The 56,702-nt window shown below is 62.9% G+C and carries 53 protein-coding genes, 1 tRNA gene and 1 pseudogene (2 of these 55 only partly in view); 37 read left to right on the forward strand and 18 right to left on the reverse strand.

The window, feature by feature from the left end; genetic code table 11:
• The 9 genes and pseudogenes from AC3ANQ_RS05105 to AC3ANQ_RS05145 all read left to right on the forward strand — a co-directional run.
• Positions 1-230, forward strand: partial view of a bifunctional 4-hydroxy-2-oxoglutarate aldolase/2-dehydro-3-deoxy-phosphogluconate aldolase gene (locus AC3ANQ_RS05105; RefSeq protein WP_488304120.1) — the final stretch only. 421 nt of this gene lie to the left of the window's left edge; 230 of the gene's 651 nt are visible here — the last part of the coding sequence; the start codon falls outside the window, past its left edge; its stop codon occupies positions 228-230.
• Complete coding sequence (locus AC3ANQ_RS05110; protein ID WP_488304121.1) at positions 227-1,201, forward strand: sugar kinase; 975 nt, start codon at positions 227-229, stop codon at positions 1,199-1,201. Before AC3ANQ_RS05105 ends, AC3ANQ_RS05110 begins: the two co-directional genes overlap by 4 nt.
• Before the next feature lie 136 nt (positions 1,202-1,337).
• Complete coding sequence (locus AC3ANQ_RS05115; protein WP_488304122.1) at positions 1,338-2,201, forward strand: HpcH/HpaI aldolase/citrate lyase family protein; 864 nt, start codon at positions 1,338-1,340, stop codon at positions 2,199-2,201.
• Positions 2,202-2,618: 417 nt separating this feature from the next.
• Positions 2,619-2,846, forward strand: coding sequence for a DUF3188 domain-containing protein (locus tag AC3ANQ_RS05120; RefSeq protein WP_488304123.1), 228 nt, complete (start codon positions 2,619-2,621; stop codon positions 2,844-2,846).
• 30 nt (positions 2,847-2,876) lie between these two features.
• Positions 2,877-4,376 (forward strand): FAD-dependent monooxygenase, encoded by a 1,500-nt coding sequence (locus tag AC3ANQ_RS05125; RefSeq protein WP_488304124.1) that lies wholly within the window; start codon positions 2,877-2,879, stop codon positions 4,374-4,376.
• Between the two features lie 65 nt (positions 4,377-4,441).
• Positions 4,442-4,891 (forward strand): FAS1-like dehydratase domain-containing protein, encoded by a 450-nt coding sequence (locus AC3ANQ_RS05130; RefSeq protein WP_395798255.1) that lies wholly within the window; start codon positions 4,442-4,444, stop codon positions 4,889-4,891.
• 2 nt (positions 4,892-4,893) lie between these two features.
• Positions 4,894-5,331: a MaoC family dehydratase gene (locus tag AC3ANQ_RS05135; protein WP_268020709.1), complete on the forward strand. Its 438-nt coding sequence runs from the start codon at positions 4,894-4,896 to the stop codon at positions 5,329-5,331.
• A 48-nt stretch (positions 5,332-5,379) separates the two neighbouring features.
• Positions 5,380-6,438 (forward strand): annotated as a pseudogene (locus tag AC3ANQ_RS05140) (MFS transporter); the annotation flags it as partial.
• Between the two features lie 67 nt (positions 6,439-6,505).
• Positions 6,506-7,573 (forward strand): UDP-N-acetylmuramate dehydrogenase, encoded by a 1,068-nt coding sequence (locus AC3ANQ_RS05145; RefSeq protein ID WP_488304125.1) that lies wholly within the window; start codon positions 6,506-6,508, stop codon positions 7,571-7,573.
• 17 nt (positions 7,574-7,590) lie between these two features.
• Here the strand turns inward: AC3ANQ_RS05145 and AC3ANQ_RS05150 are convergent, their stop codons facing one another.
• On the reverse strand, positions 7,591-8,061 hold the full coding sequence (locus AC3ANQ_RS05150) for a hypothetical protein (RefSeq protein ID WP_488304126.1): 471 nt from the start codon (positions 8,059-8,061) through the stop codon (positions 7,591-7,593).
• 108 nt (positions 8,062-8,169) lie between these two features.
• On the opposite strand from AC3ANQ_RS05150, the gene AC3ANQ_RS05155 reads away from it, so the two are divergent.
• Complete coding sequence (locus tag AC3ANQ_RS05155; protein WP_488304127.1) at positions 8,170-9,288, forward strand: winged helix DNA-binding domain-containing protein; 1,119 nt, start codon at positions 8,170-8,172, stop codon at positions 9,286-9,288.
• 140 nt (positions 9,289-9,428) lie between these two features.
• Here AC3ANQ_RS05155 and asd read toward each other — a convergent pair whose 3' ends face one another.
• From asd to AC3ANQ_RS05195, 8 genes are all read right to left on the reverse strand, one after another.
• Entirely contained in the window at positions 9,429-10,568 is a 1,140-nt protein-coding gene (gene asd / locus AC3ANQ_RS05160) for an aspartate-semialdehyde dehydrogenase (protein WP_488304128.1), read from the reverse strand.
• 192 nt (positions 10,569-10,760) lie between these two features.
• Positions 10,761-10,982: an NF038396 family protein gene (locus tag AC3ANQ_RS05165; protein ID WP_184738265.1), complete on the reverse strand. Its 222-nt coding sequence runs from the start codon at positions 10,980-10,982 to the stop codon at positions 10,761-10,763.
• A 2-nt stretch (positions 10,983-10,984) separates the two neighbouring features.
• Positions 10,985-11,572, reverse strand: a complete 588-nt coding sequence (locus AC3ANQ_RS05170) for a dihydrofolate reductase (RefSeq protein ID WP_488304129.1) — start codon at positions 11,570-11,572, stop codon at positions 10,985-10,987.
• Positions 11,569-12,372 carry a thymidylate synthase gene (locus AC3ANQ_RS05175; protein ID WP_488304130.1) on the reverse strand — a complete coding sequence of 268 codons (804 nt, stop codon included), beginning with the start codon at positions 12,370-12,372 and terminating at the stop codon, positions 11,569-11,571. The genes AC3ANQ_RS05170 and AC3ANQ_RS05175 overlap by 4 nt, the downstream gene beginning before the upstream one ends.
• A gap of 18 nt (positions 12,373-12,390) precedes the next feature.
• Positions 12,391-13,359, reverse strand: coding sequence for an NUDIX hydrolase (locus AC3ANQ_RS05180; RefSeq protein WP_488304131.1), 969 nt, complete (start codon positions 13,357-13,359; stop codon positions 12,391-12,393).
• Positions 13,360-13,371: 12 nt separating this feature from the next.
• Complete coding sequence (locus tag AC3ANQ_RS05185) at positions 13,372-15,621, reverse strand: RNA degradosome polyphosphate kinase (protein WP_488304132.1); 2,250 nt, start codon at positions 15,619-15,621, stop codon at positions 13,372-13,374.
• Between the two features lie 104 nt (positions 15,622-15,725).
• Positions 15,726-16,697: a mycothiol synthase gene (mshD, locus tag AC3ANQ_RS05190; protein WP_488304133.1), complete on the reverse strand. Its 972-nt coding sequence runs from the start codon at positions 16,695-16,697 to the stop codon at positions 15,726-15,728.
• Between the two features lie 248 nt (positions 16,698-16,945).
• Complete coding sequence (locus AC3ANQ_RS05195) at positions 16,946-17,644, reverse strand: winged helix-turn-helix transcriptional regulator (protein ID WP_265979258.1); 699 nt, start codon at positions 17,642-17,644, stop codon at positions 16,946-16,948.
• Between the two features lie 318 nt (positions 17,645-17,962).
• Here AC3ANQ_RS05195 and AC3ANQ_RS05200 point away from each other — a divergent pair, with 318 nt between their 5' ends.
• The 7 genes from AC3ANQ_RS05200 (at position 17,963) to AC3ANQ_RS05230 (ending at position 24,106) form a co-directional block, all read left to right on the forward strand.
• Entirely contained in the window at positions 17,963-18,697 is a 735-nt protein-coding gene (locus AC3ANQ_RS05200) for a permease (RefSeq protein ID WP_488304134.1), read from the forward strand.
• Between the two features lie 166 nt (positions 18,698-18,863).
• On the forward strand, positions 18,864-19,463 hold the full coding sequence (locus tag AC3ANQ_RS05205; protein WP_488304135.1) for a nitrobindin family protein: 600 nt from the start codon (positions 18,864-18,866) through the stop codon (positions 19,461-19,463).
• Between the two features lie 105 nt (positions 19,464-19,568).
• Positions 19,569-20,291 carry a flavodoxin family protein gene (locus AC3ANQ_RS05210; RefSeq protein WP_488304136.1) on the forward strand — a complete coding sequence of 241 codons (723 nt, stop codon included), beginning with the start codon at positions 19,569-19,571 and terminating at the stop codon, positions 20,289-20,291.
• Between the two features lie 22 nt (positions 20,292-20,313).
• On the forward strand, positions 20,314-21,399 hold the full coding sequence (ygfZ, locus tag AC3ANQ_RS05215; RefSeq protein ID WP_488304137.1) for a CAF17-like 4Fe-4S cluster assembly/insertion protein YgfZ: 1,086 nt from the start codon (positions 20,314-20,316) through the stop codon (positions 21,397-21,399).
• A complete protein-coding gene (locus AC3ANQ_RS05220) occupies positions 21,396-21,809 on the forward strand; it encodes an ankyrin repeat domain-containing protein (RefSeq protein ID WP_488304138.1) in 414 nt (137 codons plus the stop codon). Before ygfZ ends, AC3ANQ_RS05220 begins: the two co-directional genes overlap by 4 nt.
• 140 nt (positions 21,810-21,949) lie before the next feature.
• Entirely contained in the window at positions 21,950-22,510 is a 561-nt protein-coding gene (locus AC3ANQ_RS05225) for a PadR family transcriptional regulator (protein ID WP_488304139.1), read from the forward strand.
• 54 nt (positions 22,511-22,564) lie between these two features.
• Entirely contained in the window at positions 22,565-24,106 is a 1,542-nt protein-coding gene (locus AC3ANQ_RS05230; RefSeq protein ID WP_488304140.1) for a DHA2 family efflux MFS transporter permease subunit, read from the forward strand.
• Positions 24,107-24,177: 71 nt separating this feature from the next.
• Here the strand turns inward: AC3ANQ_RS05230 and AC3ANQ_RS05235 are convergent, their stop codons facing one another.
• The 5 genes from AC3ANQ_RS05235 to AC3ANQ_RS05255 form a co-directional block, all read right to left on the reverse strand.
• On the reverse strand, positions 24,178-24,909 hold the full coding sequence (locus tag AC3ANQ_RS05235) for a GNAT family N-acetyltransferase (RefSeq protein ID WP_488304141.1): 732 nt from the start codon (positions 24,907-24,909) through the stop codon (positions 24,178-24,180).
• Between the two features lie 74 nt (positions 24,910-24,983).
• Complete coding sequence (locus AC3ANQ_RS05240; RefSeq protein ID WP_234749032.1) at positions 24,984-26,009, reverse strand: ATP-dependent 6-phosphofructokinase; 1,026 nt, start codon at positions 26,007-26,009, stop codon at positions 24,984-24,986.
• 247 nt (positions 26,010-26,256) lie between these two features.
• The gene (locus AC3ANQ_RS05245; RefSeq protein ID WP_488304142.1) at positions 26,257-26,514 is read right to left on the reverse strand and encodes a PspC domain-containing protein; all 258 of its coding nucleotides are present in this window, start codon (positions 26,512-26,514) and stop codon (positions 26,257-26,259) included.
• 45 nt (positions 26,515-26,559) lie between these two features.
• Positions 26,560-26,859 (reverse strand): hypothetical protein, encoded by a 300-nt coding sequence (locus AC3ANQ_RS05250; RefSeq protein WP_488304143.1) that lies wholly within the window; start codon positions 26,857-26,859, stop codon positions 26,560-26,562.
• Position 26,860: 1 nt separating this feature from the next.
• Positions 26,861-28,423, reverse strand: a complete 1,563-nt coding sequence (locus AC3ANQ_RS05255; protein WP_488304144.1) for a PspC domain-containing protein — start codon at positions 28,421-28,423, stop codon at positions 26,861-26,863.
• Positions 28,424-28,548: 125 nt separating this feature from the next.
• Here AC3ANQ_RS05255 and AC3ANQ_RS05260 point away from each other — a divergent pair, with 125 nt between their 5' ends.
• Both AC3ANQ_RS05260 and AC3ANQ_RS05265 read left to right on the forward strand, forming a co-directional pair.
• Positions 28,549-29,958 carry an ATP-binding protein gene (locus AC3ANQ_RS05260; RefSeq protein WP_488304145.1) on the forward strand — a complete coding sequence of 470 codons (1,410 nt, stop codon included), beginning with the start codon at positions 28,549-28,551 and terminating at the stop codon, positions 29,956-29,958.
• Positions 29,955-30,641: a LuxR C-terminal-related transcriptional regulator gene (locus AC3ANQ_RS05265; RefSeq protein ID WP_488304146.1), complete on the forward strand. Its 687-nt coding sequence runs from the start codon at positions 29,955-29,957 to the stop codon at positions 30,639-30,641. The genes AC3ANQ_RS05260 and AC3ANQ_RS05265 overlap by 4 nt, the downstream gene beginning before the upstream one ends.
• A gap of 165 nt (positions 30,642-30,806) precedes the next feature.
• Here the strand turns inward: AC3ANQ_RS05265 and AC3ANQ_RS05270 are convergent, their stop codons facing one another.
• Positions 30,807-32,036 (reverse strand): pyridoxal phosphate-dependent aminotransferase, encoded by a 1,230-nt coding sequence (locus AC3ANQ_RS05270; RefSeq protein ID WP_488304147.1) that lies wholly within the window; start codon positions 32,034-32,036, stop codon positions 30,807-30,809.
• A 325-nt stretch (positions 32,037-32,361) separates the two neighbouring features.
• Between AC3ANQ_RS05270 and AC3ANQ_RS05275 the strand changes: the two genes are divergently transcribed.
• From AC3ANQ_RS05275 to rplL, 9 genes are all read left to right on the forward strand, one after another.
• Positions 32,362-32,434, forward strand: a tRNA-Trp gene (locus AC3ANQ_RS05275).
• Between the two features lie 82 nt (positions 32,435-32,516).
• On the forward strand, positions 32,517-32,798 hold the full coding sequence (gene secE / locus AC3ANQ_RS05280) for a preprotein translocase subunit SecE (RefSeq protein ID WP_488304148.1): 282 nt from the start codon (positions 32,517-32,519) through the stop codon (positions 32,796-32,798).
• Positions 32,799-32,912: 114 nt separating this feature from the next.
• A complete protein-coding gene (gene nusG, locus AC3ANQ_RS05285) occupies positions 32,913-33,761 on the forward strand; it encodes a transcription termination/antitermination protein NusG (RefSeq protein WP_488304149.1) in 849 nt (282 codons plus the stop codon).
• Between the two features lie 129 nt (positions 33,762-33,890).
• Complete coding sequence (gene rplK, locus AC3ANQ_RS05290; protein ID WP_024365990.1) at positions 33,891-34,322, forward strand: 50S ribosomal protein L11; 432 nt, start codon at positions 33,891-33,893, stop codon at positions 34,320-34,322.
• Between the two features lie 132 nt (positions 34,323-34,454).
• On the forward strand, positions 34,455-35,162 hold the full coding sequence (gene rplA, locus AC3ANQ_RS05295; RefSeq protein WP_234749040.1) for a 50S ribosomal protein L1: 708 nt from the start codon (positions 34,455-34,457) through the stop codon (positions 35,160-35,162).
• Between the two features lie 204 nt (positions 35,163-35,366).
• Complete coding sequence (locus AC3ANQ_RS05300; RefSeq protein WP_488304150.1) at positions 35,367-36,446, forward strand: GNAT family N-acetyltransferase; 1,080 nt, start codon at positions 35,367-35,369, stop codon at positions 36,444-36,446.
• A complete protein-coding gene (locus AC3ANQ_RS05305) occupies positions 36,425-37,576 on the forward strand; it encodes a GNAT family N-acetyltransferase (RefSeq protein ID WP_488304151.1) in 1,152 nt (383 codons plus the stop codon). Before AC3ANQ_RS05300 ends, AC3ANQ_RS05305 begins: the two co-directional genes overlap by 22 nt.
• 301 nt (positions 37,577-37,877) lie before the next feature.
• The gene (gene rplJ / locus AC3ANQ_RS05310) at positions 37,878-38,483 is read left to right on the forward strand and encodes a 50S ribosomal protein L10 (RefSeq protein ID WP_488304152.1); all 606 of its coding nucleotides are present in this window, start codon (positions 37,878-37,880) and stop codon (positions 38,481-38,483) included.
• A 75-nt stretch (positions 38,484-38,558) separates the two neighbouring features.
• Entirely contained in the window at positions 38,559-38,936 is a 378-nt protein-coding gene (rplL, locus tag AC3ANQ_RS05315) for a 50S ribosomal protein L7/L12 (protein ID WP_395798189.1), read from the forward strand.
• A 153-nt stretch (positions 38,937-39,089) separates the two neighbouring features.
• Here rplL and AC3ANQ_RS05320 read toward each other — a convergent pair whose 3' ends face one another.
• Both AC3ANQ_RS05320 and AC3ANQ_RS05325 read right to left on the reverse strand, forming a co-directional pair.
• Positions 39,090-39,557, reverse strand: a complete 468-nt coding sequence (locus AC3ANQ_RS05320) for an aminoacyl-tRNA deacylase (RefSeq protein WP_488304153.1) — start codon at positions 39,555-39,557, stop codon at positions 39,090-39,092.
• A 42-nt stretch (positions 39,558-39,599) separates the two neighbouring features.
• The gene (locus AC3ANQ_RS05325; RefSeq protein WP_488304154.1) at positions 39,600-40,808 is read right to left on the reverse strand and encodes an acetyl-CoA C-acetyltransferase; all 1,209 of its coding nucleotides are present in this window, start codon (positions 40,806-40,808) and stop codon (positions 39,600-39,602) included.
• Between the two features lie 398 nt (positions 40,809-41,206).
• Here AC3ANQ_RS05325 and rpoB point away from each other — a divergent pair, with 398 nt between their 5' ends.
• From rpoB to AC3ANQ_RS05360, 7 genes are all read left to right on the forward strand, one after another.
• A complete protein-coding gene (gene rpoB, locus AC3ANQ_RS05330) occupies positions 41,207-44,713 on the forward strand; it encodes a DNA-directed RNA polymerase subunit beta (protein ID WP_265979297.1) in 3,507 nt (1,168 codons plus the stop codon).
• A gap of 102 nt (positions 44,714-44,815) precedes the next feature.
• Entirely contained in the window at positions 44,816-48,715 is a 3,900-nt protein-coding gene (locus tag AC3ANQ_RS05335; RefSeq protein ID WP_441429284.1) for a DNA-directed RNA polymerase subunit beta', read from the forward strand.
• A gap of 449 nt (positions 48,716-49,164) precedes the next feature.
• On the forward strand, positions 49,165-49,539 hold the full coding sequence (gene rpsL, locus AC3ANQ_RS05340) for a 30S ribosomal protein S12 (protein WP_009358312.1): 375 nt from the start codon (positions 49,165-49,167) through the stop codon (positions 49,537-49,539).
• Position 49,540: 1 nt separating this feature from the next.
• Positions 49,541-50,011, forward strand: coding sequence for a 30S ribosomal protein S7 (gene rpsG, locus AC3ANQ_RS05345; protein ID WP_059387355.1), 471 nt, complete (start codon positions 49,541-49,543; stop codon positions 50,009-50,011).
• Between the two features lie 68 nt (positions 50,012-50,079).
• Entirely contained in the window at positions 50,080-52,194 is a 2,115-nt protein-coding gene (fusA, locus tag AC3ANQ_RS05350) for an elongation factor G (RefSeq protein WP_488304155.1), read from the forward strand.
• Positions 52,195-52,431: 237 nt separating this feature from the next.
• The gene (gene tuf, locus AC3ANQ_RS05355) at positions 52,432-53,622 is read left to right on the forward strand and encodes an elongation factor Tu (RefSeq protein WP_234749052.1); all 1,191 of its coding nucleotides are present in this window, start codon (positions 52,432-52,434) and stop codon (positions 53,620-53,622) included.
• Between the two features lie 159 nt (positions 53,623-53,781).
• Positions 53,782-53,907 (forward strand): hypothetical protein, encoded by a 126-nt coding sequence (locus AC3ANQ_RS05360; RefSeq protein ID WP_488304156.1) that lies wholly within the window; start codon positions 53,782-53,784, stop codon positions 53,905-53,907.
• Between the two features lie 34 nt (positions 53,908-53,941).
• Here the strand turns inward: AC3ANQ_RS05360 and AC3ANQ_RS05365 are convergent, their stop codons facing one another.
• Positions 53,942-55,369, reverse strand: coding sequence for a GH1 family beta-glucosidase (locus AC3ANQ_RS05365; RefSeq protein WP_488304157.1), 1,428 nt, complete (start codon positions 55,367-55,369; stop codon positions 53,942-53,944).
• Positions 55,370-55,758: 389 nt separating this feature from the next.
• Between AC3ANQ_RS05365 and rpsJ the strand changes: the two genes are divergently transcribed.
• Both rpsJ and rplC read left to right on the forward strand, forming a co-directional pair.
• Positions 55,759-56,067, forward strand: a complete 309-nt coding sequence (gene rpsJ, locus AC3ANQ_RS05370) for a 30S ribosomal protein S10 (RefSeq protein ID WP_038464699.1) — start codon at positions 55,759-55,761, stop codon at positions 56,065-56,067.
• Between the two features lie 18 nt (positions 56,068-56,085).
• Positions 56,086-56,702 carry the 5' portion of a 50S ribosomal protein L3 gene (gene rplC / locus AC3ANQ_RS05375; RefSeq protein ID WP_028265107.1) on the forward strand. The gene runs 34 nt beyond the window's last position, so the window shows 617 of its 651 coding nt (coding positions 1-617); it begins with the start codon at positions 56,086-56,088; its stop codon lies off the right edge, out of view.

Here is a 56,702-nt window from a genome sequence, read left to right on the forward strand (position 1 = left end):
AGTACTTAAAGGCACTCCGGGACCCGTTTCCCCGGATCCCGTTCGTGGCGGTCGGCGGCGTCGGCCTCAACGAGGCTCCTGCTTTCTGGGAAGCCGGCGCCATCGCAGTTGGCCCGGGAGGTCCCCTCATCGGGGATGCGGCGTCCGGCGGCGACTTAAACGCCCTTCGCAAACGCGCCCGTGCTTTCCTTGCCCTTGCCGCGCGCCACGGGGAAGGTAAGCAGTCTTGAGTGCCGCCGTCGACCTCCTGACGTTCGGCGAATCCATGGTCTCGCTGAGGAGTCCCGGCCCGTTGTCAGCGGGCGGCAGCCTGGGCATGCACGTCGCCGGGGCCGAATCGAACGTGGCCGTTGGCATCGCACGGCTTGGCCACACGGTCACCTGGGCCGGAGTGCTTGGGGCAGACCCTCACGGCGAATTCATCCTGCGACAATTGCGCTCCGAGGGTCTCGGCGTGCGGCACCGGGTGGACCCGAGCCGCGGCACCGGCGTCATGTTCCTCGAACAGCGCACGGCCGACGTCAGCCGCGCCTTCTACTATCGGGCAGGTTCGGCCGGTTCCACCCTCCGGCGGGAAGACATTGAGCCGGTACTCGACGCCGGTGCCAAGGTCCTGCATCTGACCGGGATCACGGCTGCCCTCGGACCTCAGCCGCTGGACGCCGTGGAGTACGCGGCTGAGCGCGCTGCCAGCGAAGGGGTCCTGGTGTCGTTGGACGTCAATTACCGCAGCAAGCTTTGGTCCCGGGACGAGGCGCGTACGGCGCTCACCTCGATTGTCCGGCACGCTGACGTCGTGATTGCTTCCGAGGACGAGCTCGATCTGCTCGCCTCCGATCATGCCGGAAATGGCGGACCCGACGCTGCGGAGGCCACCATGGCGGCGGGGCTGCTGGATCGCGGCGTGCGGGAGGTCGTAGTCAAGCGAGGAGCCGTTGGCGCCTGCGCCTACACCGCCGCTGGCCCTCGGGAACAGCGGGCGGTGCCCGTGACCAGTATCGACACCGTGGGGGCTGGAGACGCTTTCACCGCGGGCTACTTGTCTGCCCTGCTCGACGGCGAAGACGTCGCCGGGCGCCTGCAGCGGGGCGTCCTGGCCGGCGCTTTCGCCGTCAGTACGGCGGGCGACTGGGAAGGACTGCCCCACAGAGGGGAACTTGGGTTGTTGGGCGCCCACCCGAGCGGGAGCACCCAGCGCTAGGTCGCCGTGTGGCAAGAGTGGAGGCCGCGGCAGATCTCGATGGCGCTCGCCTGTCACATTTGTTTTGTTCGTATTGATGCTCACACCTGCGCCCGATTCTTAGCGTTCCTGGCGACTGGACGGATACGGTAGATACATGACGTCTAGCACCGCCGCCGAGTCCATTCGGTCCACCCGCAACATTCCCGCCGAGATTGCACGCTCCTGGCTCCTCGTGAACGCCATGAAGACGGAGCTTTTCGACCAGTCGGCCTCATCGCGCGCGGACGCCATCATCCTCGACATCGAAGACGCCGTGGACCCGTCCCAGAAGGACACGGCCCGCGCCAATGTCATCAATTGGTTGACTGCCGGCGGCCAGGCCTGGGTCCGCATCAACGACGCCACGAGCCCGTTCTGGGCCGATGACCTCGCCGGACTCCGTGGCACCCCCGGCCTGTTGGGCGTCATGCTGGCCAAGACCGAGTCCGCGGACCAGGTCACGGAATCCTTCCACCGTATGGACGGCAAGACCCCGGTTGTCGCCCTCGTGGAGTCGGCCCTTGGCATCGAGGAAGCAAACCACATCGCCCGCGCCCAGGGTGCCTTCCGCCTGGCCTTCGGTTCGGGCGACTTCCGCCGGGACACGGGCATGGCCGCCACGCCTGAGGCGATGGCCTACCCCCGGGCCAAGCTGGTTGTCGCCAGCCGTGTGGGCAATCTCCCGGGCCCGATCGACGGCCCGACCGTCGGCACCAACCACCCGATCCTGCGCGAGCAGACCGGCATCACGGTAACTATGGGCATGACCGGCAAGCTCTGTCTGGCCATCGACCAGACCACAATCATCAATGAAGTCATCAGCCCCACGCCGTCGGACGTCGCCTGGGCAACCGACTTCATGAGCGACTTCGAAGCCAACGGCAGGGTCATCCGCGACGGTTCCGACCTCCCGCGTCTCGGCCGCGCCGAAAAGATCATGAAACTCGCCGTGGCCTTCGGGGTCCAGCCCTCCCTGTAAGGACGCCGAGGGGAGCGTGCCCAAGTCGCGACGCTCGCTCACTTTTGTCGGGTCCTGACCGGACGCTCGCTCACGAACAAGCCCAAACGACGGGATCCTCTCGCAGATGATCTGAGCGAGCGTCCGCGGATTGGCCGCTACAAGTGAGCGAGCGTCCGTGGATTGGCCGCTACAAGTGAGCGAGCGTCCGTGGATTGGCCGCTACAAGTGAGCGAGCGTTTGGGGAAATCCCGCTAAAGGTGAGCGAGCGTTCATTGGAGTCAAGGGGGATTGGCGGTGTTCGGTTGCCGACGGCGTTCCCGTCCACCGACGCTCGCTCACTTTTACCGGGTCCTGACCGGACGCTCGCTCACTTTTGTCGGATTTTCTCCTGCCCTCCTGTAAGGGTATCTGGAGCGAGTGCCCTAAACTTGGGTGGTGCTGAACGAATTCTGGGCCACTGCCTCCGCCACCTACAAGACGCTGGTTTTCAGTGCGATGGGGCTGATCGCCGTCGGAATCATCCTGACGATTGTCGGCAACACCTCGCACAACCAAGGCCTTGCGGTAGCCTCGCTGGCCGTGATCGGGCTCGGCCTGGTCCTGCATGTGGTGGGCATGGTGGTTCGCGGGCAGCAGATCCGCAAGGGTTTGCAGAAGAAGTAACCCAGCCATGATGCTGACCGGAGTTTAGCGATGACCGAGCATGCCGTAGTAATCGTCGGAGCAGGTCCCGCAGGGCTCATGCTGGCGGGCGAGCTGGCCTTGGCGGGCGTCGACGTCGCTGTTGTCGAGCGGCGCGCAAACCAGGATCTCGTTGGCTCACGTGCAGGCGGTTTGCACTCACGCACCCTCGAGGTCCTCGATCAGCGTGGAATTGCTGATCGGTTCCTGTCGGAGGGGCAGGTAGCTCAGGTGGCGGGGTTCGCCGGGGTCCGCCTTGACATCAGCGACTTTCCCACACGTCATAACTACGGGCTCGGGCTGTGGCAGAACCATATCGAGCGCATACTTGCCGGCTGGGTCGGCGAACTGGCGGTGCCGATCTATCACGGACGTGAGGTGACCGGTTTCGCGCAGGACGGCACCGGCGTCGACGTCGAGCTGTCCGGCGGCCAGCCATTGCGGGCAGAATACCTCGTCGGGTGCGACGGCGGACGCAGTCTGGTCCGTAAAGTAGCCGGCATCGAGTTCCCGGGATGGGATCCGACCACCAGTGCCCTGATCGCCCAAGTCGAGATGGCCGAGGAACCGCCGTTCGGCGTCCACCCCAATGCCTTTGGCATCCATTCCTTCGGCAAGTTGGAGTACCAGATTCACGACGGCAAGGTGGTCTACCTCGATGGTGGACCCATAGGGGTCATGGTGACCGAACAGTACGTCGGACCCACGACTGAACCGACCCTTAGTGACCTGAGCGATGCACTCATCGCCGTTTGCGGGACCGACTACGGGATCCACAGTCCCATCTGGATCTCCAGATTCACCGATATGACTCGACAGGCCGCGGCCTACCGCGACGGGCGGGTCCTGCTCGCCGGCGACGCCGCACACGTGCATGCCCCGGACGGTGGACAGGGCCTCAACACGGGTGTGCAGGATGCCGTGAATCTGGGATGGAAGCTGGCCCAGGTGGTCAAGCGGACATCCCCGGAAAGCCTCCTCGATACCTACCACGCCGAGCGCCACCCGGTGGCTGCGCGCGTGCTGCGCAACACGATGGCGAGTGTCGCGCTTCGCCGCCCCGACGAACGCACGAAGGCCGTGGGCGAGGTCATTGCCGAGCTCCTCGGCATGGAGGAACCACGCAAGCGCTTCGCAGCGATGATGTCAGGCTTGGACATCCACTACGACCTCGGCGAAGGACACCCGCTGCTCGGGCGCCGCATGCCAGATCTCGAATTCGTCACCCCGAGCGGCCCGCTGGGCGTCTTCAGCCTGCTGCACGAGGCCCGGCCGGTGCTCCTCAACCTCGGCGAGCCCGGTGGCTTCGACGTCACCCCATGGGCAGATCGGGTTCAGCTGATCGACGCCACATACGGTGGTGTGTGGGAGCTTCCGGCACTCGGGGCGGTCACTCCTCCCGCCGCGGTGTTGATTCGGCCCGACGGATATGTGGCCTGGGTCGGAGACGGTACCCAGCTGGGCCTCGCTGACGCGTTGGCCACGTGGTTCGGACCGCCTACTGCGGCGTAGAGCGCTCCGGTTTCCACGATCATTCTGTTAGTTGGAGACACGTCCCGGGCCGATAGGGTTGGAGCATGACTATTAACCCGGACTTGCAGGGCCGCAGCTACCCTGCCGCAGAGGTGTACGACGTCGGCCGCGAAAAGATCCGGGAGTTCGCCCGGGCCGTGAAAGCCACCCACCCCGCCCACTTCGACGTCGAAGCCGCCAAAGCCCTCGGGCACAGCGACCTCGTCGCCCCGCCGACCTTCGCCATCATCGTTGCCCAGCGGGCCGATGCCCAGTTGATCGAGGACCCCGATTCCGGGATTGACTTCAGCCGGGTGGTCCATGCAGACCAGCGCTTCACGCACCACCGCGCGATTGTTGCCGGAGACCAGTTGCGGGCCGAGCTGCACGTCGACGGCGTCCGCGCCATGGGCGGCGGGGCCATGATCACCACCCGTTCGGAAATCACTACGGTGGACGGCGAAAGGGTCGCCACCACCACCTCGTCCATTCTGGTCCGCGGAGAGGGACAGTAGCCATGAGCTTGAAACTTGAAGAACTCACCGTCGGGCAGGAAATCGGTACCCGCAGCATCGAGGTCACCCGCCAGGACCTGGTCAAGTACGCGGGTGCGTCCGGCGACTTCAACCCGATCCACTGGAACGAATCCTTCGCCACCGGCGTCGAACTTCCAGGAGTCATCGCCCACGGCATGTTCACCATGGGCTCCGCCGTGCAATTGGTGAGCGACTGGGCCGGCGACCCTGCCGCCGTCGTCGACTACCAGACGCGCTTCACCAAACCGGTGCTGGTCGCCGACACCACTGGTACAAGCGAGCCCGGCGCGGTGATTGAGGTTTCCGGCGTGGTGGGAGCGCTCGACGCCGATGCGCGCACCGCCCGCATCGACCTGACCGTCACCTTTGGCGGCCAGAAAGTCCTGATGAAATCCCAGGCCGTTGTGAAGCTCGCTTGAGCAGGCTGCAACAGTCAGCACCACGCGCCACCGCGGCGGAATTGTCGCGGCGGCGCTATGGTGGGCGTCGGCCTGGCGGTCGCCGGTTTTGGCACATCTGTGCTGGCAAACCCGGTGGTGGTGGCAGCCGGGCTCATGGTGATAGGCCTCGGCACAGCCAGCTGGAATACGGCATCCAATGTAGAGGGAGCGTCGCTTGAACGCGCGCTTGAACGGCACATCATGCCGCGCCTCCATGGATCCTTCAGCCTGGGCACCGTTGCGGGCGCAGGGCTCGGAGCCTGGGCAGCTGCCGCCGGACTACCGGTCTTTTGGCATCTGGCTGCGGCCGGCCTGGTGGTCGCCGTCTCTGTGGTGACCGCGGCCGCTTGGTTCCGAGCGGACGCCACACGCCAGTCCACAGCGCGAGGTCCCGCAAAGGCCTTCAAGCCCGAAAAGCCGGACACTTTTGAAGATCCTTCAACCGGCCCCTTGCCCATCATCCAGCCCGGCCAGCAGAAACCGGCCGAACCGCTGGACAGCAAGCGTATGGTGGCCCGGGCATGGCGTGAACGCCGGACCCTCCTGCTCGGCCTGCTCGTCCTGGGGCTCGCCCTGGCAGAAGGCGCAGCGGGGGATTGGGTGGCCTTGGCGTTGGCCGATGGCCATGGTCAATCCGATGCTGCCGGAGCCATCGGCTATGGAATCTTCGTGACGTTCATGACAGTGGGACGCTTCGCCGGGACTGTGGTCTTGGACCGCTTCGGCCGCGTTCCGGTGATGCGTTGGTGTTCGGCCACAGCCGTGGTCGGCCTTGCGTTGTTTGTCTTCTCTCCGGTGCCGTGGCTGGCCTTCGTGGCCTTGGCCATCTGGGGGCTCGGTGCTTCCTTGGGCTTCCCGGTGGGCATGTCGGCCGCCGCGGACGATCCAGCGCACGCCGCGGCCCGGGTTTCCGTTGTCTCCACGATTGGCTATGGGGCTTTTCTTTGCGGTCCGCCGCTGTTGGGGTTGCTGGCGGAGCACTTCGGCATCCTGCATTCATTGCTCGCCGTCCTGGTCCTGCTCGTCGCGAGCTTCTTCCTTGCGCCCGTCTCGCGGAAGCGCATCCCCAAGTCGGCGAATCCCTGAGCCGGCGCCCGTGAGCAAGCGCATCCCTAAGTCGGCCGGGGCAGGCAATCCCCGCTAGGCTTGTTTGGTGACCCAGACGATGCTTTCCGAACTGACCACGGCCGCCGTTGGTGGCCCTGCCGGCACCTTTTTGGAGGCCCGCACCGAAGAGGAAATCATCGACGCCGTCCGTTCGGCGGATGCGGCCGGCGAGAACCTGCTCATCATCGGTGGGGGATCCAACCTGCTGATCTCCGACGCCGGATACCCAGGCACGGTGCTCAAGATCGCTTCGCAGGGATTCACCGTCAACTCGGAGGATAGCTGCGGAGGAGTCTCTGTGGTGGTCCAGGCTGGGCACAACTGGGACGCCCTCGTTGAACATTCCGTGCTGCATGCGTGGTCCGGACTGGAGGCCCTCTCCGGCATTCCCGGAGCCACAGGTGCTACTCCCGTGCAGAATGTGGGCGCCTACGGTGCCGACGTCTCCCAGACCATCGCAGCCGTCCGTACCTGGGACCGCGGACGCAACGCCGTGCAGACCTTCACCAACTCCGAGCTCAAGTTCGGCTACCGGGACTCTATCCTCAAACAGACCACTGCCGAGGGCTCACCCCGTTACGTGGTGTTGACGGTCGAATTCCAGCTGCCGCTCGGACGCATGAGCGCACCCATCCGGTACGCAGAGCTGGCCCGGTCCCTCGGGGTTGAGGCAGGAAAGCGCGCATACTCGAACGATGTCCGGCGTGAAGTCCTGCGCCTGCGTGCCTCCAAGGGCATGGTCCTCGACGCTTCGGACAGGGACACGTATTCCACCGGTTCATTCTTCACCAACCCGATCGTTCCGGCCACCGTGGCTGCGTCTCTGCCCGAGGCGGCGCCGCAGTACCCGGCTGGAAGCGATGGCCTCGTGAAGCTGTCTGCAGCCTGGCTGATTGACCAGGCCGGCTTCGGAAAGGGCTTCGGGCTCGATCCCGCGAGCGTGTCCGGCGGACGTGCCTCGCTCTCCACGAAACACACACTGGCCATCACCAACAGGGGAGGAGCCAGCGCGGAAGACATGGTGGCGATCGCGCGCGAGGTGCGCCGCGGCGTCGTCGAACGCTTTGGCATTGAACTGCATCCGGAACCGCTGCTGGTCGGTTTGGCCCTTTAGGGCCTGCTAGGAAGCGCTCAGCGCTTTCCGGTGGGAAGCACCTTGTTGAGCAAGAGGAACGTCAGCCCGCAGCTTGCTGCCCCCAAAAGGAAGATCTGGCTGAACGCTATGCTCTGCGGCGACGGGCCGCCGGGCGAAATCCAGCCCGCGGCTGCGAAGCCTATAACGCCGAGGAGCATGACCACAGCCGCAAACAGGAAGCTGCGCACCTGATCCGCGGCGCCTGCCTGGAACCCCGATTCGGGATCGTCAGCTTGCTCGCCGGACGACGGCTGGTGCGCAGCGGCAAGGCCCAGGAGGAGGGCTGCGGCGCCGGTGGCGGCGAGACCCACCTCCTGGACGGTCTGCATGGACGGCGACAACCGCACTCCTGCACCGACGGCTATGGCCAGTCCGCAGACAAGCCCGACGGCGGCCGCGCACCAACCTGCGGCTGCTAACCGCCGGCTGAGCGGCCGCAGCAGCGGACCCAAATCACCGAACAGCATTCCTCCAGACTAGGAGGGCCTGCTGGAAGGCCCCTGTGAGCGGGATGGGAGTTCCTCCTGCTGTTATTGCGGACCGAAGCTGTCCGCCGTGCGTCCTATGATGGGGCCATGACAGCTTCGGCGAAGATCCGCGTCACTCCGAAAATCATGGGTAGGCTGCGCTTGGCCAGCCAGGGTTTGCTCGGTGGATACAGCAGCGTGGAGGAATGCGTGTCCCGGATGGGCGCCATGCAGGCTCAAGACCTCGCCTCGGCGTTCTGGGCGGTGGGGCAGCGAGTCCCCGGTTCCGGCCTCTCGAATGTGTTGGAAGCGCTGGAGAACGGCGCAGTGGTCCGGTCCTGGCCCATGCGGGGCACGCTGCACCTGGTTCCACCGCGGGACTTGCGCTGGATTCTGGCCATCACCACGGATCGGTCCATGCGCTCGGTGGCCGCACGGCACCGGGAACTCGGCATCGAAGAGGCCGACGTCGCCACGTGCCGGGACCTTGCTCTTGACCGCGTGGCTGGCAGCCCAGGCGCCACGCGCGAGGAGCTTTTCAAGATCTTCGAATCCGCTGGCCAAGTGACCGTGGCCCAACGTGGCATCCATTTGCTCTGGATTCTGTGCCAGAACGCTTGGCTGGTCCAAGGGCCCCCGGCCGGCACGGCAGGTAAAGCGCTCGGACAGCAACTGTTCGTGGCCTTCGATGAGTGGATTCCGGAATCCAGGGCGTTGAGCCGAGAAGAAGGGATTGCCGAATTCCTGCTCAGGTATATACGCAGCCACGGACCGGCCACGCTCTTGGACTTCGCGTGGTGGACCCAGATCCCCAAAGCCGAAGTCCGGGCAGCCCACGAGGCTATTCGCAGCCAACTCGTTGAGCTCATCTTCCGGGGAACGTCTTATTGGCTCGCGCCGGAAACAGCCGCCCTGCTCGACGACGGCGTTCCGGGCTCGCGTACGGTCCTCGCCTTGCCCGGGTTCGATGAATTCCTGCTCGGGTATACGGACCGCAGTCTCGTCCTGCCAGCGGAGCATTCCCAGAAGGTCGTCCCGGGCGGCAATGGTGTTTTCAAGCGGATGATCGTGTCCGGCGGCGAAGTGGTGGGCACCTGGTCTCGCAGCGGCACCGGCCGAAGCGCCGGCGTCGAGCCCGAACCGTTCGCCCCGGAAGGCCTGACCCCGGCGGCCAGGCGCTCCTTCGAACTCCAAGCGGCAAAGTACCTGAGGTTCATGGAGAGTTGAGCGCACCCAACTGATCCCCACCACCACCCTCGCCTCGCAAGCTCGGCCAGGGAACCCTGGCGGCGTGGGCCCAGCAGTTGATGCCGTTATGAGCGCTCAAAACGACATCAACTGCGAGTCAGTTGATGAAAGCAGGAGACCTATAGCGTGCCTGTGGCGATCTTCAGCATGCGGCGCAGCGGCTCGGCTGCACCCCAAAGGAGCTGATCGCCCACGGTGAAGGCGCTGATGTACTCAGGGCCCATCTCGAGCTTGCGGATACGGCCCACTGGGATCTCCAAGGTGCCGGAGGCAGCTACGGGAGTGAGGTCCGACATGGAGGCTTCCTTGGTGTTGGGCACAACCTTGGCCCACTCGTTGTCAGCGTCCAGGAGCTTCTCGATTTCAGCGACGGACAGGTCCTCGCGCAACTTGAGCGTCAGTGCCTGGGAATGGGAGCGCATGGCGCCGATACGGACACAGAGACCATCCATGACCACATAGTCCCTGCCGGTGCCGTTGCCAGTGCCGAGGATCTTGTTGGTTTCCACCCCGGCCTTCCACTCTTCCTTGGACTGTCCGTTGCCGAGGTCGGCGTCGATCCACGGGATCAGGGAGCCGGCCAACGGCACGCCGAACTGGGTGGCGTCGACGCCGGAGCGCTGGGCAGCCAGCACCTTGCGGTCGATTTCCAGAATCGCCGAGGCGGGATCGTCCAGTTCGCTACTGACTTCGTTGTTGAGGGTGCCGAACTGGTTGAGCAGTTCGCGCATATGGCGGGCACCGCCGCCTGAGGCTGCCTGGTAGGTCATGGAGGTACCCCATTCGACCAGGTTGTTTTTGAATAGGCCGCCGAGGCCCATGAGCATGCAGGAGACGGTGCAGTTGCCGCCAATGTAGTCCTTCACGCCGCCGGACAGGCCTGCGTCGATGACGTCGCGGTTGATGGGGTCCAGGACAATGATGGAGTCGTCGTTCATGCGCAGCGTGGACGCGGCATCGATCCAAAGCCCATCCCAGCCGCGGCTGCGCAGCTCGCCTTGGACCTGCTTGGTGTAGTCGCCGCCCTGGGCCGTGACAATAATCGGCAGCTTGGCAAGCGTCTCAATATCGAACGCGTTCTCGAGCTTGCCTGCGCCATCAGCAAATGACGGCGCGGCACCTCCAGCGTTCGAGGTGGAGAAAAATACCGGGTTGATGTTGGCGAAGTCGTCCTCTTCCTGCATGCGGTGCATCAGGACGGAGCCGACCATGCCACGCCAACCGACCAGTCCAACGGACGGATTAGCTGCTGTAGTCATTGGACCAGTCTAGACTTTCGCGGCTTCCGGCCGCTGTCGGTTACGTCACGAGGAAATCCGCGACAAACCCAACTGACTGGCAGTAGGTGTCGCTTTGGGGGCTCAAAACGACACCTACTGCGTGGGCCCACGCCGCCAGGGTTCCCTGGCCGAGCTTGCGAGGCGAGGGCGGCGGTGGGGATTACTTCGCGCCTACTTGCCGGCGTCGGGCTCCTGAAGCAGGGCTGCCTTGCGGGCGCGCAAGGCGTAGAAGGCGCCAAAGGCGAAGACCTGGGTCACCACTACCAGGACGATGATCCCCAGGATCTTGTTGCCACCCAGGATCATGGTGAGGCCGATGATCGCGGACAGCAGCGCGAACAGCGGCAACAACATGTAGCCAAGCACGAACAGGGTCTCAGGTTTTTTCAGCATTCTCAGTCTTCCGTCCGGCGCCATGTGGCAATCCGGTAGTTGGTGCCGTTCTTGGAGGTGAGCCACCCTTCTGCGGGCTGCGTCGACTCAAGATTCCAGGCCTCGCCGAACTCCGGCGCGAAAGTGTCGCCGTCGATGTCGGAATCGATGACCGTGACGACGGCTACATTCGCGATGTCCATGGACTGCCGGTAAATTTCGCCGCCACCAATGATCCAGACCTTCTGGCCGCCAGGTGCGAATTGGGACTCGAGGAGGGCGGCGTCAAGGGAGGAGACGACGACGGCGCCACTTGCGTCGGGCGAGTCCGACCAGCCCTGTTGCCGGGTCACCACGATATTGGTGCGGCCGGGCAAGGGACGGTACTTCGCGGGGAACGACTCCCAGGTTTTGCGGCCCATGATGACCGGATGTCCTGTTGTCAACGTGCTGAAGTGCTTCAGATCTTCGGGGACCTGCCAGGGCATGGTCCCGCCCTTGCCGATCACGCCGCTGGCTGTTTGCGCCCACACGAGGCCGATGCCGGTCATCGCTTCCGTGGCATCGTCGGAGGAAGGATTCTCCGGGGGGGGATTTTCCTGGGTGCTCATACCGCCACTGGCGCCTTGATGGAAGGGTGGTGGCGGTACCCGACTACCTCGAAGTCCTCAAAGGCGTAGTCGAAGATTGAGTCCGGCTTGCGGTTGAAGCGCAGTTTCGGATACTCGTAGGGCTCCCGGGAGAGTTGCTCCGTGACTTGCTCCACGTGGTTGTCATAGACGTGGACATCCCCGCCGGTCCAGACGAAGTCGCCGGGCTCAAGATCGAGCTGCTGGGCCACCATGCAGGTTAGCAACGCATAGGAAGCGATGTTGAAGGGGACCCCAAGGAACATGTCTGCCGAGCGCTGGTACAGCTGGCAGGACAACTTGCCGTCGGCAACATAGAACTGGAAGAACGCGTGGCACGGCGGCAAGGCCATGTCCTTGATTTCGGAAACATTCCAGGCCGAAACGATGTGGCGACGGGAATCAGGGTTGGCTGCCAGGCCCTTCATGAGCTCGGCGATCTGGTCGATGTGCCCGCCATCGGGGGTCGGCCAGCTGCGCCACTGCACGCCGTAGACCGGACCGAGTTCGCCGTCGGCGTCTGCCCATTCATCCCAAATGGTGACGCCTTGTTCCTGGAGCCACTTGACATTGGATTCGCCGCGAAGGAACCACAGAAGCTCCAGCGCGAGCGATTTGAAGTGCACACGCTTGGTGGTCACGAGCGGGAAACCTTGGCTCAGATCGAAGCGCAATTGGCGGCCGAAAACGCTCCGCGTGCCGGTGCCCGTGCGGTCCGACTTGTGCGTACCGTTGGCCATGACATCGCGCAGGAGGTCTTCATATGGGGTTGGGATGCTCACGCACCCAGCTTACTGGAGTCAGTCGTCGAAGGGCTTGATCTGCTCCACGGCCACCACGCGCTGGCCGTTTCCGCGGGCGACATGGCACACGATCATCTCGCCAGGAGCCAGATAGGGGTCCTGGGCAGGCAGGAACTCGTGAAGCTCCGTGCCCATGCGCTCGCCGAGCTTCTTCAAAATGGTAGGCAGCGCCGGCCTGTGGGTACACAAGGCGACCGCGCTTTGCTTGTCGAACAAGCCCTCGACGACGGCTGACGTCTTCTTCGGGCTCCGCTGGTGATTGTGCTCGGTCAGCGCTTCGACAAGTTTCACCTTCGCTCCGGCCGCCTTGGCGTACGGCGCGATGGTGGATACGCACCTTGCCCAGGGGCTGCTCACGATCCGCAGGGGCTTCCACACGCCCAGAAGCCGCTCTACCGCCAGCGCCTGCCGCAGGCCTGTGGCCGCCAGGGGTCTGCTGCCTTCGGCTTTGGTCCAGGAAGACCGTGGCTTGGCCTTGGCATGCCGCACCAGAATCAGCGGCCACGTCTCCAGCTCGCCGTTCAAGTGGGCCTTTGCCAGCGCCTGGAGCGGGCCCACGTCGGTGGGGTTGCTCAAGAACCGGGCAGCCTTGTCCGGCGCGGCCCACATGTAGGCGTCCACTTCCTCGCCATCCGGCTTGATGACGGAGCCGTTGACCTGTGTGGCCCAGTAGTGCACCACTTTCAGTCCCGCTGCCACGTGGTAGTGGGTGGGAGGCAAGGGGATTCCGAGGGCCGCATAGAGGCCGATTTCTTCCCTGATCTCGCGGACGCCGCATTCCGGGATGGTTTCCCCGACGTCGAGTTTGCCTTTGGGCCAGGACCAATCGTCATACTTGGGCCGATGGATCAACAGGACCTCAAGGGCCCCTCTGGTGACCCGCCAGGGAATCGCCCCGGCCGCCGTGACGGCGATGGGCTCCCCGGGATGGTCCGTCTGATCTGCAATGGGTGTATCGCTCTTCAACTTTTTCTCTGCCTACCGCCGGGCAACTGCACGTTGTCGGGACCGTGAGGCAAGCAGCCAGGACTGAATGTCCAATAGCGGCGTGCCGTCTTCGGCCTGGTGGAACCTGGTCCAGTGACCTTCGTTGTCGAGATGCCAACTTGCAGTGCCTGAGTCCAAGTAGCGGCGCAGCAAGTCCATGACCTCGGCTGTGTCTTCGCGGCTGGAGAGCTGAACCAAGGCTTCGACCCGGCGGTCGAGGTTGCGGTGCATCATGTCCGCGGAGCCGATGTACACCACGGGGTCGTTGGCATTCGCGAAGGCAAACACGCGTGAGTGCTCCAGGAAGCGGCCCAGCACGGAGCGAACCGTGATGTTTTCGCTCAGTCCAGGTACTCCGGGACGCAGCGAGCATATGCCGCGGACAATGACATCAACCTTTACCCCGGCCTGCGACGCCCGGTAGAGGGCGTCGATGGTGGCTTCGTCCACCATGGAGTTGACCTTGATCTGGACCTTGGCGGCGATTCCTGCGTGGGCGTTGCGGATCTCGGTCTCGATCCTGTCGATCAGCCCCGACCGCACCGAGCGTGGCGCCACAAGAAGCCGCTTGAACGTGGACTTAGGAGCGTATCCGGATAGCTGGTTGAAGAGCTTGGACAGGTCCTCGCCCACCTGCTCGTTCGAGGTCAGCAGGCCCAGGTCCTCGTAATAGCGGGCCGTGCGCGGGTGGTAGTTGCCCGTTCCGATATGGCAGTAGCGGCGCAGGCCATCCACTTCCTGGCGGACTACCAAGGACAACTTGCAATGCGTCTTGAGTCCCACGATGCCGTACACAACGTGCACGCCGGCCTGCTCCAATTTGCGGGCCCAGGAGATGTTGGCCTGTTCGTCGAAGCGAGCCTTGATCTCCACGAGTGCCAGGACCTGCTTGCCGGCCTCGGCGGCGTCGATCAGGGCGTCAACGATGGGCGAGTCCCCGGAGGTGCGGTACAGGGTCTGCTTGATGGCTTGGACCTTGGGGTCGGCGGCCGCCTGCTCCAGGAAGGCCTGGACCGACGTCGAGAACGAGTCGTACGGGTGGTGCAGCAGGATGTCGCGTCGGCGCATGGCCGCGAAGACGTTGGCGGCCTTGGACGTCTCGGATTCGTTCAAGTACCGCGAGGTGTGGGGCACGTGCTTCGGGTAGTGAAGGTCGGCGCGGTCGATTCCACCGATGACCGAAAGTCCACGAAGGTCCAGGGGTGCGGGAACGGAGTAGACCTCGGATTCCTCGACGCCGAGTTCCCGCACCAGGAGCGCGCGGATGTTCGGGTTGATATCCGTGGTGACCTCGAGCCGAACGGGCGGGCCGAAGCGCCGGCGCAGCAATTCCTTCTCGAGCGCCTGCAGGAGGTTCTCGGCGTCGTCCTCTTCAACCTCAACGTCCTCGTTGCGGGTGACGCGGAAGCTGTGGTGCTCCATGACTTCCATGCCGGGGAACAGCTTGTCCAGGTGAACCGCAATGACCTCTTCGAGGGCGATGAAGCGGGCCACCCGGCCCGGGACGGCGCCGGCCCGCGGGCCGTCGATCGAGACAAGCCGGGGCAGCTGGTCCGGAACCTTGACGCGGGCGAACAGTTCCTTGTCACTGACGGGGTTGCGGACAATCACTGCCAGGTTCAGGGAGAGGCCGGAAATGTAGGGGAACGGGTGGGCGGGATCGACGGCGAGGGGGGTGAGGATCGGGAAGACCTTCTCGCCGAACATGATGCTCAAGCGGTGCTGGGCTTCGTCGTCGAGCTCGTCCCAGCGCATCAGGTGGATGTGCTCGTAGGCCAAAGCGGGGCGGATCTGCTCGGCAAACACCCGGGCGTGCCGTTCCTGCAGCTTGTGGGCGGCCTCGCCGATCTGCTCGAGGACTTCGATGGGGCTCAACCCGGCGGGGGAGGGCACCGCGAGCCCGGTGGCGATGCGGCGCTTCAGGCCGGCAACGCGCACCATGAAGAATTCATCCAGGTTTGAAGCAAAGATCGAGAGGAAATTGACCCGCTCCAGCAGGAAAAGATCCGGGTCCTCGGCGAGCTCGAGAACGCGCGAGTTGAAGGCAAGCCAGCTCAGTTCGCGGTCCAGGAAGCGGTCGGGGGTGATGTCGCCTTCCGGTTCCGGCGAAGGGGCAAATTCAGGGATGTCGATGCGGTCCTGAGTGGCCCGCGCCGCCGGGACTTCGGAAGAACCGAAGCGCGGAGGCAAGGTTGCGCCCTTGACCTCGGTTCTGGTGGTTCCGACCGGGTCCGGATTCATCGGGCTCTCCTTCGTTCAGCGCGGGGGTCTGCTTCAACCCTACAAGGATTCCACGTACCGGAATCCTAGATGTCCTAACCTTTCAGATGCGCCTTGGTTCCGGGTTACTTCCGGGCCAACGGCGCATACATGACATCGACGTCCCAACGGACGAAGCCCAGCTTCTGGTAGAGGGCAACCGCGGCGGCGTTGTCGGCGTCCACATACAACATCACGGAGTGAAGTTCGTGGCTCTGGAGGTACCTGATCCCGGCGACAGTGAGCGCCTTGCCAAGCCCCATGCCTTGGGCCGCGGGCGTCACACCCACCACGTAGACCTCTCCGATCGCCGGATGGGGTCCTTGCCGGGGGTGCACCTTGGTCCAGTGAAAGCCGAGCAATTCCCCGGCCGTGTTCACGGCAAGCAGGAAGCCTGCGGGGTCAAACCAGTCCTCAGCCATGCGGGCGTCGAGGTCGGCCCTGGTCAGGGACCCCTGCTCGGGATGATGCGCAAAAGCTGCCCTGTTGGCAGCCAGCCAGGCGGACTCATCCTGCCCCGGCACAAAGGCGCGCAGCGAGACTCCCTCGGGCAGGCCGGCGTCGGGCAGTTCCGCTGTGGAGGACATTAGCCGCATCTTCCACAGTTCACGCACCGGACCGTAGCCGTAGCGGGCGGCGAGGTCCGCGGCGGCCTCATGGTTCCCGTGGGACCAGGCGTTCAGCCCCGAAAGCCCGCGGCCGTCGCGGAGCGCGTCCAACAGCCTGCCGGCGACTCCCTGGTTGCGGTAACTGGGGTGGACGGCCATTTCCAGGACCCCGGTCCCGTCGTCCGCTTCAACGACGACGGCGATTCCCGCCAGATCCTGGCCGCTTGCGGGATCGGACTGCTCGTCCGGGGCATACAGGGCCAGCGTGAGCAACGAGTGGTCACCGGCGTCGGCTCCACGCAGCATGACCAAGGTTTGTTCGGACAACGGGGGATTGCCGTCCGATTCCTCCGCGGCTGCGGCGAGAGTCTTGATGTCTCTCAACAACTCGCGATCCGAGGCGCCTTTGACGACGAGGACGGGCCAGTTCTCCGGGTGCGCAGGGCTCATGTTGCAAGGCTATACGTCCGCGGCCGGTTTGGCGGGATGGATTTTGCAGGCACTCCCTCGGCCGTGTAAGGTCTATAACTCGTCCGGCTTTGAGAAGCTGGAAACGAGGGGGATCCACCAGTGGGGTGGCCGCGATACGTTCGACCCGTATGTCCTCCACTCAAGCTGACAACCGGCGCAGGCCTGGATCGCCGGCAAAGGAAAGGCCCGGACTCAGTGAGTCCGGGCCTTTCCTTTGCCGCGGAAACTCAGGCTTCCGTGAGTTCATCTTCTTGCAAACGGACCAGCGTCAGCCGATAACCAACGTTGCGTACCGTGCTGATCAGGTTTTCGTGGTCCACGCCCAGCTTTGCACGCAGGCGCCTGACGTGGACGTCCACGGTGCGGGTGCCTCCGTAGTAGTCGTAACCCCATACTTCCGTGAGGAGCTGCTGGCGCGTGAAGACCCTGCCTGGGTGCTGCGCCAGATACTTCAAGAGCTCGAATTCCTTGAAGGTCAGGTTGAGCGGCTGTCCGTTCACCCGTGCTGTGTAGCTAGCTTCGTCAATCACGACGCCGGCCGCACGGATTTCGGTGTTGGTTTCCTCTTCGCCGGGGACGGCGCGCGCCATGGCCAAGCGGATCCGGGCCTCGACTTCGGCCGGCCCCGCAGAATCGAGGACGATGTCATCCACGGACCATGCAGAGGAGACGGCAGCCATGCCGCCTTCAGTGAGGATCAGGATGAGGGGGGCGCTCAGGCCCGTGGCCTTGAGCAATTGGGTCAAGGAGCGGGCCCCGACAAGGTCCTTGCGGGCATCAAGGAAAACGACGTCGGTGGGATCGGTTTCGAGCAGTGCCGTCGGTTCTGCCGGAAGGATGTGGACCCGGTGGTTCAAGAGTTCCAAGGCAGGCAGGATGTCTACCGACGACCCGGTGCTGTTCGTCAGGAGCAGGATGTGCGACATAGTTCCTCCAATGGGCGGTCCGCGCATCATCGGGCGTCTGAACCGGGTTTCCACCGGCCGGTAGCTGCTCAAGGGGCGAGGTTCCGTTGTAACGGAAGCGTTGCAACAAGAAGCGCTGTTGACAACCGAGTATACCCAAAGGCCCCTCCAACGTCAGGGATTCGTGACACCTTCAACCCCTGTTTGCGACATATTTCGGCTGCATAAGGCAGGATTGGCAAGAGGTTGGTCGCCGCGTGGGGCGAAACGGAGCCCCGCGGGTCCGCAGCGAGGTCGAGGACACAGTGAGGTCAGGGGCGCAGTGAGGTCAGGGGCACAGTGAAGTCTTGGAGTATCGGGGTGGTCGGCCTCGTGGCCCTGGCGGTTATTGTGGCCAGCACATACGGTCCCCCGGAAGGACTGGTGGGCGTCGGAATCGCGGCGGCGGCCGCCGTCGGCATCGGATGGCCCCATTTTCTAGCGGTTCCCGCCAAAAAGACCCTGGCCGCGGTGATCGGGTTGAGCGGTGCCGCTTCGGCCGTGGCCGCCGGTTTCATTCCGGCCCCCGGCTTCCTCGACGCGACTCCCGCCTTCGTTGCGGCCGGCGTGATCGCGGTGTTCGTCGTGCAACTGATCCGGGGAACGGGTCAAGCCCAACGGCTTGAATCCACCCTCGGCAGTTGCGCAGGCGTGTTGTTGAGCTGCCTCGGAGCAGGCTGGATCGCGGGTTCACGGTTCAACGGGATCAAGGAAATGGTGCTGGTTGCCGGCCTCAGTGCCGCAGTTGCCCTTCTCGCCGGACTCTTGCGCTGGCCGGACCGGGTCGTGGCGCCCTTGGGCATCGTCGCGGCCGGATTGGTGGCTCCATTGGCCGGCCTGGTGTTCTCGAATATTTCGATTGTGCCCGCGATTGTCGTGGGGGTCGTCATCGGCTCGATCTTGGTCAGCTTCCGCCGGATGGTCACGCTCCGGCTCGGCCGCCTGAACTTCCCGGCCGTCCTGGGAATGGGCGTCGCGCCCGTCTGGGCGGTTGGTGCCCTGTGCTACTTCATCGACAAACTACTCATCTACTAACAGTTAGGATGGCATCATGTCCGTACTTGCATTTGAAATCTTCTTCCTTGTCCTCCTCGGCTTGGCCAGCCTCTCGATGGCGTGGTTTGCCGGTTTTGTCGTTTACCGTCTCTTCAAGGGCCAGAAGTAGAGCTTCTGTACCTTCTGGTCCACTGAGGTAGTTGCTGTGCCCATCGAAATCCCTTCAGACCTGACACCCGAACTGGTACCCCTTTCCTGGCTCATTGGTGAGTGGGAAGGCCGGGGGCGGCTTGGAAGCGGCGACGAAGACTCGGAGCATTTCATCCAGCACGTCTCCTTCACGCACCACGGTTTGCCGTACCTGGAGTACCGCGCCGAAAGCTGGCTCAGTGATGAGGACGGCACCAAGCTGCGGCCCCTGACGGTGGAGACCGGCTTCTGGGCGCTGGAGCGTAAGATGATTGATGCCGACGGCGGTCCGGGCCTGATCCCCGCGGATATTGTCCCGGCATTGAAGACTGCCGACGACGTCGAGGCCCACCGGAACGCTGACGGCGGGTTCGATATCTCGGTGTCGATCGCCCACCCCGGCGGCATCAGCGAGCTCTACTACGGCCAGATCAAGGGGCCGCAGATCCAGATGAGCACAGACATGGTGATGCGTGGCGGCCAGTCCAAGGAATACACTGCGGCCACACGGATTTTCGGCCTCGTAGACGGCAACCTGCTGTGGCGCTGGGATGTGTCTACTCCGGGGAAGTCGCTCGAGGCCCATGCTTCGGCTTTTTTGAACAAGCTCTCCTAGAAGAGCCGGTTCGCTGGCTTCAAGTCGCATTGAGCTTCAAGGTCCACCGAAAAAGGTCCCACTGAACGTCCCGTTTCGCAGCTCGATCCAACAAGGGAGCAGCAAGTGAACGAAGCAGAAAAACCTGCCAGTTATGACGATCTCAAGGCTGTGTTCTTCAACGGGACGCTCAAGCCGTCCCCGCAAGTGAGCAACACCGACGGACTGATAACCATCAGCCGGCGCATCATGGAGAAACAGGGAGTCAGCACCCGCGTCATCCGGACCGTGGACCACAATGTGGCTGCCGGGGTGTATCCCGACATGCGCGAACACGGCTGGGCAACGGACGAATGGCCGGAACTTTATCCGGCGGTGCTGGAAGCCGACATCGTGGTGGTGGCCGGCCCCATCTGGCTCGGCGACAACTCCTCCCAGACCAAGAAGCTCATCGAACGTCTCTATGCCCATTCGGGCCAGCTCAACAGCAAGGGCCAGTGGGCGTACTATCCGAAGGTTGGCGGCTGCCTCATCACGGGCAACGAGGACGGCATCAAGCACTGCGCCATGAACGTCCTGTATAGCCTGCAGCATGTCGGTTTCACCATCCCACCACAGGCTGATGCCGGCTGGATCGGCGCCGTCGGTCCTGGCCCAAGCTACCTCGATGAAGGATCCGGTGGCCCGGAGAGCGACTTCACCAACCGGAACACCACCTTCATGACCTGGAACCTGCTCCATTACGCGCGGATGCTCAAGGATGTGGGCGGCATTCCCGCCTACGGCAACCTCCCGGAGGAGTGGAAAGCCGGTACGCGCTTCGATTTTGAAAACCCGGAATACCGCTGAGCCCCAAGGACTTCTACTACATATGACTTACAAGAGCCCCCTATTGTCGCGCCCCGGAGCTGTAGAAGGCGGCGGCGAGGATTCCGGCGTCGCGGCCCACTACGGCGAGCCCCTGCGGGAGCAACGCGCGCTGGCCGCCGGCACCGCCGTCGTCGATCTTTCCTATCGTGGGGTTGTCACGGTCACTGGACCGGACCGTCTCAGCTGGCTCAACACGCTGTCGTCGCAGCAGTTGACCAACCTTCAGCCGGGCGTCTCGAGCGAGTTGCTGCTCCTCACCATCCAGGGCCGCATCGAGTTTGACGCCCGCGTGGTGGACGACGGCGAAACCACCTGGCTGTTGGTCGAAGCTACCGAGGCTGCCCCGCTGGCGGAGTGGCTCAACAAGATGCGATTCATGTTGCGGGTCGAAGTGGCTGACGTATCGGCCGATTGGGCCGTCGTCGGCTCAACCAAGGCCGTCGACGCCTGGTCGGGATGCCTCGTTTGGGAAGACCCGTGGCCGCATATTGGCATCGGTGGCTATTCCTACAGCGTGGTGGAGGAAAGCTCCCATCCCGGTCTTGAACGGCCGTGGTTCGAGTACCTCATTCCCGCAGGCGAGCTAGAAACGGCCGTTGAAGGCATGGCCTTGGCCGGCTCGTTGGCTGCGGAGGCCCTTCGCATTGCCGCATGGCGTCCCCGGCTTGGCGCGGAGACGGACGAGAAGACCATCCCGCACGAGCTCGACCTCCTGCGGACATCGGTCCATTTGAACAAGGGCTGCTACAAGGGCCAGGAAACCATCGCCCGCGTCCACAACCTGGGACACCCGCCCCGGCGGCTTGTCTTCCTGCAGCTGGACGGCTCGCAGCACACCCTCCCGGCGGCAGGCAGCGCCGTGTTTGCCGGGGAACGCAAGGTGGGTACGCTGACGTCCGTGGCCCAGCACTTCGAAATGGGAGCGGTGGGGCTGGCGCTCATCAAGCGGTCTGTGGATCCGCAGGAAGTGCTGACCGTCCTGGATGGTGAGGAACCCTATCCGGCCGCCCAGGAGGTAATCGTCGCGCCCGACGCCGGACAGGTGGTGGGACGCCAGACCGGATTCCTGAAGGGACCCCACCGATGAGCGAAACAACGGGCGCTGAAGGCCAAACGACCGGTGCCGATGACGAGGCGATCGCCTTGGCGCATACGTTGCTCGATGCCGCCCGGGAGGGCAACTCGGAGCTTTTGCGCAGCTACCTCAATGCCGGTGCGCCTGCCGGAATGAGCAATGCCGCGGGTGATTCACTCCTGATGCTGGCGGCGTACCACGGCCACCCTGAGACCGTTCAGCTTCTGCTCTACCACGGTGCCGACGCGAACGCCGCGAACGACCGCGGCCAGACTCCGCTGGCCGGGGCAGTTTTCAAGGGTTACACGGAGGTGGCCCGGGTGCTCATTGATGCCGGAGCAGATCCCGACGCCGGAGTCCCGACAGCGCGCGACGCCGCCCGGATGTTTGCCCGCAGCGAGATTCTCGCGCTGCTTGGATAGGCCTGGGACGGCCGGATAGCAGATCAGGGAGGGCCGCCGGGCCTTGCCCCCGATTGGCGGCTGTCCCGTGCGGCTGCCTTGCGGTCTAATATTCCATGTGGAATAGTTGCTGTGGAATAGTTCGCACGGAGGATGAAAAAATGGCACGAGCCGCACTGACTCCACTTGGGGTCGCTGCACTTGCCCTCCTTGTCGAGGCGCCCATGCACCCTTACGAGATGTACCAGCTCCTGGTGGCGCGCCACGAGGATCGCTTGGTCAAGGTGCGGCCGGGGACCCTTTACCACGCAGTAGGGCGCCTGGAAGAGAGCGGCTTCGTGGAGGCGACTGGTATTGACCGCGCCGGCAACCGGCCTGAGCGCACAACCTACCGGATCACCGGAGCTGGGCGGGAGGCGTTGACCGTGCGCCTCCAGGACATGCTGGCGGAACCCGTGAACGAATACCCGAGCTTCCCGCATGCGATAGCCGAGGCACACAACCTGCCCTCCGGCGTCGTGCTCGAACTCCTGGACCACCGCGTAGCGAACTTGCAAAACCAACTCGATTTCCTGCTTCGTGGTGAAGAAGCAGTCGTCGCCAAGGGCGTCGAGCCGAAGTTCTGGATCGATGTCAAGTACCAACAGTCAATGCTGCGCACGGAAATCGACTGGATCCACGGCTTCCAGAATGATCTCCGCAGCGGGCAGTTGACATGGTAACTGCCCCTCCAACGCGCCATCTTGCAAGAAATTCAGCACAGTCAAAGGAATCCCATGGAAAACGTAACTAAACCGTGGCCCGCACTGTGGTCCCTCGTGGTCGGGTTCTTCATGATCCTGATCGACACCACCATCGTTTCCGTGGCGAACCCGCGGATCATGGAGGGCCTCCACACCGATATCAACGCCGTCATCTGGGTGACAAGCGCCTACCTCCTCGCATACGCGGTGCCGTTGCTGATCACCGGCAGGCTCGGTGACCGGTTTGGGCCCAAGAACCTGTACTTGATCGGCCTCGTCGTCTTCACCCTTGCTTCGCTGTGGTGCGGGCTTTCGGGCGACATCGGCACGCTGATCACGGCCAGGGTGGTTCAGGGCATCGGCGCGGCCATGATGACTCCGCAAACCATGGCCGTCATCACCCGTATCTTCCCGCCGGACCGCCGTGGCGCAGCCATGGGCCTCTGGGGAGCCACCGCCGGTATGGCCATCCTCGTGGGCCCGATCCTCGGCGGCGTGCTGGTTGACGGCCTCGGCTGGCAGTGGATCTTCTTCGTCAACGTTCCCATCGGCATCGTCGCGTTCGTCCTCGTGACCCGCCTGGTGCCGAAGCTGACCACGCACAGCCACAAGTTCGACGTCGTGGGTGTGCTGCTGTCCGCCGCCGGCATGTTCCTGCTGGTCTTCGGCATCCAAGAGGGCCAGAGCTACAAGTGGAGCACTGTTACCGGAGCCATTACGGTGTGGGGCCTGATCGTCACGGGCCTTGTTGTCCTGGCCGTGTTTGTCCTGTGGCAGTGGGTGCTTGAGCGCCGCGGCGGCGAGCCCTTGCTGCCCCTGGGACTGTTCAAGGACCGCAACTTCTCGCTGGGCAACACCACCATCATGGCGGTGGGGTTCACCATCACTGCGTTCCCGCTGCCCACCATTTTCTACTACCAGGTGGTCCGCGGACTGACTCCTACTCAGTCCGCGCTGCTCATGATCCCCATGGCCGTGATCTCCGGTGCGCTGGCGCCTTTCGTTGGCAAGCTGATCGACCGGATCAACCCGCGGTGGTTCGCCGCATTCGGCCTCGTCTGCCTGTCGGGGGCACTCTTCTGGACCTCGACGCTCTTGAAGCCGGACACCCCCATCTGGATGTTCCTGCTGCCCAGCGCCCTCCAGGGTGTGGCCAACGGTTTCATTTGGGGCCCGGTCTCCAACGCCACCACCCGCAACCTCCCGCCCCGCTCTGCGGGCGCCGGTTCCGGTGTCTTCAACACGACGCGCCAGATCGGCGCGGTACTGGGATCGGCCGCGATTGCTGCCCTGATCCAGTCCCGGCTCGCGGCCGAGCTGCCGGCGGCTCCTCCAGGTGCCGCCCCGGCCGGCGAAGGTGGATTCACCGGGAAGTTGCCTGAATTCCTACATGACGGCTTCACGACGGCGATGAGCCAGTCCGTCTTGCTGCCCGCCTTCGCGATCCTGCTGGGCGCAGTAGCAGCGTTGTTGTTCGGCAAACCCCAAGCCGTCCAGGGTTGGGGTTCCCCGGCGGGTGTTGCCGAGGTCAAGCCTGAGACCGTTTCGCAGGACGGCGGCCAGGGGAGCCGTTAGCCCGCGCGAACTGGCAGACGATGCCCCCAAAAACGGGGCATCGTCTGCCAACTCGCGGCCGAGAGAGGGCGTTAGCCAAGCAGCACGGAAGTCTGGACACCGCCGTCGACGAATCCCAGCCTTCGCGCCAAGGCGAGCGACCCGCGGTTGTCCAGCGCCGTTCGCCATTGCAGCGTCAGGCCCGAGGCGAGGGCCTCGTGGGCCGCGATCGAGGCAGCCAAAGTCCCGAGCCCTTGCCGGCGCAATTCCGGCGGCACCAGGACGCCCATATCTGCGAGGATCCCCTGCCATTCGGCGTAGGCTCCGCAAGCCACGGGTTTGCGGCCCGGATCGTTGCCATCGATCACAGTGAAATAGTGCTCCATCCTTGAAAGGTGGACTTCATTGACGTCGTCCGGAGGGCATCTGCCCTCCAATTCGATCGCCTCGGGATGGCCGTGGGACACAGTGACTTCGCCGCCAGGTTGGAAGAGGGGAAGGTCGTCGGCGAAGAGCAACGCGGATGTTCCGAGGCCGTGGCCCCCGTGCTCGCGGCTGAGTCGCAGCAACACGGAATGCTCGCTCAACAGATCGTCCGAGAGCTCGACGGCGGCAGCCACTGCCCATGCCGGAGCCACCAGGGCGGAGCGGCCAAAGAGCCGCACGAAGGTGATGGACTCAGCGTCCTCGTCTTCCCTAACCAACCGCTCCCCGGTGCGGACAGCGGGTGAGCCAGAGACGAAACTGAAGGCTTCGTCGTCGAACCCTAAGTGCCGGGCCCAGGCCAGCAGCACAATTTCGGCCGATCCCGCATCAAGTTCCATGACATCGAGTCTAGGCAGTTCCACGAAAAGGAAGGGCAAGCAGGCACCGCCTGCTTGCCCTTTCCGGATCCGGTCTAGCCGAACAGGACCGCGGCTTCGTCGTAACGGTTCTGCGGAACGGTCTTGAGCTTGCCCAGGGCAGCTTCGAAGCCCACGTGCTCGATGTCCGTGCCTTTCAGGGCCACCATGGTTCCCCAGCGCCCTTCCACCACGGAATCAATGGCCGCCATCCCCAAACGGGTGGCCAGAACGCGGTCAAACGCCGACGGGACGCCGCCGCGCTGGATGTGGCCCAAGATCGTGGCGCGGGTTTCGATCCCGGTCCGGGCTTCGATTTCCGGAGCGAGCTGGTCCGCGATGCCGCCCAGGCGGGGCCGGCCGAAAGTATCGAGCCCGCGCTCGGAGTGCGGGGCCTCCATGTGGTCGGGGACAAAGCCTTCGGCAACAACAATCAAGGGTGCGCGGCCACGATCGTGGGCTTCCTGGACCCACTCGGTGATCTGCTCGATGCTGACCTTCTGCTCGGGGATCAGGATGGCGTGCGCGCCGGCAGCCATACCCGCGTGCAGGGCGATCCAGCCCACGTGGCGGCCCATGACTTCGGCAATCATGCAGCGGTGGTGCGATTCTCCGGTGGTGCGCAACCGGTCGATGGCCTCGGTGGCGATCTGGACTGCGGTATCGAAACCGAAGGTGTAGTCGGTGGCGTCGAGGTCGTTGTCCACGGTCTTGGGAACACCGACGATTTTCAACCCGGCGTCGGTGAGGCGTTTGGCGGCAGCCAGGGTGCCTTCGCCGCCGATCGCGATGATGGCGTCGATGCCGAGGCGGTCCATGTGGGCCTTGATGACATCCGGGCCGCCGCCGTTCTCGAACGGGTTGGTGCGGGACGTACCGAGGATGGTTCCACCCTGCTTGGCGATACCGCGGACCATGGTGCGGGGAATGTCGATGACGTCGCCCTCCACGACGCCTCGCCAACCGTCCCGGAAACCGACGAATTCCTGGCCGTGAATGGCAATTCCCTTGAGGACTGCGCCACGGATAACCGCGTTGAGTCCGGGGCAGTCGCCACCGCTGGTAAGGATTCCAATTTTCATGAGGGCTCAAATCCTGGCTAGGAGGTATACGTGTAGAGCGCCACGCTGAGCTCACAACGATTGTAGGCGGCAATGTGGGGTGGGACACAAACCATGACTGGCGCCGGGGATGAGATCTTTGAAACAGCGTGGAAATCTCGCCCAAGAGCCGAGCTTGAGGACCGGGTTGAAAACCAGCGCCCCGCCAGGATGGCGGAGCGCTGGTGTGAACCCGCCTAGCCCAGTGAATCCTCTGGGCCGGGCTGGTCTATTCCTTGCCTTGCGAACGTTGGTTGAGGAACGTTTCCAGCGCAATGGCGCCGCTCTGGTTGGGAAGTAGTAGCCACGCCACCACGTAGATCACCACGGCGGGCCCGGGTAGAAGGCAGAAGAGCAGGTAGCCAACGCGGACGTAGGCCACGTCCACATTCAGTTTGGCGGCAATGCCGCCGCAAACCCCTCCGAGCCAACGCTGTGGACCACGCTTCAGGCCGATGCCCCGTACGATGCTGAAGAACTTGTTCATGGCTAGAGCCTTCCCTGTTGTGGCCGCTTTGTCACGTGCTGGTTGCTACTGATGGTCAGAGCCGGCGGCGCTGGAGCCTGGGCCGGACCCGTTGCCCTTTCGGGAGCGGGCCGACACCAGGCCGCCGATCACGAGTGCCGCGCCGGCCCCGATCATGAGCCCAATCAGTACATAGTTGCCGTTGAGGGCCACGAGGCCGAGCTTCGAAATGATGATCAAGGCTGCGAGTGCCAGGACGATCAGACCCCAGACCACGGTGCCAACCCTGGCGCCGGGAGCTTGCGCCACGGGCTCAGATGCTGACTGGCCTGTTTCAAATGCCCGCGGCGGTTCGTGCGTGCTCATGTCAGTTTCCTTCCTGGACGGTGACGTTACTGAAGGTGCCGTTGAGCTTGACGACTAGCTTGGCGCCGGGCTTGTCAGTGTTGAAGCTGTCCCGGGTACCACCGTTGCTTTGGGTGACGGCGCTTCCGTCCTGCTTGAGGTTTGCGAAGGTCATGTCCGCTTGGACCTCCACCGGCACGTTCGCCGGGATGAGGAGTTTGATGTTGCTGGCGGTCACGTCCATCGGAACCACGACGTCGGAGCTCAGCGGTGCGCTCAGGTTTAGCTTGGTCAAGTCAACGGTCCCGTTGGCTCCGGTAATGTCAAAGCCTTTGCGGGCATCGTCGATGCTCACGGGATTCCATTGACCATTCTGGAGACGGAAGTGGTCGGGATTGGGTGCGATATTGAAGATGCCCCCGATCACCAGCGCCGCGATGGCAAGGAATCCGAGCAGTCCCGACGTGCGGCCGCGAAGCCCGGATACCAGGATTCCGAGGCCGAGGACGCCGGCGCCCGTGGCCCAAACCACCGCGTTGGCGGCGTCGCCGAGGTGGATGGCGTTGCCCGCGTCGAGCAGCTTGAGGGTCCCGCCCGCCAGCAGTGCCGCCCCCGCGGAGACTGCCACGATGGCCGCGCCCGGTCCCTGCCGCTTTGGCCGCTGGGGCCGGTTGGGTCCGCCACCCGGCGGGTAGGGCCCGGCAGGATTAAAGGGGCCAGAAGGAGCGGCGGGTCCGCCCGTCCCGTAGGCGCCGGTCCCGTAACTGCCAGTCCCATACTGTCGGGTGTTGAGGGGCGCGGAATAACCAGCGCCCGACGGTGGCACCGTGCCCGACGCCGATACAGCGCCGTACCCGTGCATACCGCTTTCATATGAGGTGCCCTGCGCTGCGCCGTAGGCGCCGCCTGGGGTGCCGACCCCGCCTGGGGTGCCGACCCCGCCTGGGGTGCCCGGAGCAGGCGCATAATGTTGGGTTCCCATGGTTCGTCCTCCGTTTCGGGATTTGCTGCGCTGGACCAGGAAATAGATCAGGTAGATGACGCCGCCTACCCAGAACAGCGTCCAGAAGAGCCCGGGAAGGCCGTTCCAACCCCATCCCCAGAATCCGCGGCCGAGGCCTGGCAATCCGATGATGGTGGTGATCAGGGCACCGGTCATGCCTGCGGACCAGCGGCCCGCCCCGGCTTCCTGGGCGTGGATGCGGCCATCGGGTTCGGGCAGGAGGGCCCAGGCGATGCCGTAGAGCAGGATGCCGATGCCGGCGAAGACGGTCAGGACGATGAAGATGCCGCGGACGATAAAGGGATCGATGCCGAAGCGGTGGGCGATGCCGCTGGCCACGCCGCCCATCCACCGGTCCTGGCCGCGGCTGATGCCTTGGCTTCGGATCCAGGTGAAGAAGTTCTGTGGGGGTGCGGGCACTGCGTAGTACGGTGCGCCGAATCCACTACCATCGGCGCTGCCGGCGCTTGGCCGGACGGGTTCTTCCGGCGAGCCGGTTTCCCCGGCTTGCTTGGATTCCTCGGGTTGCCCGGGATCCGCTGGGTGTGCGGATTCCTCTGGATTCATGCTGTTCGGATTCATACTTCGATCTTGCCGTCCGGCGACCGTCCCGTTCTATTGGGGGATACCCTGAACGTTCCCTGAGTGGCCCCCTGAGATGCCCTGCTTCCAGCGTCGAAGGCCTTGATCCGTGTTTGGATGGATTCATGACAATCGCCACCCAACGCCCGCCGCTGGTCCGCAGCAGCGACCGCATCATTGCGGGCGTGTGCAGCGGGCTGGCCGACCACTTGGGCTGGCCCGTGAAGTACGTCCGGCTCGGGATGGTCCTTGCTTCGTTTGCCGGTGGTGCCGGCCTGGCTTTCTACGCTTGGCTTTGGGTCATGGTGCCTACGGCCGATGAGAGCGCCCGCCGCAATAGCCGCCGCCCGGCGTCGCCCATTGCTCCCGCGGTGAGCATGCCTCCGTTTGCTGGCCCCGCGCCGGCTCCCAGTTGGACTCCGGCTGCTTGGGCTCCAGGGGTCCGCAACGGTGTCGACGGAAGAGCGCCCGACGTCGGAGCGCAGCCACTACCGCAGTCCAGCACTGCTCCCGTATTCGCTTCCTGGTTCAGGGTTCGGCGCATCCAGTACGCGAAAGAGATCCTGCTGGGGGCCGGTCTCCTTCTCGTGGCTGCGATCCTCGTCGCCCGGCAGTTCGGCGTCGAGGTCCCCCTCGGCACCCTGATCCCGGCTGCAGCCATTCTTGGTGGCGCGGCGATCGCGTGGATGCAACTGGATGAGACGCGCAGGGCCGGGCTGGTGGACAAGACAAAGGCGGACCAAGCCGGCGGGTGGGTCCGCCTCGTTGCAGGACTCGCGCTGGTGGTTGCTGGAGTGTTGGTGATGGTGTCCGGTTCCGGCTCGTGGGAGCAGACATGGCTCGCGCTGCTGGCTTCGATCGCGGTGTTGGGCGGCGTTGCCCTGGTGCTGCTGCCGTGGGGACTGAAGTTCTGGAAGGACCTTGAAGCCGAGCGTGCAGGACGCGTGCGCGAGACCGAGCGGGCCGAGATTGCCGCCCATCTGCACGACTCGGTGCTGCAGACGCTTGCCTTGATCCAGCGTCGCGCCGGTTCCGAGCAGGACGTGATCCGCTTGGCACGTGCCCAGGAACGTGAACTGCGCACGTGGCTATATCGGGACGCCGCCAAGGACTCGGGACTCCTGGCAGAGCGGATTGCTGCGGCGGCAGCCGAGGTGGAGGACGCCCACGGGCACGCGGTGGACGTTGTCAGCGTGGGAGACGCGGCCATGACGGACAGGCACGAAGCCCTCGTCCTGGCGGCCCGGGAGGCCATGCACAATGCCGCCCGGCATGGCGGCGGAGCCGTGTCCGTCTATCTCGAGAGCTCGGACACGGGCAGCGAGGTTTTTGTCAGGGACCGAGGACCGGGCTTTGACCCGGATGCCGTCCCGGAAGACCGGCTTGGCGTCAAAGAATCAATCATCGGCAGGATGAAACGTCACGGAGGTACCGCAGTCATCAGCAGCAGCTCAGAGGGCACCGAGGTCCGCCTGAAGCTGCCCGTCGAGTACGCCGACAAAGCAGAGAACCGAAACGGAGAGACCAGAACATGAACGGCCCTGCAGAACAAATTCGGCCAGAACAGTCACAGCGAACGGTCCGGGTGGTGATCGTGGACGATCATGCCATTTTCCGTTCCGGCCTCAAGGCCGATCTTGATTCCAGGATCGAGGTGGTGGGCGAAGCCGGAACCGTGGAGCAAGCCATCGCCGTTATTGCCGAGGCTCATCCGGAAGTGGTCCTGCTTGACGTTCACTTGCCAGGTGGCCTTGGCGGCGGCGGGCGGGAGGTCATTGGCGCGTCCGCCCCGTTGCGGGGGAGTACTAGTTTCCTGGCCCTGAGCGTGTCCGACGCCGCCGAGGACGTGGTTGCCGTCATCCGGGCCGGGGCCCGCGGCTACGTTACCAAGACCATTTCCGGCACGGAGATCTCCGACGCCGTGATCCGCGTGGCCGACGGCGACGCCGTGTTCTCGCCGCGGCTCGCGGGTTTTGTGTTGGACGCGTTCGGGACCTCACCTGCGGAGATCGCCGACGACGAACTGGACCGCCTCTCCGCCAGGGAACTGGAAGTCATGCGCCTCATCGCGCGAGGCTACAGCTACAAGGAGGTTGCCAAGGAATTGTTCATTTCGATCAAGACCGTGGAAACCCATGTCTCCGCGGTGCTCCGCAAGCTCCAGCTCTCCAGCCGCCATGAACTGACGAAATGGGCCGCCGAGCGCCGCCTCCTCTGACGCTCGCTTAAGCCCAAACGCTCGCTCACCTTTGGTGCCTTAAACCCAAACGCTCGCTCACCTTTGGTGCCTTAAACCCAAACGCTCGCTCACCTTTGGTGCCTTAAACCCAAACGCTCGCTCACCTTTATCTCAAGGTGAGCGAGCGTTTGTGCAGGCGAAAGGCTACTTGGCCTGGCCGAGGAACTCCTGCAGGCGTCGAACGCCCTCGGCGAGGTCCTCGTCACCCAAGGCGTAGGACAAGCGCACGTAACCCGAAGGGCCGAAAGCCTCGCCCGGAACGACCGCGACTTCAACTTCGTCGAGGATTAGCGAGGCAAGCTCGGCAGACGTCGACGGACGGACAGGACCGTTCGACGTCGGGAACTCCTTGCCCAGCAATCCGCGAACGTCGGCGTACACGTAGAAGGCGCCGGCCGGCGTCGGGCATTCCACACCCTCGATCGCGTTCAGTCCGGCGACAATCGCTTTGCGGCGGCGGTCGAAGGCAACCTTCATCTCGTCGACGGCGGTCAGCGGACCGGAGACTGCGGCCAGGGCCGCGATCTGCATGATGTTCGAAACGTTCGACGTCGAGTGCGACTGGAGGTTTGTGGCGGCCTTGATGACGTCGGCCGGGCCGATCATCCATCCGACGCGCCATCCGGTCATCGCATAAGTCTTGGCCACACCGTTGAGGATGACCACCTTGTCGCCGAGCTCGGGGGCGGCGGTGGCAATCGAGGTGAAGGGCACGCCGTCGTAGGTCAGGTGCTCATAGATTTCGTCGGTGACGACCCAGAGGCCCTTGGCCGCTGCCCATTTTCCGATCTCTGCCACCTGTTCGGCGCTGTAGACGGCACCGGTGGGGTTGGACGGGGAGACGAAAAGCAGGATCTTCGTCTTGTCCGTGACCGCGGCCTCAAGCTGTTCCACGGTGACCAGGTAACCCTGCTCCGGGCCGGCGAAGACCTCAACAGGCACGCCTCCGGCCAGGCGGATTGCCTCCGGGTAGGTGGTCCAGAAAGGCGTGGGGATGATGACCTCGTCGCCGGGGTCAACAAGTGTGGCGAACGTGTTGTAGACAGCCTGCTTGCCGCCATTGGTGACCATCACCTGGGAAGCCTCGACTTTGTAGCCGGAATCGCGGAACGTCTTGTCCGCAATGGCCTGCTTCAGTTCCGGCAGGCCAGCTGCGGGGGAGTAGCGGTGGTACTTCGGCTGGGCGGCGGCTTCGACGGCGGCCTTCACGATGTAGTCGGGTGTCGGGAAGTCGGGCTCCCCGGCACCGAAGCCGATCACGGGACGACCCGCTGCCTTGAGCGCCTTGGCCTTGGCGTCAACGGCAAGGGTGGCGGATTCGGCGATGGCGGCAATTCGCTGTGAAATGCGGGCGGCAGGTATTCCGGCAGACATTAACGCACCGTTCTTCGCTGGCAGCTCATGAGCTGGATGGTGGGATTCGACGGAATCTACTTTATGCTGTTCTGCGGAGCTATCGGACTAACACCGGGAAAGTGACAGTGAAGGCTGATAAAGCGAGCGCTGATCACACGACCGGGACGGCCTGAACACTCCGGAAATGACCCGGTTCGACTATCGCGACGTTGTTGCGTAGACTGGTTCACCGGTGTTGAAAAACATCACAATGGTTCGCGCCCCAGACTGGGTCCGGAATCTCCTGGTCCCAGGGGGTCCTCGGCTTTTGATGGGTTGCGGCCAAAATATGGATTCGTTCCATAGGGTAGTGGCGCAATTGGTAGCGCAGCGGTCTCCAAAACCGCAGGTTGCAGGTTCGAGTCCTGTCTGCCCTGCGCAAGCTGTTCCGGGGTTCTCCTTGGAACAAGCGCAGCAACCATGGCTCTGATCAGAGTCGGGTCAACGACGTTTGCATAGATGAGTGAGGATCAGGTGACCGAAACAGCTGCGAGCAGCTCGAAGGGCCGCCCTGCCAAGAAGTCCGATTCTGGCCTCTTCGCTCGAATTGCACTTTTTGTCCGCCAGGTAATTGGTGAGCTCAAGAAGGTCGTTGCCCCCACCCGTAAGGAACTGGTCAACTACACGCTCGTGGTGCTGGTGTTTGTGGCCATCATGATGCTTATCGTCACCATCCTGGACCTGGCTTTCGGTACGGGAATCAAATGGGTTTTCGGCGCTACTGGCACCACGAACCACTAAGCGGATCGGTCCGTAAACCGCGCGAAATCCCCGGAAAATCAAGGGATTTCGCAGGGTTTGCGGAATTGAGCCATTTAAATAGGCATGTTAGGCAATGAGGAAGCAGGAGACCAAGTGTCTGAGCAGGAGCTCGAGGTAACTGAGACTGAGCTGGATGGGCCCGCTGAAAGCACGGCCCACGCCGCGGCTGACGCCGTGGAAGGATCCGAGGTCGATTCTGCTGCGCCCGAAACTGCCGACGTCGACGACGCCGACCAGGATGAGTCCGACGACGACGAGTCTTCCGACGACGCCGACCAGGATGAGTCCGACGCCGACGCCGACGCCGACGCCCTGGCGGCCGCTGCAGCCGTAGCGCCCGCCGACCCCGCTGACGAGTTCAAGGCCAAGCTTCGCCGCCAGGAAGGTGACTGGTACGTCATCCACTCCTACGCTGGCTACGAAAACCGCGTCAAGGCCAACCTTGAGACCCGCATCCAGACCCTGGACATGGAAGATTACATCTTCGAAATCCAAGTGCCCATGGAGGAAGTGGTCGAGATCAAGAACGCCCAGCGCAAGATCATCAACCGCGTCCGCATTCCGGGTTACGTCCTCGTCCGCATGGACCTGACTGACGCATCCTGGGGCGCCGTTCGCCACACCCCGGGTGTCACCGGCTTTGTAGGTAACGCCCACAACCCCGTCCCTCTTCGCCTTGACGAGGTCTTCTCCATGCTGGCTCCGGTCTTCGAAGAGCAGCAGGCCGAGAAGGGCAAGCCGGTCAACAAGCAGCACCAGACCCCTGTCGACATCGACTTCGAGGTCGGAGAGTCGGTCATCGTCAAGGAAGGTCCGTTCGAGACCCTTCCCGCAACGATCTCCGAGATCAAGATGGATTCCCAGACGCTTGTGGTTCTGGTGTCGATCTTCGAACGCGAAACCCCGGTGACGCTCGCATTCAACCAGGTCTCCAAGATCTAGTTGATCCCAGAATTTCGCCCCGCGGCTGCCGGCTTAGCAGCCACGGAGCGGTCGGTCGCCTTGCCATGGCGGCCACAAACCTGAGGCACGCTCCTGTGTCCTAGGAAGTTATTGAGAGAAGGACCTACATTGGCTCCCAAGAAGAAGGTCACCGGCCTCATCAAGCTGCAGATCCAGGCAGGTGCCGCCAACCCGGCCCCGCCGATCGGTCCTGCGCTTGGCCAGCACGGTGTCAACATCATGGAATTCTGCAAGGCGTACAACGCTGCGACGGAAGCCCAGCGCGGAAACGTTATCCCGGTTGAAATCACGGTCTATGAAGACCGCTCCTTCACCTTCATCACCAAGACCCCGCCGGCTGCAGAGCTCATCAAGAAGGCTGCGGGCGTTGCCAAGGGTTCGCCCACGCCGCACACCGTCAAGGTTGCCAAGCTGACCCAGGCACAGGTTAACGAGATCGCCACCACCAAGATGGAAGACCTCAACGCCACCAGCCTTGAGGGTGCTGCCAAGATCATCGCCGGCACCGCACGCTCCATGGGCATCACCGTCGAAGGCTAATACCAGCCTTCAACCGCCGGGAAACCGGCACTATTGAAATATTGAAAATGTTGGAGATCCACGCCGGATTTCCAACTGTGGCAGGGCCCAGCGCGGTCCGCAGACCACAACTGCACAAGGAGAATAAGCAGCATGGCAAAGCGCAGCAAAGCATATGAGGCAGCCGTAGCCAAGATCGAGGCAGACAAGTTCTACGCCCCGTTCGAGGCCATCAAGCTCGCCAAGGACACCAACCCGTCCAAGTTCGACGCCACCGTTGAGGTTGCTTTCCGTTTGGGCGTCGACCCGCGTAAGGCCGACCAGATGGTCCGCGGCACCGTCAACCTGCCGCACGGCACGGGTAAGACTGCCCGCGTCCTGGTTTTCGCAACGGGCGACAAGGCCGAAGCCGCAATCGCTGCAGGCGCCGACTTCGTTGGTTCCGATGACCTGATCGAAAAGATCGCAGCCGGCTGGACCGACTTCGACGCCGCAGTGGCAACCCCTGACCTCATGGGCAAGGTTGGCCGCCTCGGTAAGGTCCTCGGCCCGCGTAACCTCATGCCGAACCCGAAGACCGGTACCGTGACCGCCGACGTCACCAAGGCTGTCAACGACATCAAGGGTGGCAAGATCGACTTCCGCGTTGACAAGCACTCCAACCTGCACTTCATCATCGGCAAGGTTTCCTTCGACGAGCTGAAGCTGGCCGAGAACTACGCAGCCGCTCTGGAAGAGGTGCTTCGCCTGAAGCCGTCCGCTTCCAAGGGCCGCTACATCCAGAAGGCTACCGTCGCCACCACGTTCGGCCCGGGCATCTCCGTTGACCCGAACGTCACCAAGGTTCTCACCGAGGCGTAAGCCACAGGGAGCATCGACTCTGAAAGGACCGTCCGGCAATTGCCGGGCGGTCCTTTTGTTTGTCTGCTTGCGGAGCTGCCTTCGCGGCACGGTGAAGCGTACGACGGCGGCCCGCACGTCCCGGCGTCGGGCACCTCGAGCGGTGAGCCACGTCCCGGCGTCGGGCACCTATCGCGGCCGGCGGCCGCTGATTAGGCTGAGGACATGACAGGCCAGCCCCCGGACTTCAGCATCCATGAGTTCCATCTGCCGGAGTCCTTGGAAGGGCCGGACAGCGGGGAGTTCCGGGAACTTTCGTCCGCGATGGACGCCATGGTGCTGGAAACTTGGGGAAACTTGGACAGGGCATCGTCGGCGCCGGTCCGGCTTGCCGGATGGCGCGACACTCCTTACGAAGTATCCAAGAGCTTTCTTGCGCGGGTTGACGGAAGCATCGCTGGCTACGCTTCCTGCCACGTTCCGCTCAAAGACAATGTCGGCACGGCATGGCTACATGTAGATGTCCTGGAGAGACACCGCGGGCTTGGAATCGGAACCGCATTGCTCCGCACCGTCGAGGAGGTCGCGAAGGCACAGGGAAGGCATGTCCTGCAGGCGCATACTGAACACCCCGTCGGCTTCGGCGTGGCCGGTCGCCTTGCCCCGGCCACGGGAGTACCCGGAGATGGTCCGGGCGTCGCGTTCTGCCTCAAGAACGGATACAGCCTGGAACAGACAAGTAGGTTCAGCAGACTGGAAATGGACCACGCGGAGTGGGCGAACCTTGAGTTCACAGCGCATTCCAAAGCGGATGCCGGATACAGGGTCCTTGGTTGGACGAACCGTTGCCCCGGCGAATACGTGGAGCAAATGGCGGTTCTCATGGGCCGGATGAGCACGGATACTCCCGCGGGAGGCCTTGAAATTGAGGCAGAGGCTTGGGACGCTGCACGTGTCAGGCAACTTGAGGACACCACCCTTGCCGAGGGCCAGACTGCCCTTGTGGCGGTCGCGCAACATCGCCCAACGGGGGAACTCGCCGCTTACACCGTGATTTACCTCGATCCTGCGAAGCCGTGGATGGCCGATCAGGACGACACCTTGGTTGCGAGCCCGCACCGAGGCCATGGATTGGGGATGCTCGTGAAATTGGCGAACCTGAGGCGACTGCAAGCAGAATATCCGGCTGTCCAACGCGTCATGACTTTTAACGCCGAGGAAAACGAACATATGCTGGCCATCAACGTACAGCTCGGCTTCCGACCGGTGGGATACGACGGCGAATGGCAAAAGAGGACCAAATGACGAGCACGGTGGAGATCGGCCAACTCTGGATCCCGGATTCCCTTGACGCCGATGACGCGAAGGATTTCCTCGCCGCCGTGGAAGTCAGCCGCAAAGTCCGGATGCAGATCTGGGGGAGCGACGACCTCGCCTACACGCCGTTGGAGAAACTGCTCGAACTGGCAGATCCTTACGAACGCCAGGTCATCCTTGTGGCCCGCCTCGACGGCCGCATCGTCGGCACGGTCGACATCGCGCTCCCGCTTGCCGACAACATGGACCTGGCCGAATTCACCCTCGATATCCTCCCGGAGTTCCAACGCAGGGGTGTAGGGCGGCAGCTTCTGGAGGCCGCCGAACATTTCGCCAAGAGCGAGGGCAGGACGATGATCATGGTGGACACCAACCACCCTGCCGCGTCCCTGCGCGGGGGTGCCGACGAACAATTGGTGCCTGGCAGCGGCCTCGGGTTCGTCCCCCTGGCCAGCCGCGAGGTCGACTTTGCCCGGCGCACAGGCTACACACTCCAGCACATCGAACAGTTCAGTTCCTGCGCCCTCCCGCTGGACTCGAAACTCGTCGCCGAGCTTGAGGCCGAAGCAGAGGATGCGAATGCCAGCCGGTACCGCGTCCACCACTGGACGGACCGTTGCCCGGAGCAATGGCTCGAGGCCGTGGCCGCGCTCGAGAACGCTGCTGGCGAAGTTGTGTCGGAGGGCGGCGAGACCGCTGAGGCTGAGCAGCAGCAGTTAGTGTTCGACGCCGGTGTCCTGCGTCAGGCGGAAGACGCCGCCGTCGCGCAGGGGCGCCGAACAGTGGTCACCGCCGTCGAGCACGTCGCCAGCGGGCGCATCGTTGGACTCACTACTATTGGCGTTCTGGCGCAACGCCAGGATGTCGTCTTCCAAGACGACACGATCGTCCTGCAGGAGCACCGGGGAAACAAGCTCGGACTCCTGATCAAGGTCGCCAACATGCAGCGCCTTAGCGAGCAGTTCCCGGACGCTCGGGTGATCTACACATGGAATGCCCCGGAGAATCGGTACCTGCTGACGGTGAACAAGCAATTGGGATTTACCACGGCAGGAGTCACAGGGCTGTGGCAAAAGGAGCTGCCGGACATGGGTCCGAAGGTCACTTCCTCTGAGTGAGGCGGCGTGATTTGGTGATGGACTTGCCCGTCCCGTAAGCTTGAACTACCAAAGACCGTCGGTTGATGGGAATCCACTCCTCTGTGCGCAGCTCAACTCTGCAGCGACGCGCGGAAGAATCAAGTGAGTTCCCTGACGAAGGACCCTGACAAAGGGCGGCCGGCGCAGGTGAACGAAGCAAGTCTCCACGATCATGTGATCGCGTCGAGCCAAGCCCCGTGCATCTGCGCGGGGCGTTTTTAGTTACAGCTCTTTTGAGCGGGGACCCGGAAGACCGGCTTTATTCCCCGGAAGGAGGGTTATGGCAACGCCAAGCAAGATCTCTGCAGTAGCTGAGATCACGAACGATTTCAAGGAATCGAACGCCGCTGTCCTGACCGAATACCGCGGGCTCTCTGTCGCACAGCTCAAGGAGCTGCGTGTTTCTCTCGGCCTGGACACCAAGTTCTCGGTCGTCAAGAACACCCTGACCGCCATTGCAGCCAAGGAAGCTGGTGTCGAAGCATTCGACGGTCAGCTCGCCGGCCCCACTGCGATTGCATTCATCAAGGGTGACGCGGTTGCTGCCGCCAAGAGCCTGACGGACTTTGCCAAGGTCAACAAGCAGCTGGTCATCAAGACCGGTTACTTTGAGGGCAAGGCACTGAACGCAGCAGAGGTTGTCGCTCTGGCAGCCCTCGAGTCCCGTGAGCTGCAGCTCGCCAAGGTTGCAGGCATCCTCAAGGCACCTGCTGCCGCTGCTGCACGCATCATTGACGCTCTCCGCCTCAAGCTTGAAGAAGAGGGCGGCGCTGTAGCACCGGCCGCTGAAGAAGCACCGGCTGCCGAAGAGGCTCCCGCCGAGGCTGTTGTAGAAGAGGCTGCCGCTCCGGCTGAAGCCGCTGAAGCAGCAACCGAAGAGAACTAAGTTCTCCCCCATCAAACTGCGGTGCGGTAACGGACGATGTCCGTGGCGGCACCACCTAAAGGAAGGACGCCAAACATGGCGAAGCTCAGCAACGAAGAGCTCATTGAAGCTTTCAAGGAACTGACCATCATCGAGCTCTCCGAGTTCGTCAAGCTCTTCGAAGAGACCTTCGAAGTTACTGCTGCTGCTGTTGCAGTTGCAGGCCCGGCTGCGGGCGGCGCTGGCGAAGAAGTTGAAGAGAAGACCGAATTTGATGTCATCCTCGAAGCTGCCGGCGAAAAGAAGATCGCAGTGATCAAGGAAGTTCGCGCCATCACCTCCCTCGGCCTCAAGGAAGCCAAGGACCTGGTTGACGGTGCACCGAAGGCTGTCCTCGAAGGCGCCACCAAGGAAGCTGCAGAGAAGGCCAAGGATCAGCTCGAAGCTGCAGGCGCCACGGTTACTGTCAAGTAACTCGCCTCTTCGGGTAATTCGCTTTACCCAGGAAGCCCTGTCCGGATTCGTCCGGGCGGGGCTTCCTGCATTTAAGAGCAACGCGGGGTCACTTACGGCCCACTGGGTGCTGCTCGATGGGCCGTAAGTGACCCCGCGTTGCTTTTGGAAGGGTCAGATGGGGTCGCTGATGTCGGCCACGACGGCCTGCAACGCGGCAGCCAGTTCGTCGGCCTTCACGAAAGCGCTGAATCCGTGTTCGCCGGCACCCATGGATACCCTTCGTCCCGCGATGCTGGCGTCAGCATAGACCGGCCACGGCTTTGAACTTCCCAACGGAGTGATTGTGCCGCGCTCATAGCCGGTGGCCTCGAAGGCAATTTCGGCGGATGGCATGGACAGCTTGTTGACGCCGAGGAGTGCGCGCAGTTTTGGCCAGGAGATCTGCCGGTCACCAGGAACCAGCGCGAACAGGAAAGTGCCGTCCCGGTGTTTGACCACAAGGGACTTCACAATGTCCGACGGCGTGATCCCCATGATGCGGCCCGCTTCCTCAAGACTTCCGGCCGCCGCCCGTTCCACGAGCTGGACCTCCAGTCCGCGGGCGGCTGCGTCGGCCAGGAATCGCTCAGTGCCCCGCATTCATGCCTCATTTCTCAAGTGCCCGCTCCCGCTGCCGAATTCCTAGTCGCGGTACAGTAGCAGTGCTTCGCCCTGACCTCCGCCGCCACACAAGGCGACTGCCGCCTTGCCTTTGCCGCGGCGCTTCAGCTCGTGGGCCGCATGCAGGGCAAGCCGAGCCCCGGAGGCCCCGATCGGATGGCCAATAGCGATTGCCCCGCCATGGATATTGCACTTTTCCAAGGGGTAGTCCAAGTCCTTCAAGGACTGCACCGCAACCGAGCCGAACGCTTCGTTGATCTCGATGAAGTCCAGATCGGCAGTTGTCCATCCGGCGCGGTCCAAAGCATGCCGGATGGCGTTGGACGGCTGCGAATGCAGGCTGTTGTCAGGTCCGGCCACTTGCCCGGGCTTGCCGAGGACGGCAAGATACTCAAGGCCGTTCTCCTCGGCAAAGCGGCGGCTCGTGAGCACCAGTGCGGAGGCGCCGTCGGAGAGGGGGGACGAGTTGCCCGCCGTGATGGTTCCGTCGGAGGCGAAGGCGCCCTTCAACGGGGCCAAGGTCTCGAGAGTGGTCTGGGGGCGGACGCCTTCGTCGCTTGTCAACACCAGGGGTTCGCCCTTGCGCTGTTTGATGCTGATGGGTGTGATCTCCCCGTCGAACACTCCTTGCTCCGCGGCCGCGGCGGCACGCTGGTGCGAAGCAGCGGCCACTTCATCCTGGGAGCGGCGGTCGATGCCCAGCGAGAGGTTCTTGATCTCGGTGGACAGGCCCATCGACTGGCCATCAAAGGCGTCCGTGAGACCGTCATGCGCCGCAACGTCGAGAGCCTGGATTGCCCCGTAGCTCCACCCTTGCCGTGAGCCTGGCAGCAAATGGGGAGCGCGGCTCATCGATTCCTGACCGCCAGCAACCACAACGCTGGCATCGCCGCTGCGGATCATTCGCGCGGCATCGATCACGGCAGTCAGCCCGGAAAGACAGACCTTGTTGATGGTGACGGCCGGGATGTTCCATCCGATGCCGGCAGCTATGGCACTCTGCCGGGCAGGATTTTGGCCGGCTCCCGCTTGCAGGACTTGTCCCATGATCACCGCGTCCACTTTGTCCGCGGTGAGTCCGCTCGCCGCGATGGCGCCTGAAATGGCGTGCGCACCGAGTTCGACGGCGGTGAGTCCAGCCAGTTGACCGTTCAACCTGCCCTGTGGGGTACGGGTGGCGGAAAGGATGACAACTTCGTTGTTGTCCCTTTTGTCTGAAGGGGTGCTCATTTTCTCTCTTCCGATCAAGGGTGGTGAGCCTAGGCTACCGTGGCGCCCATCACCTCTCCATTCAACGATGGAGCCCCGAACAACATTCCGTCCGCGGCGGCCGCATAGGTGCCTGCAGCAACCGTGCTTGCATTCAGGCGAAATGTGGGGTAGACAGGTGGGTTGATTTGCCGTATTGTGGATATTTGCGTCTTCCCTGTTAACCTTCAGCCTTCATATAGCGGTGGGCTTTACCCCTCAGCTGCGCCTTTTGATGTGCCGTTTCGAACGTGCACGCTCTTGGCCGGCCGGGGTCCCGGGTCATATAGCGGAACCGGAAAGGTACACTGCGGATTCAATCTGCAGGGTGCAAGCGGGGGAGATCTGAAAACGCCTGAAGGTCTGTGGAAGGATCCCTCTTGGTCGCCTCGAGCACCTCTAATAACGAAACCGCTAATACGGCAAGCACCGATGGTGCAACTCGCCGGCTCTCATTCGCAAAGATTCACGAACCGCTGGACGTTCCGAATCTGCTCGCACTGCAGACAGACAGCTTTGACTGGCTGGTCGGAAACGAACGCTGGCAGGCGCGGGTAGCGAAAGCTGTCGAGGAAGGCGACCTGAGCGTCGCCACCACCTCTGGACTTGCCGACATCTTCGAAGAGATCTCCCCCATCGAGGACTTCCAGGGCACTATGTCCCTGAGCTTCTCCGAGCCGGAGTTCGCTGATCCGAAGTACACCATGGCCGAATGCAAAGACCGTGACGCCACTTACTCGGCACCGCTGTATGTCAAGGCCGAGTTCATGAACAACAACACGGGTGAAATCAAGCAGCAGACCGTGTTCATGGGCGATTTCCCTCTCATGACGGAGAAGGGAACGTTTGTTGTCAACGGCACCGAGCGTGTCGTCGTCTCCCAGCTGGTTCGTTCGCCGGGCGCCTACTTTGAGCGCACCGCTGACAAGACCAGTGACAAGGACATCTTCACTGCAAAGATCATCCCGTCCCGCGGTGCATGGTTCGAGCTCGAAATCGACAAGCGCGACCAGGTCGGCGTACGCCTCGACCGCAAGCGCAAGCAGTCGGTCACCGTTCTGCTGAAGGCCCTTGGTTGGACCGAAGGCCAGATCCTGGAAGAGTTCGGCCAGTACGACTCCATGCGTGCAACGCTGGAGAAGGACGCCACCGAAACCCGCGAAGACGCTCTTCTGGACATCTACCGCAAGCTGCGTCCGGGCGAGCCGCCCACCGTCGAGGCTGCCCAGTCGCTGCTGGACAACCTGTACTTCAACGCCAAGCGCTACGATCTGGCCAAGGTTGGCCGTTACAAGATCAACCGCAAGCTCGGCATCGACCGCTCCCTTGGCGACAAGGAAGCTTCGGTCCTGCACGTTGAAGACATCGTCGCCATGATCAAGTTCCTCGTCGCGCTTCACGCCGGCGAGAAGACCCTCATGGGCAAGCGCGATGGCGAAGACCACGAGCTCCGCGTCGAGATCGATGACATCGACCACTTCGGTAACCGCCGCATCCGCGCCGTTGGCGAACTGATCGAAAACCAGGTCCGCACCGGCCTGTCCCGCATGGAGCGTGTGGTCCGCGAACGCATGACCACGCAGGACGTCGAAGCCATCACGCCGCAGACCCTGATCAACATCCGCCCTGTCGTGGCAGCAATCAAGGAGTTCTTCGGAACGTCCCAGCTGTCCCAGTTCATGGACCAGAACAACCCGTTGTCGGGTCTGACCCACAAGCGCCGCCTGTCGGCCCTTGGCCCGGGTGGTCTGTCCCGTGACCGCGCCGGCATGGAAGTTCGAGACGTTCACCCGTCCCACTACGGACGTATGTGCCCCATCGAAACTCCTGAAGGCCCGAACATTGGTCTGATCGGTTCGTTGGCTTCCTACGGCCGCATCAACCCGTTCGGTTTCATCGAGACTCCGTACCGCCTGGTTTCCGAGGGCGTCGTTTCCGATGAGGTCCAGTACCTCACCGCCGACGACGAAGCCGAAGTCCTGATCGCACAGGCCAACGCACCGCTGGATGCCGACAAGAAGTTCGCGGAAGAAACCGTGCTTGTCCGTGCCCGTGGTGGTGGAGGCGAGCCCGTTCTGGTTCCGGCTGGCGAAGTTCAGTTCATGGACGTCTCCCCGCGCCAGATGGTGTCCGTAGCTACCGCACTGATTCCGTTCCTCGAGCATGACGATGCAAACCGCGCACTCATGGGTGCCAACATGCAGCGCCAGGCTGTGCCGCTGGTCCGTTCCGAGGCCCCGTTCGTGGGTACCGGCATGGAGCGCGCTGCCGCCGTCGACGCCGGTGACGTTGTCATCGCGAAGAAGGCCGGTGTCGTCAACGAAGTTTCCGCTGACCTCGTCACCATGCTCAACGACGACGGCACGGAAACCAGCTACCGCATCAACAAGTTCGCCCGTTCCAACCAGGGCAACTGCTACAACCACCGTGTCCTGGTCAACGAAGGCCAGCGCCTCGAAGTCGGCGGCATCATCGCTGACGGCCCGGCAACGGATCAGGGTGAACTCGCCCTCGGTAAGAACCTCCTCGTGGCATTCATGTCATGGGAAGGCCACAACTTCGAGGACGCCATCATCCTGTCGCAGCGCATCGTCGCTGAGGACGTCCTTTCCTCTATCCACATCGAGGAGCACGAGATCGATGCCCGCGACACCAAGCTTGGTGCCGAGGAAATCACCCGTGACATCCCCAACGTGTCCGAGGAAGTCCTCGCCGGACTGGACGAGCGCGGCATCATCCACATCGGTGCCGAGGTTGAAGCCGGCGACATCCTGGTCGGTAAGGTCACCCCGAAGGGTGAAACCGAACTGACCCCGGAAGAGCGCCTGCTCCGTGCGATCTTCGGCGAGAAGTCCCGCGAAGTGCGTGACACCTCCCTGAAGGTTCCCCACGGCGAGTCCGGTACGGTTATCGGCGTTCGCGTCTTCGACCGCGACAACGACGACGAGCTGCCCCCGGGCGTCAACCAGCTCGTCCGCGTCTACGTTGCTGCCAAGCGTAAGATCACCGACGGCGACAAGCTCGCCGGCCGCCACGGTAACAAGGGCGTCATCTCCAAGATCCTCCCGATCGAAGACATGCCGTTCCTTGCTGACGGTACCCCTGTGGACATCGTCCTGAACCCCCTGGGTGTTCCGGGCCGTATGAACGTCGGCCAGGTGCTCGAAACGCACCTCGGTTGGGTTGCCAAGACCGGTTGGAAGATCGAAGGCGAGCCGGAGTGGGTCAAGAACCTTCCGAACCTGCCTCGTGAAACCGGCCAGACCACCGTCGCCACCCCGGTGTTCGACGGTGCACGCGAAGAGGAAATCACAGGTCTGCTGGATTCCACCAACGTGACCCGTGACGGCGACCGCCTGATCGACTCCTCCGGCAAGACTCGATTGTTCGACGGCCGCTCCGGCGAGCCGTTCCCGGACCCGGTCTCCGTGGGCTACATGTACATCCTGAAGCTCCACCACTTGGTGGACGACAAGATCCACGCGCGCTCCACCGGCCCGTACTCCATGATCACGCAGCAGCCGCTGGGTGGTAAGGCACAGTTCGGTGGCCAGCGCTTCGGTGAAATGGAAGTGTGGGCGCTCGAAGCATACGGCGCTGCCTACACCCTCCAGGAACTGCTGACGATCAAGTCGGATGACATCCACGGCCGCGTGAAGGTTTACGAAGCCATTGTCAAGGGAGAGAACATCCCCGAGCCTGGCGTTCCGGAATCCTTCAAGGTCTTGATCAAGGAAATGCAGTCGCTGTGCCTGAACGTGGAAGTTCTTTCCACGGATGGTACGACGATCGAAATGCGTGACTCTGATGACGCAGTCTTTACGGCTGCGGAAGAACTGGGCATTGATCTGTCTCGCGCAGAGCCCAGCTCCGTAGAAGAGGTCTAACAGCCGCTTTTGGCTGGCGGTGCGAACCGCCAGCCAAGGCAGCTGCCTCTTTCCGTAAATCAAGACTTCAGAATTTAGAGAACAAGAGAGAACAGGGACCATATGTCCAGCGAATCCTCCTTCGGCCTCATGCAGATCGGCCTAGCCACCGCGGAAGACATCCGTGGCTGGTCGTACGGTGAGGTCAAGAAGCCGGAAACCATCAACTACCGCACGCTCAAGCCCGAGAAGGACGGCCTCTTCTGCGAGAAGATCTTCGGCCCGTCCCGCGACTGGGAATGCTACTGCGGCAAGTACAAGCGCGTGCGCTTCAAGGGCATCATCTGTGAGCGTTGTGGCGTTGAAGTCACACGCGCCAAGGTGCGCCGCGAACGCATGGGCCACATCGAACTGGCTGCTCCCGTCACGCACATCTGGTACTTCAAGGGCGTTCCCTCCCGTTTGGGCTACCTCCTTGACCTGGCACCGAAGGACCTTGAAAAGGTCATCTACTTCGCTGCCTACATGATCACCAGCGTGGACACCGAGAGTCGTCACGCGGAACTGCCGAACCTCCAGGTTGAGCACGACCTCGAGAAGAAGCAGCTCGTCGACAACCGCGACAGCGACATCGCCACGATTGCCCGCGACCTTGAGGACGAGCTTGCCCGCCTCGAAGGTGAAGGCGCCAAGGCTGCGGACAAGAAGAAGGCCCGCGACTCCGCGGATCGTCAGATGGCCAACGTCCGCAAGCGTGCGGACGCTGAAATCGAGCGCCTCGAGCAGGTCTGGGACCGCTTCAAGAACCTCAAGGTCGCAGACCTCGAAGGTGACGAAGGCCTGTACCGCGAACTGCGCGACCGCTACGGCATGTACTTCGAAGGCTCCATGGGTGCCGAAGCCATCAAGAAGCGTCTTGAGAACTTCGACATGCAGGCAGAGTCCGAGTCCTTGCGCGACACCATCCAGAACGGCAAGGGCCAGCGCAAGACCCGTGCCCTCAAGCGACTGAAGGTTGTCAATGCGTTCCTGACTACCAACAACAGCCCGCTCGGAATGGTGCTGGACGCTGTCCCGGTGATCCCGCCGGAACTGCGCCCGATGGTCCAGTTGGACGGTGGCCGCTTCGCGACCTCCGACCTCAACGACCTCTACCGCCGCGTGATCAACCGCAACAACCGACTCAAGCGACTGCTTGACCTCGGTGCTCCGGAGATCATCGTCAACAACGAGAAGCGCATGCTTCAGGAAGCTGTTGACAGCCTCTTCGACAACGGCCGTCGTGGCCGTCCCGTCACGGGTCCAGGCAACCGTCCGCTGAAGTCCCTGAGCGACATGCTCAAGGGCAAGCAGGGCCGTTTCCGCCAGAACCTGCTCGGCAAGCGCGTCGACTACTCAGGCCGTTCGGTCATCGTCGTCGGCCCGCAGCTGAAGCTGCACCAGTGTGGTCTGCCCAAGCAGATGGCCCTGGAGCTCTTCAAGCCGTTCGTGATGAAGCGACTGGTTGACCTCAACCACGCGCAGAACATCAAGTCGGCAAAGCGCATGGTCGAGCGTTACCGCCCGCAGGTCTGGGACGTGCTGGAAGAGATCATCACCGAACACCCGGTGCTGCTCAACCGTGCACCTACCCTGCACCGCCTCGGCATCCAGGCATTCGAGCCGCAGCTTGTTGAAGGCAAGGCCATCCAGCTTCACCCGCTGGTTTGTGGTGCCTTCAACGCCGACTTCGACGGCGACCAGATGGCAGTCCACCTCCCGCTGAGCCCCGAAGCCCAGGCTGAAGCCCGCATCCTGATGCTCTCCTCGAACAACATCCTGAAGCCGTCTGATGGCCGTCCGGTGACCCTGCCTTCGCAGGATATGATCATCGGTCTGTACCACCTAACCACCAAGCGTGTTGGTTCGGCAGGCGAAGGCCGTATCTTCTCGTCGGTTGCGGAAGCCATCATGGCCTACGACGCCCGCGAGCTGCACCTGAACTCCCAGGTCAAGATCCGTCTTGAGGGCTTTGTTCCTTACGCCGGCTGGGAAGCTCCGGAAGGCTGGGAGCCGGGTCAGACCGCGCTGGTCCAGACCTCCCTCGGCCAGGTTCTCTTCAACGAGACCCTGCCGGAGGACTACCCGTGGGTTGAGGCTGTTGCCGACAAGGGCGAGCTCTCCCGGATCGTCAACGACCTCGCAGAGCGCTACCCGAAGGTTGTCACGGCTGCAACGCTGGACAACCTGAAGGATGCCGGTTTCTACTGGGCCACCCGCTCCGGCGTCACTGTGGCAATCTCCGACATCGAGGTGCCCACCTCCAAGCCGGCCATCCTGGCCGGTTACGAGACCATGGCTGCCAAGATCCAGGGCCAGTACGACAAGGGCCTGATCGACGACGACGAGCGTCGCCAGGAACTGATCGAGATCTGGAACAAGGCCACCAACGAAATCGCCCAGGCGATGCGTGACAGCCTGTCCCCGATGAACACCATCAACCGCATGGTGTCCTCCGGTGCACGCGGTAACTGGATGCAGGTCCGCCAGATCGCGGGTATCCGTGGTCTTGTGGCCAACCCGAAGGGTGAGATCATCCCGCGTCCGATCAAGTCCTCGTACCGCGAGGGCCTGTCGGTGCTGGAATACTTCATCGCCACGCACGGTGCCCGCAAGGGTCTGGCCGACACCGCCCTGCGTACCGCCAACTCGGGTTACTTGACCCGTCGACTGGTGGACGTTTCGCAGGACGTCATCGTCCGTGAAGAGGACTGTGGGACCGAGCGCGGTCTCATGACCGCAATCGCCGTGCCGGACTCCAACGGTGAGCTGGTCCTTGACGAGAACGTCGAGAACAGCGCCTACGCACGTACCCTCGCCGTCGACGTCGTCGACTCCAAGGGCGCGGTGCTGGCCGCTGCCGGCACCGACTGCGGCGACGTCGTCATTGCCGAGCTGCTCGCGGCCGGCATCACCGAGGTCAAGGTCCGCTCTGTGCTCACGTGTGAGTCCAAGGTCGGTACCTGTGCGCTCTGCTACGGCCGTTCGCTGGCCACCGGCAAGACCGTGGACATCGGAGAGGCCGTCGGCATCATTGCCGCACAGTCGATCGGTGAACCCGGTACCCAGCTGACCATGCGTACGTTCCACACCGGTGGTGCTGTTTCCGCCAGCGGTGGCGACGACATCACCCAGGGTCTGCCCCGTATCCAGGAGCTCTTCGAGGCCCGTACTCCGAAGGGTGTTGCACCGATTGCTGAAGCAGCTGGCCGCATCGCCATCGAAGAGTCCGAGCGCCAGATGCGCCTCATCATCACCCCGGACGATGGTTCCGAGGAGATCGCCTACCCGGTGCTGCGCCGTTCCCGCCTCCTCATCGAGGATGGCGAGCACGTCAGCGTCGGCCAGAAGCTGATCAACGGTCCTGTGGACCCGAAGCAGGTTCTGCGCATCATGGGTCCGCGTGCCGCCCAGAAGTTCCTGGTGGACGAGGTCCAGGGCGTTTACCGCAGCCAGGGCATTGGCATCCACGACAAGCACGTGGAAGTCATCGTCCGCCAGATGCTGCGCCGCGTGACCGTCATCGAATCCGGCGACTCAGATCTGCTTCCGGGCGAGCTCGCTGAGCGTAGCCGCTTCGAGGACGAGAACCGTCGCGTGGTGTCCGAAGGCCGTACCCCGGCTTCCGGTCGCCCGGAGCTTATGGGTATCACCAAGGCATCTCTGGCAACCGAGTCCTGGCTGTCGGCCGCTTCCTTCCAGGAGACCACCCGCGTTCTGACGCAGGCCGCCATGGAAGGCAAGAGCGACCCGCTGCTTGGCCTCAAAGAGAACGTCATCATCGGTAAGCTCATCCCGGCCGGTACGGGCCTGCCCCGATACACCGAGGTCACCGTAGAGCCGACTGAAGAAGCAAAGGCAAGCCTGTTCACAGGCCCCAGCGCCTTCACCGACTTCTCGTATGACGCCTTGGGCGGCGACGGAGCTCCCGAGTTCCACGCCATCCCGCTGGATGACTACGATCTCGGCAACGACTTCCGCTAGCGGGCACGGCGGGCCCTTTCGCGTCGCGTTCCGCGCCACGTAGGGACCCTGCCGCCCTGCCCTTAGTCTTCAAGTCAAGGTAAGGACCCCGTACTCAGTGAGTGCGGGGTCCTTCCCGTTAGGTGCCCGACGACGGCGGCGCGCACCCGCCGTCGTCGTCCTCGGCCTTTACACCCGATTAAGGCCTCAGATCAAGCCATGCTAGAATTTTCGTAATTGTTCTGTGTGGCAGTGGATGAAGGCCGCCGCAGCATCATTTCGGTTTTGTTCTCATGATGCTTCGGTGGAGCCTGTTTCCGGGTTGCGGGCTACGTGCGCAACGAATGCCGCACTTTTGCACGCCCACTGGATCTTTGGACCCGGGCCGCAGGGACAACGCCAAAGCTCTCACGCAAACACAGGCCAACGCCTGGGCGCGGGGCAGAGATCAACCAACGGAGAACACGAAAGTGCCTACGATTAACCAGCTGGTCCGCAAGGGCCGCACGCCTAAGGTCTCCAAGACCAAGGCTCCCGCGCTTAAGGGCAGCCCGATGCGCCGCGGTGTTTGCACCCGCGTTTACACGACCACCCCGAAGAAGCCGAACTCGGCTCTGCGTAAGGTTGCACGTGTGCGCCTCAACGGTGGCGTTGAAGTTACCGCCTACATCCCCGGTGTTGGCCACAACCTCCAGGAGCACTCCATCGTGCTCGTCCGTGGTGGTCGTGTGAAGGACCTCCCGGGTGTCCGTTACAAGATCGTCCGTGGTGCCCTCGATACCCAGGGTGTCAAGAACCGCAAGCAGGCCCGCAGCCGCTACGGCGCAAAGATGGAGAAGAAGTAATATGCCTCGCAAGGGTCCGGCCCCGAAGCGGCCGCTAGTTTCCGATCCCGTTTACGGTTCCCCGTTGGTCACCCAGCTGATCAACAAGGTTCTGATTGACGGCAAGAAGTCCACTGCAGAGCGCATCGTTTACGGCGCCCTCGAAGGTGCACGCGCCAAGTCCGGTGGCGACCCCGTCGCCGCCCTCAAGAAGGCCATGGACAACGTCAAGCCTTCCCTCGAGGTTCGCTCCCGCCGTGTCGGTGGCGCAACCTACCAGGTTCCCGTTGAGGTCAAGCCGGGCCGCTCCACTGCCCTCGCTCTGCGTTGGCTGGTTGGCTACTCCAAGGCCCGCCGCGAGAAGACGATGACCGAGCGCCTCCAGAACGAAATCCTGGATGCGTCCAACGGTCTCGGTGCCGCTGTGAAGCGTCGCGAAGACACCCACAAGATGGCCGAGTCGAACAAGGCCTTCGCACACTACCGCTGGTAAAACTTCCCGTACGCCGTCGGCTCCCTGAGCCGGCGGCGAATGTGTAGTCCATCCGAAAGGGAGACACCGTGGCACAGGACGTGCTTACCGACCTTAGCAAGGTCCGCAACATCGGCATCATGGCCCACATCGATGCCGGCAAGACCACCACCACCGAGCGCATCCTGTTTTACACAGGTGTGAACCACAAGATCGGCGAAACGCACGACGGCGCTTCGACGACCGACTGGATGGAACAGGAAAAGGAACGCGGCATCACCATCACGTCTGCCGCCGTGACCTGCTTCTGGGACAAGAACCAGATCAACATCATCGACACCCCGGGCCACGTGGACTTCACGGTTGAGGTTGAGCGCTCCTTGCGCGTCCTCGACGGCGCTGTTGCTGTCTTCGATGGCAAGGAAGGCGTTGAGCCGCAGTCCGAGACTGTTTGGCGCCAGGCCGACAAGTACAACGTGCCGCGTATCTGCTTCGTCAACAAGATGGACAAGCTCGGTGCCGACTTCTACTTCACCGTAGACACCATCATCAGCCGCCTCGGCGCCAAGCCGCTGGTTCTCCAGCTGCCGATCGGTGCAGAGAACGACTTCGTCGGCGTCGTGGATCTCCTTGAGATGCGCGCGCTGGTGTGGCCGGGCGATGCCAAGGGTGACGTCACCATGGGTGCCAAGTACGAAGTCCAGGAGATCCCCGCCGATCTCCAGGCCAAGGCCGAGGAATACCGCGCACAGCTCGTTGAGACTGTTGCCGAGGCTTCCGAAGAACTCATGGAAAAGTACCTCGACGGTGAAGAACTCAGTGTCGAGGAGCTCAAGGCCGGCATCCGCAAGATGACCATCAACTCCGAGCTCTACCCGGTTCTCTGTGGTTCTGCCTTCAAGAACCGTGGCGTACAGCCGATGCTGGACGCTGTTGTTGACTTCCTTCCGAACCCGCTCGACGTCCCGCCAATGGTCGGTCACGATCCGCGCGACGAAGAGAAGGAACTTACCCGCAAGCCGTCTGCCGAGGAGCCGTTCTCGGCCCTCGCGTTCAAGATTGCCGCGCACCCGTTCTTCGGTCAGCTCACCTTCATCCGCGTGTACTCCGGTCACGTGGAAGCAGGCGCCCAGGTGGTCAACTCCACCAAGGGCAAGAAGGAGCGCATCGGCAAGCTGTTCCAGATGCACGCCAACAAGGAAATGCCCGTTGAGGGCGCTACCGCCGGCCACATCTACGCAGCTATCGGTCTGAAGGACACCACCACGGGCGACACCCTGTGCGACTCCGCCAACCAGATCGTCCTCGAGTCCATGAGCTTCCCGGAGCCCGTGATCTCGGTTGCCATCGAGCCGAACACCAAGGGTGACCAGGAGAAGCTCTCCACGGCCATCCAGAAGCTCTCCGCTGAGGACCCGACCTTCCAGGTCTCCCTCAACGAGGACACCGGTCAGACCATCATCGCCGGCATGGGCGAACTCCACCTGGACATCCTGGTGGACCGCATGCGCCGCGAATTCAAGGTCGAGGCAAACGTCGGCAAGCCGCAGGTTGCTTACCGCGAAACCATCAAGCGCGCTGTAGAGCGTCACGACTACACGCACAAGAAGCAGACCGGTGGTTCGGGTCAGTTCGCAAAGATCCAGATCGCTATCGAGCCGATGGACACCGCCGACGGCGAGCTCTACGCGTTCGAGAACAAGGTCACTGGTGGCCGCGTGCCCCGCGAGTACATCCCGTCCGTTGACGCGGGCATCCAGGATGCACTCAACGACGGCGTTCTGGCCGGCTACCCGGTTGTCGGCATCAAGGCCACGCTGATTGACGGCGCGTACCACGATGTTGACTCCTCGGAAATGGCATTCAAGATCGCGGGCCGTATGGCTTTCAAGGAAGCTGCACGCAAGGCGAACCCTGTTCTGCTCGAACCGTTGATGGATGTTGAGGTCCGCACCCCTGAGGAATACATGGGTGAAGTTATTGGTGACCTGAACTCCCGTCGTGGCCAGATGCAGTCCATGGAAGATGCCGCTGGCGTCAAGGTGATCCGTGCGCACGTTCCGCTGTCCGGCATGTTCGGCTACATCGGTGACCTGCGTTCGAAGACCCAGGGCCGCGCTGTGTACTCCATGACATTCAACAGCTACGCCGAGGTCCCGAAGGCAGTTGCCGACGAGATCATCCAGAAGAACCGCGGCGAGTAATCACCGACGGAAAATCCAGGATGCTGGCCCGGTTCCGGGAAAGCATCCAGTGCAGGTGGCTGGGCCGTGGCCCAGGCCAGGTTCCGGCCCCTGCACGAACAGACTCCAGGTACTAGCATTGGTCCCTGAATCTGCAATTTCACCAAAACCAAAGCCCCCAAGTAGACTTGCTGGAGTTTCTGCCGCGAAAAGCGCGGCCGAGGAGCAACTCACTTGAAATCGTTCTAGGAGGAACCTGTGGCAAAGGCAAAGTTCGAGCGGACTAAGCCGCACGTCAACATCGGCACCATTGGTCACGTTGACCACGGTAAGACGACGCTGACTGCCGCCATTTCCAAGGTGCTGTACGACAAGTACCCCACTCTCAACGAGCAGCGCGACTTCGCGTCGATTGACTCTGCTCCGGAAGAGCGCCAGCGTGGTATTACCATCAACATCTCCCACGTTGAGTACCAGACCGAGAAGCGCCACTACGCACACGTAGACGCTCCGGGTCACGCTGACTACATCAAGAACATGATCACCGGTGCTGCCCAGATGGACGGTGCGATCCTCGTGGTTGCCGCCACTGACGGCCCGATGGCTCAGACCCGCGAGCACGTTCTGCTCGCCCGCCAGGTTGGTGTCCCCTACCTGCTGGTCGCGCTGAACAAGTCGGACATGGTCGACGACGAAGAGCTTCTCGACCTCGTTGAAATGGAAGTTCGCGAGCTGCTCAGCGCTCAGGGCTTCGATGGCGACGACGCTCCGGTTGTGCGTGTTTCCGGCCTCAAGGCACTCGAAGGCGACCCGGTTTGGGTCAAGTCCGTCGAAGACCTCATGGAAGCTGTCGACAACTCGGTTCCGGACCCCGTACGTGACCGCGACAAGCCGTTCCTGATGCCGATCGAAGACGTCTTCACGATCACCGGCCGTGGCACCGTTGTTACGGGTCGCGCCGAGCGCGGTACCCTGGCGATCAACTCTGAGGTTGAAATCGTTGGTATCCGTCCGATCCAGAAGACCACCGTTACTGGTATCGAGATGTTCCACAAGCAGCTCGACGAAGCATGGGCCGGCGAGAACTGTGGCCTCCTGCTCCGCGGTCTGAAGCGCGACGACGTCGAGCGTGGCCAGGTTGTCGTCAAGCCGGGTTCCATCACCCCGCACACCGACTTCGAGGCCAACGTCTACATCCTTTCCAAGGACGAAGGCGGACGTCACAACCCGTTCTACTCGAACTACCGCCCGCAGTTCTACTTCCGTACCACGGACGTAACCGGCGTTATCACCCTGCCGGAAGGCACGGAAATGGTTATGCCTGGCGACAACACTGAGATGACCGTTGAGCTCATCCAGCCGATCGCTATGGAAGAGGGCCTCGGCTTCGCAATCCGTGAAGGTGGCCGCACCGTTGGTTCGGGACGTGTCACCAAGATCATCAAGTAGTTTCTACTTGTAGATCGGTGAAGGACCGGCCGCCTGGCGGCCGGTAGCAAACCAAGAAGAACCCCGTCACGTTCGTGGCGGGGTTCTTCTTTGGAGTCATTTATCTATCGAATGGATACACGGCGGCCTGATAGCGTTGCATCCAAGGAGGAATGCAGAATGGAATGGCTCATTTTTCTGATCGTGGTTGTTGTAGCGGTGATCGGGATCTTCTGGGGAAAGAAGTATTTCCGCCGCGAAATCGAGCGTGCCAAGCGGATCAACCGGGCGAACAAGAAGGAATGATTTAGCGCGATCGGTCTGTAAAACAGACTGTCGATCAGCTTTGGCGCGCCCTGCTCAAAGACTGGTACCAATAGAAGGAGTCCTTGGGGGTTCTTTCGAGGGTGTCGAAGTCCACATGCACCAGCCCGAAGCGCTGCGAGTAACCGGCGGCCCATTCGAAGTTGTCCAGCAACGTCCACACGTAGTAGCCAAGAAGTTCGACGTCGTGGGCGATCCCGCCGGGCGCGGTGGCCCGCAATGCGTGGCCAAGGTGCGAAGCAAGATAGCTGATGCGGTCGGAGTCGTGAACAGGCCCCAGGGAGTGGTCCGGCTCCGGGAAGCTCGCACCGCTTTCTGTGATGAACAGGGGAGGTAGGGCCGCCCCGTAGCGGTCCTTCAGCTCCCGCAGCAGGATTCCGAGGTGTTCGGGTGCCACCGGCCAACCAAATCCCGTGGTTTCATATTCGGGGAAGGCCGCCAGGTGGAACGGGAGCTTGGCCAGCATGTCGGAGTTGTTGCCTGGCGTGCTTACGTCGCCCCGGCCAGAGGCGACCTTGATGGGGTAGTAATAGTTCACGCCGTAGAAGTCCAACGGCTGGTGGATCGTCCTGAGGTCCTCGTCCCGGACGTTGCCGAGGGCCCGGAACCACGGTTTCATTTGCAGCGGGGGCTTCGGGTATCTCCCCAAGAGGATGGGATCGGCATAAACCCGGTTGAAGATGAGGTCGAAGGCCCTCGCCATGAGACGGTCCGTGAGTCTCTTAGTCGCGGGCTGGACTGGCGAGTGCACGTTGGCAACGCCAACGGTTCCCGCAACGCCGGCGGCACGCAAGGCTTGGACAGCCAGGCCATGCCCCAACAACTGATGGTGGGCGGCGGGAAGGGCATCGAAGAGCAGCCGCCTGCCGGGGGCATGGACGCCGAGTGCATAGCCTTGCAAAGCGACCGAAACGGGTTCGTTCAGGGTGACCCACTGGGCCACGCGGTCGCCGAAGCGGCCTGCGGCCGCAGCGGAATATTCGGCGAACCGCTCAGCCGTCGCACGATTCAACCAGCCGCCGTCGTGCTCCAACGGCAGGGGAGTGTCCCAATGGTAGAGGGTCACCATAGGGGAGATCCCGGCCTTCAGGAGCTTGTCGATCAGGCGGTCGTAGAAGTCCAGGCCCTGCTGGTTGATGGGTCCCTTGCCGCCTGGTTGGATCCGGGGCCAGGAGAGGGAGAACCGGTAGGAATCCACGCCGAGGTCCTGCATGAGGGCGATGTCCTCGTCCGCCCGGTTGTAATGGTCGCAGGCTACTGCGGGGGAGTGGCCGTCGATGATTGCTCCAGGCTTTTCAGCGAACGCATCCCAACTAGATGGTCCGCGTCCGTCCGCCGTGAGCGAGCCCTCGATCTGGAAAGCCGCCGCCGCGACACCCAAGGTGAAGGCTGGCCGGATGCGACTGGCGAGGTCTTCCACCATGGCAGCATCTTGGACGGTCATCCCCCTATCATCCTGACGCCTTGAGCCGATGGCAATGGTCCTTGGGATTCCAATTGGCTTATGCCGAGGAATTCCGGCATACTAGGTGAGTTGTTCAAGCGCTTCTTCGTGTCCCGATCCGGATAATGCCGGGTGTCAGGGTCCAAGCTGAAGCCCAAACATAACCCAGATCCCCAAAGGAATGCGGACGAGTGTGCGTGGAAATCGCGACACGCCCGACCGCGGGGGTCGGTTACACCGGCAAGTTGAGGAACCCGGATCCCTCCGGATTCAGCTTGTGCGGCGGGTGGTAGTACTACTTCAAATGCTTCGGCAGCCACATACAACGCTTAAGTGAACAGGGCAGCCCTTATTCGAGGGAAGCACAGACTGAAAGAGAGTCAGGCGACATGGCGGGACAAAAAATCCGCATCCGGCTGAAGTCATATGACCACGAGGTCATTGATGTTTCAGCGCGGAAGATCGTTGAGACGGTCACGCGCGCAGGCGCAACGGTAGTGGGCCCCGTGCCGCTGCCCACGGAGAAGAACATCTACTGCGTGATCCGCTCTCCGCACAAGTACAAGGACAGCCGTGAGCACTTTGAAATGCGTACTCACAAGCGTCTGATCGACATCATCGACCCCACGCCCAAGGCTGTCGACTCGCTTATGCGTCTCGACCTGCCGGCCGACGTGAACATCGAAATCAAGCTGTAGGGAGGTGCTGAGAAAACTATGACCGCAACCCGTAACGTAAAGGGCCTGCTGGGCACGAAGCTCGGCATGACCCAGGTCTGGGACGAGAACAACAAGCTCATTCCGGTAACTGTCGTCCAGGCTGACTCCAACGTCATCACCCAGCTGCGCAACGCAGAGACTGATGGCTATGTCGCCGTTCAGATCGGCTACGGCCAGATCGATCCCCGCAAGGTCACCAAGCCGCTGGCTGGTCACTTTGAAAAGGCTGGCGTAACTCCTCGCCGCCATGTCGTCGAACTGCGCACTGCAGACGCCGCGTCTTACGAACTGGGCCAGGAGCTTTCTGTTGAGCTCTTCGAAGCCGGTCAGAAGATCGACGTCGTCGGCACCAGCAAGGGTAAAGGCTTCGCCGGTGTTATGAAGCGTCACGGCTTCCACGGTGTTGGAGCCTCCCACGGTGCGCACAAGAACCACCGCAAGCCCGGTTCCATCGGTGGCGCATCCACCCCGAGCCGCGTCTTCAAGGGTCTGAAAATGGCCGGCCGCATGGGCGCAGAACGTCACACTACGCTGAACCTCACGGTTCACGCTGTTGACGTTGAGAAGTCGCTGCTCCTTATCAAGGGTGCCGTTCCCGGTGCCCGCGGCCAGGT

The organism is Arthrobacter sp. DMZ02-1R (assembly GCF_057747935.1).

Bases quoted from the DNA above. Each gene is read 5' to 3' on its own strand.
- AC3ANQ_RS05115 (WP_488304122.1), top strand. From the start codon at position 1,338: ATGACGTCTAGCACCGCCGCCGAGTCCATTCGGTCCACCCGCAACATT.
- AC3ANQ_RS05125 (WP_488304124.1), top strand. From the start codon at position 2,877: ATGACCGAGCATGCCGTAGTAATCGTCGGAGCAGGTCCCGCAGGGCTC.
- AC3ANQ_RS05130 (WP_395798255.1), top strand. From the start codon at position 4,442: ATGACTATTAACCCGGACTTGCAGGGCCGCAGCTACCCTGCCGCAGAG.
- AC3ANQ_RS05135 (WP_268020709.1), top strand. From the start codon at position 4,894: ATGAGCTTGAAACTTGAAGAACTCACCGTCGGGCAGGAAATCGGTACC.
- AC3ANQ_RS05150 (WP_488304126.1), bottom strand. From the start codon at position 8,061: ATGCTGTTCGGTGATTTGGGTCCGCTGCTGCGGCCGCTCAGCCGGCGG.
- AC3ANQ_RS05155 (WP_488304127.1), top strand. From the start codon at position 8,170: ATGACAGCTTCGGCGAAGATCCGCGTCACTCCGAAAATCATGGGTAGG.
- asd (WP_488304128.1), bottom strand. From the start codon at position 10,568: ATGACTACAGCAGCTAATCCGTCCGTTGGACTGGTCGGTTGGCGTGGC.
- AC3ANQ_RS05165 (WP_184738265.1), bottom strand. From the start codon at position 10,982: ATGCTGAAAAAACCTGAGACCCTGTTCGTGCTTGGCTACATGTTGTTG.
- AC3ANQ_RS05170 (WP_488304129.1), bottom strand. From the start codon at position 11,572: ATGAGCACCCAGGAAAATCCCCCCCCGGAGAATCCTTCCTCCGACGAT.
- AC3ANQ_RS05185 (WP_488304132.1), bottom strand. From the start codon at position 15,621: ATGAATCCGGACCCGGTCGGAACCACCAGAACCGAGGTCAAGGGCGCA.
- mshD (WP_488304133.1), bottom strand. From the start codon at position 16,697: ATGAGCCCTGCGCACCCGGAGAACTGGCCCGTCCTCGTCGTCAAAGGC.
- AC3ANQ_RS05195 (WP_265979258.1), bottom strand. From the start codon at position 17,644: ATGTCGCACATCCTGCTCCTGACGAACAGCACCGGGTCGTCGGTAGAC.
- ygfZ (WP_488304137.1), top strand. From the start codon at position 20,314: ATGACTTACAAGAGCCCCCTATTGTCGCGCCCCGGAGCTGTAGAAGGC.
- AC3ANQ_RS05220 (WP_488304138.1), top strand. From the start codon at position 21,396: ATGAGCGAAACAACGGGCGCTGAAGGCCAAACGACCGGTGCCGATGAC.
- AC3ANQ_RS05225 (WP_488304139.1), top strand. From the start codon at position 21,950: ATGGCACGAGCCGCACTGACTCCACTTGGGGTCGCTGCACTTGCCCTC.
- AC3ANQ_RS05230 (WP_488304140.1), top strand. From the start codon at position 22,565: ATGGAAAACGTAACTAAACCGTGGCCCGCACTGTGGTCCCTCGTGGTC.
- AC3ANQ_RS05235 (WP_488304141.1), bottom strand. From the start codon at position 24,909: ATGGAACTTGATGCGGGATCGGCCGAAATTGTGCTGCTGGCCTGGGCC.
- AC3ANQ_RS05240 (WP_234749032.1), bottom strand. From the start codon at position 26,009: ATGAAAATTGGAATCCTTACCAGCGGTGGCGACTGCCCCGGACTCAAC.
- AC3ANQ_RS05245 (WP_488304142.1), bottom strand. From the start codon at position 26,514: ATGAACAAGTTCTTCAGCATCGTACGGGGCATCGGCCTGAAGCGTGGT.
- AC3ANQ_RS05250 (WP_488304143.1), bottom strand. From the start codon at position 26,859: ATGAGCACGCACGAACCGCCGCGGGCATTTGAAACAGGCCAGTCAGCA.
- AC3ANQ_RS05255 (WP_488304144.1), bottom strand. From the start codon at position 28,423: ATGAATCCGAACAGCATGAATCCAGAGGAATCCGCACACCCAGCGGAT.
- AC3ANQ_RS05260 (WP_488304145.1), top strand. From the start codon at position 28,549: ATGACAATCGCCACCCAACGCCCGCCGCTGGTCCGCAGCAGCGACCGC.
- AC3ANQ_RS05265 (WP_488304146.1), top strand. From the start codon at position 29,955: ATGAACGGCCCTGCAGAACAAATTCGGCCAGAACAGTCACAGCGAACG.
- AC3ANQ_RS05270 (WP_488304147.1), bottom strand. From the start codon at position 32,036: ATGTCTGCCGGAATACCTGCCGCCCGCATTTCACAGCGAATTGCCGCC.
- secE (WP_488304148.1), top strand. From the start codon at position 32,517: ATGAGTGAGGATCAGGTGACCGAAACAGCTGCGAGCAGCTCGAAGGGC.
- rplA (WP_234749040.1), top strand. From the start codon at position 34,455: ATGGCAAAGCGCAGCAAAGCATATGAGGCAGCCGTAGCCAAGATCGAG.
- AC3ANQ_RS05300 (WP_488304150.1), top strand. From the start codon at position 35,367: ATGACAGGCCAGCCCCCGGACTTCAGCATCCATGAGTTCCATCTGCCG.
- AC3ANQ_RS05305 (WP_488304151.1), top strand. From the start codon at position 36,425: ATGGCAAAAGAGGACCAAATGACGAGCACGGTGGAGATCGGCCAACTC.
- rplJ (WP_488304152.1), top strand. From the start codon at position 37,878: ATGGCAACGCCAAGCAAGATCTCTGCAGTAGCTGAGATCACGAACGAT.
- rplL (WP_395798189.1), top strand. From the start codon at position 38,559: ATGGCGAAGCTCAGCAACGAAGAGCTCATTGAAGCTTTCAAGGAACTG.
- AC3ANQ_RS05320 (WP_488304153.1), bottom strand. From the start codon at position 39,557: ATGCGGGGCACTGAGCGATTCCTGGCCGACGCAGCCGCCCGCGGACTG.
- AC3ANQ_RS05325 (WP_488304154.1), bottom strand. From the start codon at position 40,808: ATGAGCACCCCTTCAGACAAAAGGGACAACAACGAAGTTGTCATCCTT.
- AC3ANQ_RS05335 (WP_441429284.1), top strand. From the start codon at position 44,816: ATGTCCAGCGAATCCTCCTTCGGCCTCATGCAGATCGGCCTAGCCACC.
- rpsG (WP_059387355.1), top strand. From the start codon at position 49,541: ATGCCTCGCAAGGGTCCGGCCCCGAAGCGGCCGCTAGTTTCCGATCCC.
- AC3ANQ_RS05360 (WP_488304156.1), top strand. From the start codon at position 53,782: ATGGAATGGCTCATTTTTCTGATCGTGGTTGTTGTAGCGGTGATCGGG.
- AC3ANQ_RS05365 (WP_488304157.1), bottom strand. From the start codon at position 55,369: ATGACCGTCCAAGATGCTGCCATGGTGGAAGACCTCGCCAGTCGCATC.
- rpsJ (WP_038464699.1), top strand. From the start codon at position 55,759: ATGGCGGGACAAAAAATCCGCATCCGGCTGAAGTCATATGACCACGAG.